This is a genomic window from Mesorhizobium sp. M2A.F.Ca.ET.043.02.1.1, from assembly GCF_003952405.1.
Classification (GTDB): domain Bacteria; phylum Pseudomonadota; class Alphaproteobacteria; order Rhizobiales; family Rhizobiaceae; genus Mesorhizobium.
In genome coordinates this window covers 3599633-3657303 of record NZ_CP034445.1, presented here as the reverse complement: position 1 = coordinate 3657303, position 57671 = coordinate 3599633, and the positions used below count along the sequence as shown (strand labels likewise).

The following is a 57671-nucleotide window of genomic DNA, read 5'->3' as shown; positions in this document are numbered from 1 at the left end:
GAAGCGCTTCACCAGAATGCCGAGGGGCTGGATGTCCAGGCCCCGGAAGCCATTCTGGCGTTCCTGGCCAACGCCCAGATCGAGGCCGCCAAGGCCGTGCACGGCGCCGTTCCGGCGATCGCCGCCGCCGCCGAACTCATCGCGAAGCAGTTGAAGAGTGGCGGGAAACTTGCCTATGCGGCGGCCGGCAGTTCCGGCCTGATGGCGGTGGCCGACGCGCTGGAATTGCCTGGCACCTTCGGCATCGCCCGCGACCGCATCGCCATCCTGATCGCCGGCGGCGACAATGCCTTCCGTACGCTGGCAGGCGGCCCCGAGGACGACACCGAGGAAGCTTCGTCGGCTGTTGCCGCGGCCGCTATCGGCAAGGGCGACTGCCTGATCGCCATCTCCGCAAGCGGCTCGACCCCCTATGCGGTCCAGGCGCTGCAGGACGCACGCAGCCGCGGCGCGGCGACCATCGCCATCGCCAACAACCGGGGCGCCGCGCTGTTCAAGCAGGCCGATGTCGCCATCCTGCTCGAAACGCCACCGGAGCTGATCGCCGGCTCGACGCGCATGGGCGCGGGCACCGCGCAGAAGATCGCGCTCAACATGCTGTCGACGCTTGCCGCCATCCATCTCGGCCATGTCCATGACGGCTACATGGTCAATCTCACCGCCGACAACATCAAGCTGCGCGACCGCGCCGTGCGCATGGTCGCGGCCATCAGCGGCAAGAGCCGCGACGACGCCGCCCGCTTGCTCGAGAAGAGCGGGGGCGTGGTCAAGACCGCCATTCTGCTCGCCGCGGGCGCGGCAAACGCCGATGCGGCTGAGAAGATACTGGAAGGAACCGGCCAAAAACTTCGGCCGGCGCTTTCCGAGATCGAGGGGAGCAAGGGGCGCTGAGCCCCTGTTCTCATCAAAACCGAACCTGAAAAAGGTCAACAGGGAGACTGAAGATGAAGACCAAACTACTGACGGCCCTTCTGCTCGGCACAAGCATCCTCGGCACGGGCATCCTCGGCACCACCGGGATGGCTCTGGCCGAGGACGTGACGCTCAACATCGAAAGCTGGCGCGGCGACGACCTGACCATCTGGAAGGACAAGCTGATCCCGGCCTTCGAAGCCAAGAACCCCGGCATCAAGGTGGTGTTCGCGCCTTCGGCTCCGACCGAGTATGACGCCGCCCTCGGCGCCAAGCTCGCTGCCGGCTCGGCCGGCGACCTGATCACCTGCCGCCCCTTCGACAAGTCGCTCGAGCTGTTCAAGAAGGGCAACCTTGCCGACATCTCCTCGCTGCCCGGCATGGAGAACTTCTCGCCCGTCGCCAAGGCCGCCTGGCAGACCGATGACGGCAAGTCGAGCTTCTGCGTGCCGATGGCCTCGGTCATCCACGGCTTCATCTACAACAAGGACGCCTTCGACAAGCTCGGCCTCAAGGTGCCGACCACCAACGAAGAGTTCTACGCCGTGCTCGACAAGATCAAGGCCGACGGCACCTACATCCCGATGGCGATGGGCACCAAGGATCTCTGGGAAGCCGCGACCATGGGCTACCAGAATATCGGCCCGAACTACTGGAAGGGCGAGGAAGGCCGCGCGGCCCTGATCAAGGGCGAGCAGAAGCTGACCGATGCCGACTGGGTCGAGCCCTACAAGGAACTGGCCAAGTGGAAGCCCTATCTGGGCGACGGCTTCGAGGCCCAGACCTACCCGGACAGCCAGAACCTGTTCACGCTCGGCCGCGCCGCCATCTACCCGGCCGGCTCGTGGGAGATCGGCCTGTTCAACACGCAGGCGCAGTTCAAGATGGGCGCCTTCCCGCCGCCGGTGCAGAAGGCCGGCGATACCTGCTACATCTCCGACCATACCGATATCGGCATGGGCCTGAACGCGGCTTCGAAGCATCCGGAAGAGGCCAAGAAGTTCCTGTCCTGGGTCGCTTCGCCGGACTTCGCCACCATCTATGCCAACGCGCTGCCGGGCTTCTTCAGCCTGAACTCGACGCCGGTGAAGATGGAAGACCCGCTGGCGCAGGAATTCGTCTCCTGGCGCGGCAAGTGCAAGTCGACGATCCGCTCGACCTACCAGATCCTGTCGCGCGGCACGCCGAACCTCGAGAACGAGACCTGGGTTGAATCGGCCAATGTGATCAACGGCACCGATACGCCGGAGGCCGCGGCCAAGAAGCTGCAGGACGGCCTCGACAGCTGGTACAAGCCGGCGAAGTAAAGTCTCAGGCAACGGGCCGGCCGGGAACATGCCCGGCCGGCATTCGAACAGCTGTTAGATAGCGATTGTCGGCGCAGCCTCCCGGTCTTACCCTCGATCTCGCGGGGAAAACGGAGCCGATCTGTCGCTGGCCTTGTCTTACCCCCAGAGGGGACAGCCAGGCCGTGCATCGAGGCATCAGCTAGCATCACCGAACTGGAACCCAGAGACGGCGGGGAACCGAACTCATGGACACCGAGACCATGGCTGCAAAAACGCGAGCGAAAAGACCCATACGCTGGCATGTCGGCGTCTTCCTGGCGCCGGCGGTGCTGGTCTACACCGCCTTCATGATCCTGCCGCTGTTCGGCACGCTGCAGCTCTCGCTGTTCCGCAACATCGAGCAGTCCCAGGTGTTTGTCGGCCTCGACAATTTCCGCACGCTGTTCGGCGATCCGAACTGGTCGGTGAATTTCTGGAATGCGCTCAGGAACAATGTCTGGTTCTTCATCATCCACATGCTGGTGCAGAACCCGATCGGCATCCTGCTGGCAGCGCTGCTTTCCAGCCCCCGGCTGCGCTTCACCGCCTTCTATCGCACGGCGATCTTCGTGCCGACGATCCTGTCCTTCGTCATCGTCGGCTTCGCCTGGAAGCTGATCCTGTCGCCGATCTGGGGCGTGGCACCGCATCTGATGGATTTTGTCGGCTTGAAGAGCTTCTTCACGCCCTGGCTCGGCAAGGAGCAATACGCGCTGACCGCGCTCAGCCTGGTGTCGGTGTGGCAGTTCGTCGGCATCCCGATGATGCTGATCTATGCGGCGCTGCTGTCGATTCCCGACGAGGTGATCGAGGCGGCCGAATGCGACGGCGTCACCGGCATGGCGCAGTTCTGGAAGATCAAGCTGCCGCTGATCCTGCCCTCGATCGGCATCATCTCGATCCTGACCTTCGTCGGCAATTTCAACGCCTTCGACCTGATCTACACCGCGCAGGGCGCGCTCGCCGGGCCGAACTATTCGACCGACATCCTCGGCACCTTCCTTTACCGCGCCTTCTTCGGCTTCCAGCTGCAGGTCGGCGATCCCAATATGGGCGCGGCGATCGCCACGATCATGTTCCTGATCATCCTCGCCGGCGTCTGCGTCTACCTGTTCCTCGTGCAGACGCGCCTGCGTCGCTACCAGTTCTGAGGCGCGCCATGAGCACAGCTACCCATTCGCTTCCCCGTACCATCGGCGCGCACGCGATCCTTATCACCTACACGGTGATCGCGCTGTTCCCGGTGATCCTGGTGGTGATGAATTCGTTCAAATCGCGCGCGGGCATCTTCGGTGCGCCGCTGACGCCGCCGACACCGAAGACCTTCGACCTGATCGGCTACACCACCGTGTTCGGCCAGGGCGATTTCTTCCACTATTTCCAGAACAGCCTCGTCGTCACTGTCGCCTCGCTGTTCTTGGTGCTTCTGTTCGGCGCGATGGCCGCCTTCGCGCTGTCGGAATACCGCTTCCGCGGCAACACGCTGATGGGGCTTTACCTGGCGCTCGGCATCATGATCCCGATCCGGCTCGGCACCGTCGCCATCCTGCAACTGATGGTGGCGAGCGGGCTGGTGAACACGCTGACGGCGCTGATCCTGGTCTATACCGCGCAGGGCCTGCCGCTGGCGATCTTCATCCTGTCGGAATTCATGAAGCAGGTGGCAAACGACCTGAAGAACGCCGGACGTATCGACGGGCTGTCGGAATATACGATCTTCTTCCGCCTTGTCCTGCCGCTGGTGCGGCCGGCGATGGCAACGGTCGCCGTCTTCACCATGATCCCGATCTGGAACGATCTGTGGTTCCCGCTGATCCTGGCGCCGTCGGAAGAGACCAAGACGGTGACGCTCGGCGCGCAGCTCTTCCTCGGCCAGTTCGTCACCAACTGGAACGCGATCCTGGCCGCACTGTCGCTGGCGATCCTGCCGGTGCTGATCCTCTATGTCATCTTCTCGCGGCAGCTGATCCGCGGCATCACATCGGGAGCCGTCAAGTGAGCCGTAACAGCCAACTCTCCACAGGGCTGCGCTTCACCCCGCCCGGGGTGACACCCTCTCAAAAGAAAGTGGAGCAGTCCGTGAGCGATAAACCCCTTCGTGTCGTCGTCGCCGGCCTTGGCAATATGGGCCGCAGCCATGCGCTGGCCTATCACACCAATCCGGGCTTCGACATCGCCGCGCTGATCAACCGCTCCGACGTGCCGCTGCCGGACGGGCTTGGACAGTACGGCATCCGCCGCTCGTTCGAGGAAGTGTTGCGCGACGAGAAGCCGGACGTGGCCGCGATCGCCACCTATTCCGATAGCCATGCCGACTATGCGGTGCGGGCCTTCGAGGCCGGTTGCCATGTCTTCGTCGAGAAGCCGCTGGCGACGACCGTTGCCGACGCGCAACGCGTCGTCGATGCGGCCAAGGCCAACGGCAGGAAACTGGTGATCGGCTATATATTGCGCCACCATCCGTCCTGGATCCGGCTGATCGCCGAGGCGCGCAAGCTCGGCGGTCCATATGTCTTCCGCATGAACCTCAACCAGCAATCCTCCGGCCACACCTGGGAGACGCACAAGCATCTGATGCGGACGACCTCGCCGATCGTCGACTGCGGCGTGCATTATCTCGACGTCATGCTGCAGATCACCGACGCGAGGCCGATCGAGGTGCGCGGCATGGGCGTGCGGCTCAGCGACGAGGTGGCGCCGTCGATGTACAATTACGGCCACCTGCAGGTGCTGTTCGAGGACGGTTCTGTCGGCTGGTATGAAGCCGGCTGGGGGCCGATGATCTCCGAGACAGCCTTCTTCGTGAAGGACGTGATGTCGCCCAGGGGCTGCGTGTCGATCGTCATGAAGGAGGGCGTGAAGTCCGACGACATCGACACCCACACCAAGACCTCGACCATCCGGCTGCATAGTGCGGCGACCGGACCCGACGGCAGCTTCGCCAAGGAAGACCAGCTGCTGTCGATGGAGGGCGAGCCGGGCCACCAGGAGCTCTGCGACCTGGAGCAGGCCTTCCTGCTCAAGGCCATCCGCGAAAATATCGATCTCACCCGCCACATGGACGATGCCGTGAAGTCGCTCGCCGTCTGCCTCGCCGCCGACGAGAGCGTGCGCAGCGGTAACGCCGTCAAACTCTAGAACAGGAACGAAGCCGTGGGCTCGCTGAAGATCGAGAATGTGAAGAAGGCTTTCGGGCCGGTCGAGGTGCTGAAGGGCATCGACCTCGAGGTGACGGACGGCGAGTTCGTCGTCTTCGTCGGCCCGTCCGGCTGCGGAAAGTCGACGCTGCTACGCGTCATCGCGGGCCTGGAGGACTCGACCTCCGGCCGCGTGCTGATCGACGGCGCGGACGTTTCCGTCACGCCGCCGGCCAAACGCGGCATCGCCATGGTGTTCCAGACCTACGCGCTCTACCCGCATCTGACGGTGAAGAACAACATGGCGCTGGGCCTCAAGCAGGCCGGCACGCCGGCCGCCGAGATCGAGCGGCGCATCAAGATCGCTTCCGCCATGCTGTCGCTCGAGCCCTATCTCGAACGCCGCCCGGCGGAACTGTCGGGCGGCCAGCGCCAGCGCGTCGCCATCGGCCGCGCCGTGGTGCGCGAGCCGAAGCTTTTTCTCTTTGACGAGCCGCTGTCGAACCTCGATGCGGCGCTGCGCGTCAACACCCGCCTTGAGATCGCGCAGCTGCACCGGCGGCTGAAGGCGACCATGATCTATGTCACCCACGACCAGGTCGAGGCGATGACGCTGGCCGACAAGATCGTCGTCCTCAATGCCGGCCGCATCGAGCAGATCGGCAGCCCGATGGAGCTCTACAATTCGCCGGCCAACGAATTCGTCGCCGGCTTCATCGGCTCGCCGAAGATGAATTTCATCGACGGCGCCAAGCTGGGCGAAACGGCGAAGACCATCGGGGTGCGGCCGGAGCATCTGACAGTCGATGCGAATTCCGGCGCCTGGAAGGGCACGGTGGTGCATGCCGAGCATCTCGGTGCCGACACCAACCTCTATCTCGACTGTCAGAAGGCGGGGCTGATCACGGTGCGCATTTTTGGCGTGTACAATGCCGAGCCCGGCGCGACGCTTTATGCGACGCCGGACGCGGCGAAGACGTATCGGTTTGGCGCGGATGGGAAGGTGTTGAGGTAAGCGCCGGCTTACTCGTCCGCCTTGAAGGTCTGCTTCTGCTGGCCGAGCCCTTCGATGCCGAGTTCCACCACGTCGCCGGCCTTCAGGAACACCGGCGGCTTCATGCCCAGCCCGACGCCGGGCGGGGTGCCGGTGGAGATGATGTCGCCGGGATGCAGCGACATGAACTGGCTGAGGTATGACACCAAATACTTCACGCCATAGACCATGGTCTTGGTCGAGCCGTTCTGCATGGTCTTGCCGTTGACGGTCAGCCACATCTTCAGGTTCTGCGGATCGGCGACCTCGTCCTTGGTGACCAGCCACGGGCCGGTCGGGCCGAAGGTGTCGCAGGATTTGCCCTTGGTCCACTGGCCCTGGCGCTCGGCCTGGAAGGCGCGCTCCGACACATCATGGGCGACGGCGTAGCCGGCGACATAATCCAGCGCGTCGTCCTCCGAAACATATTTCGCCGTCTTGCCAATGATCACGGCGAGCTCGACTTCCCAATCGGTCTTTTCCGAACCGCGCGGGATCAGCACGTCGTCATCCGGGCCGACGATGGCGGAACTTGCCTTCATGAAGATGATCGGCTCCGGCGGCACCGTGGCGCCGGTCTCGGCGGCGTGATCGGAATAGTTGAGGCCGATGCAGATAAACTTGCCCGTGCCGGCGACGCAGGCGCCCAGGCGCGGCTTGCCGGAGACCACCGGCAACGTCTTGGGATCGAGCTTGGAGAGCATCTCCAGCGAGGCCGGATGAAGCGTCGTGCCGGCAATATCGGCGACATGAGCGGAAAGGTCGCGGATATTCCCATCCGCATCAAGCAGGCCGGGCTTTTCACTGCCAGCTTCGCCATAGCGCAACAACTTCATCTCAACTTTCTCCACCTTGCGGCCAGCGGCCGTTTTCACAAATTCCCGTCAAAGCCAGCGGACCCTAGTCGCCGACCATACCGGCGGCAAGCGAGCCCGCTGCGATGCCGACCAAATCGTCGAGATTTTCAGACGTTTCGATCCGACCAACCCGCCGGCTTCGGAGCCTTTCGTCAGATCGACCAGCCGCCATCGATGTTGTAGGCCTGCCCCGACGTGTAGGTGGCGCCGGCAAGGTAGACGGCGAGATCGGCGATCTCCTCAGGCGTGCCCAGCCTGCCCATGGGCTGGCGGGCGATGAAGGCCGCTCGCGCCGCCTCATAGTCGCCCTGTGCATGCATGCGGTCCTGCAACGACGGGCTTTCGACCGTGCCCGGGCAGATGGCGTTGCAGCGGATACCCCTGGCGACATAGTCGGCGGCGACCGCCTTGGTCAGGCCGACCACGGCCGCCTTGGTCAGCCCGTAGACGAAGCGGTTCGGCACGCCCTTCTGCGAGCTCGCCAGCGAGGCCATGTTAATGATCGAGCCGTCGCCGCGCTCCAGCATTCCTGGCAGCACGGCCCGGATGGTGCGGATCATCGAACGGACATTGAGGTTGAGCGCGAAGTCGAGATCCTCGTCCTTCATCTCCAGAATCGAACCGCCATGGACGAAGCCAGCGCAGTTGAACAGCACATCGACGCGGCCGATCTCGGCGAAGGCGGAAGCGACGGCCGCGTCGTTCAGCACATCGAGTTTTCGCGTCGTAATGCCGGGGGTTTTGCCCAACTCCGCCAGCAACGGCTCGTTGATATCGGTGGCGTGAACGCTCGCGCCTGCCTTGGCGAAAGCCAGCGCGCTCGCCCGACCGATGCCTTGCGCCGCCGCGGTTATGACAACCACCTTACCTGTCAGATCCGTCATTTTTTTCCTCGCCTGCCTGGAGCGTTTCGCCTCTATCGATGGCCGGCCCGGGTCGTGTGCCAGACAGCCGGCATCGTGCGGTCAGATTTCCATTTCACAGATAAAGATGTTTTTTCTCGTTAAAGAACACGCGCCCGAGCGTCAAGCCCGAAGGCGATCACCTTCGCGACAGCGGCTGAAATGGTTCCGTCGCGCGGTGCCTCGGCGGAACACCTCAGTCGCCGTAGGGCACCCAGACGTTCTTGACCTCAATGGCGCGGCGCAGGAAGGGCTCGCCGGCCGCCTCGCTCGACGTCCAATCGAGCGTGCGGCCATTGCCGGTCCAGACGCGCTTGAGATTGCCGATGGAATCGGCCTCCGCCTTGGCGCAGGTGTCGGCATCGGCGAACAGCCAGAGTCCGTCGACATCGTCATGCTTGGCCAGCACGCCGGCAAGCTCGGCGCTGCGGCCGGTGACGATGTTGATCGCGCCGGCAGGCAAGTCGGAATATTCGATCACCTGGTAGAGGTCGGTGGCCAAAAGCGGATGCCGCTCCGACGGAACCGAGACCACCGTGTTGCCCATGGCGAGCGCCGGGGCGACCAGCGAGAGGAAGTTGAGCAGCGGCTGGTTGTCCGGCGCAACGATGCCGACAACGCCGACCGGCTCATGCAACGCAAGCGTCACGACACGGGCCGGCGGCTGATGGACGCGGCCCTCGAACTTGTCGGCGAGGCCGGCATAAAGGAACAGCCGCTCGATCGACTGCTCGACCTCCTCGCGCGCAGCCTTGGCCGTAACGCCCGTCAGCTGAACAAGGCGCGCGGCGAACTCGTCGGCGCGGCCGGACAAGTTCTCGGCGAAATAATAGAGAACCTGGCTGCGGTTGTAAGCGGTCGCATCCGGCCAGGCCTTGCAGGCGCGGGCTGCGGCCACGGCATCGCGGATATCCTTGCGGTTGCCGAGACCGACTTCGCCGGCAAGCTTGCCCTTGGCGGTGGCGACGGCCAGAGAATAGTTGCCGTCCGGCCGCACCTGCTTGCCGCCGATGAAAAGCTTTGCCGTGCGGTCGATCGCCGTGCCGTCGGCCTGTTCGATCGGCTGGGCAGAACTGGGGGCCGACGGCTTGATGGCAGGGCCAATGGGAAGCTTTGCCGCCAGATATTCGAACATGCCTTCGCGGCCGCCTTCACGGCCGAAGCCGCTTTCGCGATAGCCGCCGAAGCCGCAGGCGGCGTCGAACATGTTGGTGCCGTTGACCCAGACGACGCCGGCCTTCAACTGCGGCGCGACATGCAGGGCCAGATTAACGTTCTCGCTCCACACGGAAGCGGCAAGGCCGTAGCGCGTGTTGTTGGCAAGCTCGATCGCTTCCTCGGTGTTGCGGAAGGTCATGGTCGCCAGCACCGGGCCGAACACCTCTTCCTGCGCGAGAATGTTAGCCGGCGAAACAGAAGTCGCCAGCGTCGGCAGGTGATAATAGCCGGAGGACGGCAGTGCGGCGTCCGGCTGCCAGCAGACGGCGCCCTGTTTCGCGCCCTCGGCGATCAGTCCCTTGACCCGGTCGAGCTGGGTGCGGTCGACCAGTGGGCCGATATCGGTGTTCTTGTCGAGCGGGCTGCCGACGCGCAGCCGGCTCATCCTGCCCTTGACCTTGGCGATGAAGGCCTCGGTGATGCCCTCCTGCACAAGGAGGCGCGAGCCCGCGCAGCAGACCTGGCCCTGGTTGAACCAGATGCCATCGACGAGGCCTTCGACGGCGCTGTCGAGATCGGCATCCTCGAAGACGATGAAGGCCGACTTGCCGCCGAGCTCCAGCGACAGTTTTTTGCCGGACCCGGCCGTCGCCTTGCGAATGATCTTGCCGACTTCGGAGGAGCCGGTGAAGGCGATCTTCTGGACGCCCGGATGATTGACGATGGCGGCGCCCGCCTCAGGCCCGCCCTGGACGATGTTTACGACGCCCTTCGGCACGCCGGCACGCTCGCAGATCTCTGCGAACAGGATAGCGGTGAGCGGCGTGAATTCGGCGGGCTTCAACACCACCGTGCATCCGGCGGCCAGAGCCGGCGCGATCTTCCAGGCCAGCATCAGCAGCGGGAAATTCCACGGGATGACCTGGCCGACGACGCCGACCGGTTTGTGGTCAAGAAAATCCTTCTCGAGCGTCTGCGCCCAGCCGGCATGATGGATGAAATGGCGGATCGCCAGCGGCACGTCGATGTCGCGGCTCTCGCGGATCGGCTTGCCGTTGTCGATCGATTCCAGAACGGCGAACAGGCGCTGGTGACGCTGCATGGCGCGGCCGATGGCGTAGAGGACTTTTGCGCGGGCGTAGCCGGAGGAAGCCGACCATTTTGGCAGCGCCTTGGCGGCGGCGGTAACCGCGGCATCGATGTCGGCCGCGCCGGCATCCGAGACCTTCGCAAGCAGCTTGCCGGAGGACGGCTCGCTGGTCTCGAAAATCTTGCCGCCGGCCGCCGCTTTCCAGGCGCCGTCGATGAACAGCGCCTTGGAGAAATCGCGTCCGGCGAGCCAGGCATCGGCCTCGTTGCGGGCTTCCGGCGCGGGGCCGTAGTCCATGGCGTGATAGCGTTCGAGGATGTTCATGGGGCGCCTCCTTTACCCTCCCCCTTGTGGGGAGGGTCGATCGGCAAAGCCGATCGGGGTGGGGGTAAACGGTTAATGGTTCGGTTCATTGGATAGGCTATTTTGGTTTTACGAGCCCCACCCCGCCGCTGCGCGGCGACCCTCCCCAAGGGGGGAGGGTGGGAGCCTACGCCATCGCGTGGCGATGGTTGGCCGAGTAATGGCCGGTCAAATGATGCTCGAGCTGGCGTTCGATGTCGGTGAGCAGGCTCGACGCGCCGAAGCGGAACAGGTCCGGCTCAAGCCACGGCCGGCCGAGCTCCTCCTTCATCAGCACAAGCCAGTCGAGCGCGACCTTGGCGGTGGAAATGCCGCCGGCCGGCTTGAAGCCGATGAGATAACCGGTCTCCTCGAAATAAGCGCGGATGGCGCGCACCATGGTGAGACCGACGGGTAGCGTGGCGTTGACGCTCTCCTTGCCGGTCGAGGTCTTGATGAAATCGGCGCCCGCCATCATCGCGACCATGGAGGCAAGCATGACATTGCGCAAAGTGGCGAGATCGCCGGTGCCGAGGATGACTTTCAGATGCGCATTGCCGCAGGCCGCGCGCATGGCGACGATCTCGTTGAACAGCTCGCGCCATTTGGCGCCGTAGACCAGGCCGCGCGGAATGACGACGTCGATCTCGTCGGCGCCGTCCTTCACCGAAGCCTCGATCTCCTGCAGGCGGGTCGACAGCGGCGCAAGGCCGTGCGGGAAGGCGGTGGAGACGGCGGCGACATGGATGCCGGTGCCGCGCAGCGCGTCGACCGCGGTGGCGACAAAGGGATGATAGACGCAGACCGCCGCCGGACGGATGGTTTCGCCCGAGATGCCGAGACCCTCGACGATGTCGCGGCGCAGCGGATTGATCGCCTTGGCGCAGAGCCGGCGCACGCGCTCGTCCGTGTCATTGGAATTCAGCGTGGTGAGGTCCATGCAGGCGATGGCCCGCAGCAGCCAGGCGGCCTGGTTGTCGGCCTTGATCGAGCGCCGCTTGGTCAGCGTCGCGACACGGCGCTCCAGCGCCGAACGGTTGACGCTGCGCACCGATTCCAGGAAGCCGAGATCGAGCTTCATGCCGGGATTGCGGGCAATGCCATGTTCCAGCGGCAGCGGCGTGTTGGCGGCGGCACGCGCCGGCAGCGGCATCACCTTGGACGCGCCAGCGCCTGCTTCGCGGATCGTGCTCATCTCCTGCCCTTTCATTCAGCTGCTTACGCCGAAGGATAGCCCGTGAAGCGATGCTTCACGAGTCTTTCAAAGGCTCATAGCGGAAAAAGGCCGCCGAGGCAGTAGATTTTTGACCGTATGGTCAAATTGAGGCGCCTCAGCCGACGAAGGCGCGCTCGACGACGAAGCTGGCCGGATGGCTCAAGGAGCCCTCCTGGAAGTCGAGGCTCTCGGCGAGTTCCTTGACGTCCTTCAGCATGTGCATCGAGCCGCAGATCATGATGCGATCGGTCTCGGGATTGAGCTTGTCGATGCCGAGATCGGAATAGAATTTTCCGGAGCCGATCAGCGCGGTGATGCGGCCCATGCGCGCCGATTCCTCGCGCGTCGTCGAATTGTAGAGCGTGACGCGGCCGGCGGTCAGCTCGCCGATCAGAGGATCGCTTTCGAGCGCCGCCACCAGTTCCTGGCCGTAAGTGAGCTCGGCAATGTCGCGGCAGGTGTGGGTAAGGATCACCTGGTCGAACTTCTCATAGGTGTCGGGATCGCGCAGCAGGCTGGCGAAAGGCGCGATGCCGGTGCCGGTCGAGATCATGAACACCCGCTTGGCGGGCGTCAGCGCGTCGAGCACCAGCGTGCCGGTCGCCTTCTGGCGCATGATGACGGTGTCGCCGACCTGGATCTTCTGCAGCTCGGAGGTAAGCGGGCCGTCCGGGACCTTGATGGAGAAGAATTCCAGCTCGTCGTCCCAGGCGGGGCTGGCGACCGAGTAGGCGCGGAAGATCGGCTTCTCGGCATTGGGCAGGCCGATCATGACGAACTCGCCGGAGCGGAAACGCAGCGACTGCGGGCGGGTGATGCGGAAGGAGAACAGCCGGTCGGTGTAATGCTTCACCGACACCACGGTCTCGGCGTAGACATTGGCCGGGATCGGGAACTGCAGCGGCCTTGCGCCGGCGGTGTTCAACGCGGATGTCGTGTTCATCAAACCCAACTTTCCGGCCCAGACAAACGCACTGGGCGCCAAACTTTCTCCTGCGCGTCCGAACGGTCAGGTTCCGACGTGCCCGCTGCACATTGCCAAGCGGTAAGCTCTTGTGTCCGAAACTTATTAGTATACAAATGATCTTGAGGTCAAGATGGCGACGTAAAATGCCTTTCCAAACCAAGGCATATCCGTAGTCCTGCTATTTCGGGTTTCGGCAATGATTGAGAATTTTTCGGCGTCCGCGGGAAGCGTCGTAGCAGGCATCGACGTCGGCGGAACCTTCACCGACCTGCTTTTGATCGACGGCAAGGCGGGCGGCAAGGTCCATATCGCCAAGACGCCGACGACTGTCGAAAACCAGGCCTTCGGCGTGGTCGCCGCCCTTGGCGCCACCGGCTTTCCGATCGACGGCATCGACCTCATCGTGCATGGCACGACGACCACCACCAACGCCGTGCTGGAACGCCGCCTGGCGCGGACCGGCATGATCACCACGCGCGGCTTTCGCGACGTGATCGAGCTTGGCCGCCGCACCAGGCCGCAGGCCTATGGCATGACCGGCACTTTTGTCCCCGTCATTCCCCGCGACCTTCGGCTCGAAGTCTCGGAGCGGATCGAGGCTTCGGGCGCGGTGCGCATTCAACTCGACGAAGCCGAGATGCGCGAAGCGGTGAAGAAGCTGCTCGACGCCGGCTGCGAGTCGCTCGTCATCCACTTCCTGCACTCTTACGCCAATCCGTCGCATGAGCGGCGCGCCGCCGAGATCGCGGCGGAGCTTTGGCCGAACGGCCACATCACCACTGGACATGTGCTGCTTTCGGAAGCGCGCGAGTTCGAGCGTGGCGTGACGGCCGCCGTCAACGCGTCGGTGCAGCCGATCCTGGAGCGCTATGTCGAACGGCTGCGCAAGGAGCTTGGCGCGAAGGGCTACGCCCGGGACTTCCTGATCATGAACGGCAATGGCGGCATGATCTCGGCGCGTTTCGTCACGCTGGAATCGGCCAAGACGGTGATGTCCGGCCCGGCCTCGGGCGTCATCGCCGCCGCCTATACTGGAAAACGCGCCGGCTTCGGCAATCTCGTCACCTACGACATGGGCGGCACCTCGACCGACGTGGCGCTGATCCGCAATGCCGAGCCCGCCGTGTCGAACGAGATCGAGATCGAATATGCGATGCCGATCCATGTGCCGATGGTGGCGGTGCACACGGTGGGCGCCGGCGGCGGCTCGATCGCGCGTGTCGACGCGGCCGGGCTGATCCAGATCGGCCCGGAAAGCGCCGGCGCCAATCCGGGCCCGATCTGCTACGGGCGCGGCGGCGTCGAGCCAACCATCACCGACGCCAATCTGGTGCTGGGACGCCTGGCGCCGAAGAAGTTGCTGGCGGTCGACAATCCGGTCACCGTCGAGCGCGTCACCGGCATTTTCGAGGACAAGATCGGCAAGCGCACCGGGCTCTCTGGCGTCGAGGCGGCGGGCGCCGTTCTGAGACTCGGCAACATGAAGATGGCCGGCGCCATACGCATGGTCTCGGTGTCGCGCGGCCATGATCCACGCGATTTCGCGCTGTTCGCCTTTGGGGGCGCCGGGCCGCTGCATGCGACGGCGCTCGCCCGCGAGCTCGGCCTGCCGCGCGTGCTGGTGCCCGCGCGCCCCGGCATCACAAACGCGCTCGGCTGCGTCGTCGCGGATTTGCGGCACGACTTCGTCAACACGATCAATCAGCCGGTGAAGCTGCTCGATGAAGCTGCGCTTCGCGAGGTATTGGAACGGCACCGTAACGAAGGCGAGGCGCTGATCGCCAAGGAAGCGGTGAAGCCGGACGCGATCCGCGTGACGCACTCCGCCGACATGCAGTTCGTCGGCCAGACACACATCATCAACGTGCCGCTGCCCTCCTCTTCGGTTTCACGAGAAACGCTGCAGCTTCTGTTCGAAAAAGCCTATTTCGCCCGTTTCAAGGTCGAGCTGCCGGAAATCCGCGCCAACCTCGTCAACCTCAACACCTCGGTCACCGGCGTGCGGCCGCAGATCGACCTGTCGCGGCTGATCGACCCTGCGGGGCGCGCCGCGACGCTTGACGAAGCGCGGCGCGAGATCCGGCCGGTCTGGTATCATGGCACCTGGCACGACACGCCGGTCTATGCCCGCGAAAAGCTGCCGCTCGATGCCGTGATCGAGGGACCGGCTATCCTAGAGCAGATGGACGCCACTACCGTGCTCGAACCCGGCGACCGGGCCCACTCAGACGCGGACGGCAATATCATCATCGACATCGGCGAGGCCTGAGATGAGCACGCTCGACACGATCACGCTTTCGGTGCTGCAGGCGGCGCTGCAGCAGGTCTGCGACGAGATGGACCTGACCTTCTCGCGCGCCGCCTTCTCGCCGGTCATCGCCGAGGCCAATGACCGCTCGGACGGCATCTATTCGGCCGTCGACGGCTCGCTGATCGCGCAAGGCAGCCAAGGCCTGCCGGTGTTCGTCGGCGTGATGCAATACTCGACCAGGACGGTGATCGAGATGATCGCCGACGGAAGCTGCCTGGCGCCGGAACCGGGCGACATCTATATCGTCAACGACCCCTATCTCGGCGGCACGCATCTGATGGATGTGCGCTTCGTCATGCCGGTCTATCGGGGTGGAAAAATCTTCTGCTGGCTTTCCAACACCGGCCACTGGCCGGACATCGGCGGCTCGGTGCCGGGCGGTTTTTCCGCCTCGGCCACGGCGGTCGAGCAGGAGGGGCTGCGGCTGCCGCCGGTGAAACTGTTCAAGAAGGGCGTGCTCGATCCCGAGATCTACGCCATCATCTGCTCGAACATCCGCGTCGCCGACCAGCGTATCGGCGACATCCGGGCGCAGGCCGCGGCGCTGCTGATCGGCCAGGACAGGCTCAATGAAATCCTGGATCGTTACGGCGACGAAACCGTGGTCGAGGCGATCGCGGAGCTGCGCCGCCGCGCCGCCGAGCAGATGCGCGCCTCGATCGCCGTGATCCCCGACGGCGTCTACCGCTCGCAGGCCTTCGTCGATTCCGACGGCGTGGTGAACGAGCCGCTGACCATCAATCTCGCCGTCGAGAAGACGGGCGATACGCTGACCTTCGACTTTGCCGGCTCATCAGCACCCTGCGCCGGACCGATGAACAGCGTGCTGGCGACAACCTTGTCGTCGGTCTATCTCGCCATGCGCCATATTTTCCCGGAGGTGCCGATCAGCGCCGGCGCCTTCGAGCCGCTCAACGTCAAGCGGCCGGAGGGCACGTTCCTCGACGCCAAATATCCGCGGCCGGTCTCGGGCTGCGCGGCGGAGGTCTCGCAGCGCATCGCGGAAGCCGTGTTCGCGGCGATGGTGCAGGCGCTGCCCGAGAAGGTGACGGCCGCGCCCGCCGGCTCCAGCGGCAATTTCGCGCTCGGCGGCAACGATCCGACGCGCGGCCGCGACTATGTCATGTACCAGATCTCCGGCGGCGGCTATGGCGGCAATGCCGGCCATGACGGTTTGAGCAATGGCTGCTCGACCATCGGCATCTCGAAGTCGCCGCCGGTCGAGATCATGGAGCAGGCCTTTCCGGTGCTCTACCGCCACTATGCGCTGCGCGAAGGCTCCGGCGGCGCCGGGAAACATCGCGGCGGTTTCGGACTTGCCTATGAGGTCGAGATCCTGCGCGGCGAGGCGCGCGCGTCCTTCGTCATGGATCACGGCCGCTTCGGCCCGCAGGGCGCGCTCGGCGGCAAGGATGGCGCGCCGAACAGCGTGACCGTGTTCCGGGGCGGCGAAGCGCATGTACCGCCGCATCTTTCCAAGGAGCAGGACATCGCGCTCAAAGCCGGCGACCGCGTGCGGGTCGGCACGCCAGGCGGTGGCGGCTATGGCGATCCGCGCGAGCGTGACGCGAAGCAGGTCGCCGAGGATGTCAGGCTTGGGTACTATACGGCCGAGCAGGCCAGGGAGATGTTCGGAGTTGTTCCTTCAGCGGAAGGATCGGCAATCGACCGGACCGCGGCGCCTGAGAAGCACGGATAGAGGCGCCGGCGGGACAGCGCCCCCCTCTGGCCTGCCGGCCATCTCCCCCACAAGGGGGGAGATCAGACGTCACGATCGCTTTCGCCAATCACCAGCGTTGGAGAAAGATGCCAGCGCCGAAACCGCCAATCTCCCCCCTCGTGGGGGAGATGTCCGGCAGGACAGAGGGGGGCGCGAAGGATCGCTTGCGCTGATCACGGATCGAGTACGCTCTACGCCAGCTTCGCCAGCAGCCGCAGGAACGTCGCGGCCTCCTTCGCCGTCAGCGGCGCCAGCGTTTCCTCGGTGATGGCGCGCGCAAGCGGGATCAGCCGCTCGATCGCCTCGCGGCCTTCCGCCGTCAGATTGACCAGCAGCCGCCTCTTGTCGACCTCGTGCTTGGAAACCTCGACGAGGCCCCGCGCCTTCAGCCGGTCGATGACGCCTTTCACGGTGGCGGCATCCATGGCGATCAGCGTTCCGAGCTGGTTCTGCGAAGTCTCGCCGATGTCGTAGAGCTTGGCCAAGGCGGCGAATTGCGGCGGCGTCAGGTCGCCGATATGCGAGGCGAAGATCGACACATGGCGCTGATGCGCCTTGCGCAGGATGAAGCCGACCTGCTCCTGCAGATGGTAGTTGTTCTCGTCGCCGTCTTCGGTCTCGACCAGCCGCAGCAGATTGTCCTCGCCGCTCATCTGAGGCCATCCCATGCCTTGATGTCCTCGGCCGCCAGGCCGCCCATGCGGTTATGGACGCGCGGGCCGCAGGTCATGGCGAGGCAGAACAGGATCTCGTCGGGGCGCGGGCCGTCGCTGATGCCGACCTCCATGGCGTCGAAATGGCTGCGCACATAGGCGGCATTGATGTGGCCGAGCGGAACGTCAAGCCGCGAGCCGAAAGCGCCGACCTTCTTGGCCGACGGCACGATCGCCTTGGCGTCGCCGAGGCGCTCGCGCATGGCGTAGCCGCCGGGCACGTGCCACAGCGCGCCGTGCTCAAGCTCACCCGCGGTGCCGACGATTGCGCCCTTGCCGTAGCCGTCGATCTTCTTGACGTCGCCGCCGAGCGCGGCAATCAGCCTGTCGGAGAGCAGAAGGCCCAGCGGCTTCAGGTCCTCCATCGCGCCCTGCAGCTCTTCCACATAACGGCCGGCGAAAGGGTTCTTGACCACGGCAAGAGCCGCAGCGCGAAGGCGGGGCTCTTTCGCCACGGGGCCGCCGTCGTGGAAAATCTCCTCGGTCAGCACCGCGACCTTGCGTATCGGAAACTCAGGCATGGGCGAATTCCTCCTGTGCATGCTTGTTGGGCGCGGCGAGCGCTATCGCGCCGCTGATGCGGGCTTCGCCCGCCAGAAACAGCGCCGAGGCGGCGATCAAGCCGCGCCGGCGAAAATCTTCGGCGACCGCGAGGCCGTTGTCCAGCGCCCGGGCAACCTCGCCCGCCGAAAGCGCGCCGACGCTCTGCGTCACCAATTGCTCTCGGAGATCGCTGTCGGGCGCCAGGTCGCGCGCCGGAACGCGCGCGATAGCAGGGTGACCGGGCAGGTCGACGGCGTTGGCAATCAGCGTCGCCGCCGCATCGGCCTCGGCGCCGGTCGGCGCGAGAACGGTGACGGCATCGGCGATGCCGAACGAAAACGACCGCCCACGCCAGCCGCTGGTGGCGACGCCGCGCACGCCATCCTCGGCGTGGATACCGACGCGATCGGCCATGCCATTGCCGGTGCCGGCAATCGCCACCGTCATCGACTGATCCCTGCCGAGATAGAGGGCGCAATCGCCGCCATTGTTGACGTAAGCGCGGTCGAGCCGGCGGCCGGCGAGCATCGCGGCAAGAATTTCGTCGGCTACCGAACCGGCGACGGCCGCCATCGGCGTGATGAAGCATTCCGCCAGCGGCATGACGGCGGCTTCCATGCGGCGCGCCGTCGGGCCGGCGAAATCGCGCGGCGCCAGGAAGAAGGCCGGCAGGCGCAACTCGGGCAGCTCCTCGACCAGCTCGATCAGGACCGTCTGGAAGCGCGTGACCGCCTGCTGGTAGGCGGCGCGACGCTCGTCGTCAGAGCCAAAGGCCTCGACAATGAGATCGATCGGCCCATGGTTGAGATGGAGCCGCCGGCCGTCGGCAAGCCAATGCGCCTGCGGGCTGTTCATCACCCGGCACCGTTCGCCGCCGCGCGCCGCAGCTGCGCCAGCGGCGGCCAGGGATTGTTGACCGGCGCGCCGGTGTTGCTGCGCGGGTTGAGATACTCGCCGCCTTTGGCGAGGACGTCCTCGACGCTGCGGATCTCATTCTCATAGCCGCCGAGCCGCACATAATCGTCGCGGCGCATGGTGAACTCGATCGGCGCGACCAAAGCCGGCGTCGGCACATAGCCGAAGGCGCCTTCAGGGACGCGGGTGACGTCGACCATCAGCGTGATGCCGCCGCCCGGCCAGACATAGACCGGCGCGCCGCCCACCGTCACGTAGGTCCTTAAGCCCTGCACCGAGCGCGTGAGGTTGACCGGGTTTTCGGTGACGCCGGCGCGCAGCGAGCCGCCGGCGCCGCCTATGAAGAGAACCGTGCACAAAGCCGGCTCGCAATTGTCCTCGATCAGGCCGACCGTTTTTTGCAGCCGCTCCGGAAACGGTTTTTGGACCGGCCTCAGCTCGTCGTCCAGTTCGTAATAGGCGAACTGCTCGCCGGTGGTCGACACCATCAGCAGCGACAGGCCCGGGCGCGCGCCCTTCTTGGCGTTCCAATCGCCGAGGATCGACAGCGGATCGGAAATCGTCGTGCCGCCCCAGCCGAGGCCGGGCTCCGAGACCTTGAAATAGCGGCCGGGCGTCGAACGGCGGCCGATGATCTTTATGCCGGTGTCTTCCCAGCCCAGCACCTTGCCGGCCTGGTGCTCCGAGACGACGCCGGTGATGTGGTCGTCGACCACCACCACCTCGTCGACCAGGCCGCGCCATTGGGTGGCGAACATGCCGATGGTGGCCGAGCCGCAGCCGACGCGCATGCGGTGCTCGACCTTGCCGTCGATGACCGGCGGTTTGCCGGCTTCGACGATGACCGTCGCGCCGCCGTCGATGGCGAGCTCGACCGGCTTGCGGTTGCAGAGGTTGAGCAGCGCGTCGCAAGTGGCGCGGCCTTCCTGCTTGGAGCCGCCGGTCAAATGATGGACGCCGCCAAGCGACAGCATCTGCGAGCCGTATTCGCCTGTGGTGACATGGCCGATCGCCTCGCCTTGCGAATGCACGATCGCCGTCTCGTCGCCGATATGGCGGTCGGTGTCGATCTTCACCTTGACGCCGCAGTACGAAAAAATGCCTTCGGTGACGACGGTGACGAGATCGACGCCCTCGACCTCCTGGCTGACGATGAAGGGCGCCGGCTTGTAATCGGGATAGGTGGTGCCGGCGCCGATCGCGGTGACGAAACGGCGGCCGGTGTTGACCAGCTCGCCGTTCCAGGCTTCGCCTTCGGCAACGAAAGGCACGACCGCGCCGCCGGTCTCGGCGGCATGGTCGAGGATGGTCAGCGGATCCATGCGCACGATGCGGCCGCCGACATTGCCGTAGCGGTCGCAGGCGCCGGTGCGACCGTCGGCGATGTAGCACATGACCGGGCAGGCATCGCAGCGGATCTTCTCCGCCACCTGCTTCTCGCCGGGGTCATGGATTTCGAAACGTTCGGCAAGCTCGCTCATCGGCGCGCCTCCTTCTCGCGGATCGCCGCCAGGATGCGGCTCGGCGTCGCCGGCACCTTGGTGACCAGGACGCCGGTGGCATGGCGGATGGCATTGAGGATCGCCGGCGCGGTGGGGATCAGCACATGCTCGCCAAGGCCCTTGGCACCAAATGGCCCTTCCGGATCCGGAACCTCGACCAGTATGTGCTCGACCGGCGGCACGTCGCCGATCGTCGGGATGAGGTAGTCGTGCAGGTTCTCGGTGCGGCCGGGGATGTATTCCTCCATCAGCGCCATGCCGATGCCCTGCGCGATGCCGCCCTCGATCTGGCCTTCGACCAGCACCGGGTTGATCGCCTTGCCGACATCATGCGCGGCGGTGATCTTGATCAGCTTCACCGTGCCGAGCTTGAGGTCGACCTCGAGCTCGGCGATCTGCGCGCCGTAGCCATAGACGGCATAGGGCTTGCCCTGGCCCTTGGCGTCGAGCGGCAGCGTCGGCGGGTCGTAGGTTTCCTCGGCGACGAACACCAGGCCGTCGGCATCGGCCTTCAGCTCGGACAGATCGATGCGCCGCGCGGCATCGCCTTCGCGGATGGAAAGGTTCGCGCCGTCGAGCGCAATCGTCGCCTCGCCCGAGACGTTGGCAAAGCGCAGGATTTTTTCGCGCAAGGCGCGGCCTGCCTTCTCCGCGGCCTTGCCCGTTACAAAAGTCTGGCGCGAGGCGGATGTTTTGCCGGCGTCGGGCGTGATGGCGGTGTCGGCGCTCTTCAGCCGGAATTTCTCCAGCGGCAGGCCGAGCGCGTCGGCGCAGATCTGGGTGATGACGGTGTTGGAGCCCTGGCCGATATCGACGGCGCCCTGGTGCAGGACGACGTCGCCCGAGGCCGAGATGCCGACCTTAATGGTCGAGGGATTGGGCAACGAGGTGTTGCCGCAGCCATACCAGCAGGAGGCGACACCCACGCCGCGCTTGCTTGCCGTGTTGGCGGCGTTGAAGGCCTCCGCGTCCGCCAGCGCACAAGCCCAATGCGGTTGAAGCTGCTCCAGGCATTCGCCGATGCCGACGCCTGATTCCAGGCGCTGACCGGTGACCGTCTCGCACCCGTCGCGCAGGCAATTCTTCAGCCGAAAATCCAGACGGTCCATACCGAGCTTGCCGGCGAGCTGGTCATAGAGGGTTTCCTGCATGATGGTGGCCTGCGGCACGCCGAATCCGCGGAAGGCGCCGGCGATCGGGCCGTTGGTGTGGATGGCGTTGCCGGTGGCGCGGTAGTTTGGCGTCAGATAAGGGCCGGAGGCATGCACCGGCACGCGGTTCGCGACGGTCGGCCCCCAACTGGCATAGGCGCCCGTGTTGAAATCGCCCTCGAAGACCATGCCGGTGATGCGGCCTTCGGCATCGGCGCCGATGGTCGCCTTCATCTCGGCCGGATGGCGCTTGGTGGTCGACATCATCGATTCATTGCGGGTGTAGGCAAGCGCCGCCGGCCGCCCGGTCTTCATCGCGACAAGGCCGATCAGCGGCTGCAGCGAGACATCGAGTTTCGACCCGAAACCACCGCCGGTGGCGGTCGGCACGATGCGCACCTTGTCGACGGGAAGCCCGAGCACCTTGGCGGTGTCGTCGCGGTCCATATAGGGCGCCTGCGTACAGGCGACGACGACCAGCGTGTCGCCATCCATATAAGCGTAGCCGGCTTCCGGCTCGATATAGGCGTGCTCGACGAAGGAAGTCTCGATTGAGCCGGAGACAGTGGCGGCAGCGGCTGCGAGCGCTCGTTCCGGATCGCCGCGTTCGACATAGCCGGAGGTCAGCAGGTTTGCCGGCCGGTGCTGGTGGATCAGCGCGGCGCCATCGGCCTTCGCCTCGCGCGGCTGCAGCACATGCGGCAGTTCGGTCCAGGCGATCGGAAAATTCGTCAGGTCGAGATCGAGGATCGCCTCACGCTCGCCCGCCACCAGCGCCACCGCCTCGCCGCGCAGACGGACAAAGCCTTCGGCCAGCGCCGGCTGGTCGGCAAAAGGACCGATGACGCCGAAGCAGTTCTTGCCGGGGATGTCGGCGGCGGTGAAAACGCCGGCAATGCCGGGATGGGCTTCGACCCAGGCATCGAGGTCGCCGAAGGCAAAGCCGGCATGATAATGCGGCGAGCGGACCACCAGCACCGACAAGGCATCAGCCGGGAAGGAATCGCCGCCGAATTTCTCGGTGCCATTGACCTTCGGCACGCCGTCGAGGCGGATCGGCGAGGCGCCGACCGCGTGGCCCACGTCCGGCAGGCGAAGGTCGATGCCGTTCATATGCCGCGAGGACTGCATCACCGCAGCGACGATTTTTCGATAGCCGGTGCAGCGGCAGAGCACGCCGCCCAGCGCATCCTGCGTCTCGGCTTCGCTGGGTGTCGGGTTGCGCTCCAAAAGCGCGGTGGCCGCGACCAGCAGGCCGGGCGTGCAGATGCCGCATTGCGCGGCGCCATGTTCGAGGAAGGAGGCCTGCAGCGCCGAAAGCCTGCCATTGGCAAGGCCCTCGACGGTGGTGACGGCGGCGCCGGACACCGAGGCTGCCGGCACAAGGCAGGCGCAGACCGGATTGCCGTCGACCAGCACCGTGCAGGCGCCGCAATCGCCGGCGTCGCAGCCGACCTTGGTGCCGGTCAGCCGCAACTCGTCGCGCAAGACCTGCGACAGGCGCCGCACGGGAGGCACAGAGACGCTGACGGCGGCACCGTTTACCTCAAAGGCAATGTCGGCGCGCTCGATGCCGGATTGGGCCATGCCGGATTGGGCCATGCTCATGCGGCCACCTTGCTTTCGCCGAGGCCGATTGCGGCACGCACCGCGCGCGCAACGATCTCGCGCGCCGCGTCCTGCCGGTACTCGGCGCTGCCGCGTACATCGGCGATCGGCGACAATTCATCGATGGGCGCCGACAGCACCGCGTCGGCAAGCGCCTCGTCGATCGGACGTCCGCGCAGGACCGCCTCGACGCCGGAGAGGCGGCGGGCGACCGCCGAGCAGGAGCCGACCGCGATCGCCGCTTCGGCGATGACGCCATTCTCGACCACAAGCCGCGCCGCAGTCATGGCGATCGAGATGACGAGATAGCGACGGGCGCCGAGCTTGACGAAGGCCGAGGTGCCGACCGCGGAGCGCTTCGGCACACGGATGGCGGTGACCATCTCGCCCGGCTGCAGCGCCGTGCGGCGATTGCCAAGGATGAACGCGTCGAGCGGCAGAGGACGGGTGGCTTTCGCCGTGCGCAATTCAACATCGGCGTCGAGCGCAAGCAGCGCCGGCACGCCGTCGGCGGCGGGCGAGGCGTTGCAGAGATTGCCGGCAATCGAGGCGACGTTTTGGATCTGGACCGAGCCGACTTCGCGCGCGGCCGATTTCAGCGCGTCGAAGGCGGGCGGGAGCGGGTGACGGACAATATCGGTCCAGGTGGTGCGGGCGCCGATCCGCCAATATTCGTCGGTCTCTTCGATGCCGCGCAGTTCGGCGAGACCGTTGATGTCGAGGATGTTGTCGCGGAAAGGTTTTGCGCCCTGCGCCGGATAGAAATCCGTGCCGCCGGCGAGTATCCGCCAGCGGTCCTCGCCAAGCAAAGCGAGCGCCTCGTCGACCGTGGTGGGTTTCGCGTAACGGATCACGCTCTGCCTTCCAGAACCTTCCCAGAAACGAGCCGTCCCCGATTGGCCCGCCCAAAGCGCCTTGCCCTGGGACTTTCCGCCGGTATCCAGACCGGTCAAATTCATTCGTATGCAAATGATATCAGGCCGGTCGGAATTGTCAAAGCCGGAGTTGGCGCGGCAAAGACCTGAACGCGATTGTTATGGTGCCGGAGGTTGACGCCGCCAGCCATCTGGTCAAGGTTCCGTGTCCGGTCGCGTCAGCGGCTTTGGACTGGAGCCTCAAGCCGATACGAGGGGGCCCAAACGAGAGGGAAGCCGCATGGCCGACGAAGCGCTGATCGTCATCGACCTGCAGAACGATTTTTGTCCAGGCGGCGCGCTGGCGGTGGCCGGCGGCGACGAGATCGTGCCTTTGGTCAACGACCTGATCCGGCGGACCGACCATGTGATCCTGACGCAGGATTGGCACCCGGCCGGACATTCGAGCTTCGCCTCCAGCCATCCGGGCAAACAGCCCTTCGAAACCATAGATATGCCCTATGGGCCGCAGACCTTGTGGCCGGACCATTGCATCCAGGGCAGCCTCGGTTCCGATTTCCACTCCGGACTTGCCTGGACCAAAGCCGAGCTGGTGATCCGCAAAGGCTTCCGCACAGCGATCGACTCCTATTCGGCCTTCTTCGAGAACGACCATAAGACACCGACCGGCCTTGGCGGCTACCTGAAGGAACGCGGCATCGACACGATCACGCTGGCCGGGCTCGCCACCGATTTCTGCGTTGCCTTTTCCGCACTCGACGCGGTGAAGCAGGGTTTCAAGACGACAGTCCGGCTCGACGCCTGCCGCGGCATCGAACTCAACGGCTCGGTGGAGGCGATGCTAAAGCGCATGCACGAAGCCGGCGTGACGCTCGAAGATCACTCGGCGGATTGACCGGACCGTGGGGAAGGTCCCCCTCACCCGGATTGCCAGCCGAATTGCGAAGGGCAATTCGGGGCAATCCGACCTCTCCCCGAGGGGAGAGGAGATAGCTGGTTTGCAGCGCCGGAAAGCGGGTTCCCCCTTCTCCCCTTGTGGGGTGAGAAGCGGTCCGCGCAGCGGACGAAAAGCCAATTGCTTGGCTTTTCGAGCTTCGAACGCCCTGAGCCAGCGAAGGGCCGGGTGGTGTCGCCGAAGGCGACGGATGAGGAGTGCTCCAGGGAAAGCCAGCGTCTCACTCCGCTGGAGCACCCCTCATCCGTCTCGGCGCTATCGCGCCGATCCACCTTCTCCCACAAAGGGAGAAGGGAAAGCGCGCGGCGGCCGGATTTTTCTATTCGCCGCGCTCGCCATCGCGCTGCTGCTTCCAGCGCAAGCATTCGCCGCCGAAATGCACGAACTGCCCGGCGCCGCCATGTCGCTGTGGTGGGGACTGCCCTTTGCCGGCCTGCTGCTGTCGATCGCGACCGGACCGCTGCTCTTTCATCACCTGTGGGAACATCATTACGGCAAGATCGCCGCCGGCTGGGCGGCGCTGGCGGTGGTCCCGCTGGCCGTCACTTTCGGCATTCCGACGGCAGGCGAAGCGGTGCTGCACACGCTGCTCACCGAATACATGTCCTTCATCATCCTGTTGTTCGCGCTCTACACGATCTCGGGCGGCATCCTGCTTGCCGGCAACATCCATGGCACGCCGCTCACCAATGCCGGGCTGCTGCTCATCGGCGCGCTGCTTGCCTCGGTCATCGGCACGACCGGCGCCTCGATGATCCTGATCCGGCCGATGCTGCGCGCCAACGACAACCGGCCGTTCAACGCCCATGTGGTGATCTTCTTCATCTTCCTGGTCTCCAACATCGGCGGCTCGCTGACGCCGCTCGGCGACCCGCCGCTGTTCGTCGGCTTCCTGCGCGGCGTGGATTTCTTCTGGACGACGGTGCACATCCTGCCCGACACGCTTTTTGTCGGCGGGCTGGTGCTGGCGGTGTTCCTGGCGATCGATTTGGTCCTGCATCGCCGCGAGGCCGGCTTGCCGAAGATCAAGGACCCGACGCCCGATACAAAGGTGCGCCTGCGCGGGCTGGCCAACCTGCCGCTGCTCGCCGGCGTGATCGGCGCGATCCTGCTTTCGGCGAGCTGGAAGCCGGGGGTGAGCATCCCGGTCGTCGGCGTCGGCCTGGAGCTGCAGAACCTGGTGCGCGACGCCATCATCCTGGTGCTGGCGTTTCTCTCGCTTCGCGTCTCCTACAAGAGCCACCGCGAGGCCAACGGCTTCACCTGGGGGCCGATCGCCGAAGTGGCGAAATTGTTTGCCGGCATTTTCATATGCATCGTGCCGGTTATCGCCATCCTGCGGGCCGGCCATGACGGCGCGCTGGCGCCGCTGGTGGCGCTGGTCACGTCCGCCGACGGCCAGCCCAACGATCTCGCCTATTTCTGGCTGACCGGGGCGCTGTCTTCCTTCCTCGACAACGCGCCGACCTATCTGGTGTTCTTCGAGCTTGCCGGAGGTGACGCCCAGCACCTGATGACTGAGGCAGCCTCGACGCTGGCCGCGATCTCGGCGGGAGCGGTGTTCATGGGCGCCAACACCTATATCGGCAATGCGCCGAACTTCATGGTCTTCGCCATCGCCAGGCATCGCGGCTTCAAGATGCCTGGCTTCTTCGGCTACATGGCGTGGTCCGGCCTGGTGCTGATCCCGACGTTTCTGATCGCCGGGTTTTTGTTTTTCGGGTGAAGCGGCGCGGAGCCTTACCTCCCCCTTGTGGGGAGGTCGGACTGCAGGTCCGGTTGGGGGTCGGCGCTGCCCCCTCCCCGCTGCTTCGCAGCGACCCTCCCCACAAAGGGGGAGGGTAATCCTCAGCCCACCCCCACGTACCGCCGCACCGCCGAGGGATCGGCCCGCAATGCCTCGACGTCCACCGTCTCGCGGTTGCGGCCGTTCTCGATGAAGCAAACCCGGTCGGCGACCGAGAGCACGGCATCGACGCGCTGCTCGACCAGGATGGTGGAAACGCCGAGCTCGCGCAGCTTGGCCACGGTCTCGCGGATCCTGGCGATCATCGACGGCATCAAGCCTTCGGTCGGCTCGTCCAGCAACAGCACTTGGGGCTCCAGGCAGAGCGCGCGGGCCATGGCCAGCATCTGCTGCTCGCCACCGGAGAGCGTGCCGGATCGCTGCTTCAGCCGCTCGCGTAGCAGCGGGAAGAGATCGAGGACGTTCTCGCGCGTCTGCTTGCCCTTACCCCGCGCCATGAGGCCGATCTCGATGTTTTCCGCCACCGTCATCTCGGCGAACAGGCGCCTGCCCTGCGGCACATAGGCAACGCCGGCCTTGGGCACGTCATGCGCGGCGAGCCCGGTCAGCTCCTTGCCGTCCAGCCTGATCGAACCCGCCGCAGCAGGCACCAGACCCATGATCGCCTTCAGCGTCGTCGTCTTGCCGGCGCCGTTGCGGCCAAACAGGCACAGCACCTCGCCCTTGTTCAAGGCCAGGTCGAGACCGTAGAGCACCTGCACCTCGCCATAGAAGCAATCGAGGCCGGCAATGGTGAGCAATCCGTCATTGGTTCCAACGGAGTCAGCCATGGGTCGCTCCGAGATAGGCGTCCTGGACTTGCGTGTTGGCGCGGATCTCACCCGGCGTGCCTTCGGCGAGAATCTTGCCCGAATTGAAGACAGTGATGCGGTCGGCGAGTCCCATGACGACCGGCATGTTGTGCTCGATCAGAAGAACCGTCGCGTCCCTGGCGATCCCGCGCACCAGCGTGATGAAATTGTCGATCTCGCTGTCGGCCAGGCCCTGTGTCGGCTCATCGAGGATCAGCAAACGCGGCTTCAGCGCCAGGCCCATCGCCACTTCGAGCAGACGCTGATGGCCGTAGGAAAGGTGCGCGGCCAGCGTGCCGGCGCGCTCGGCAAGTCCGGTGCGCTCCAGCGCCGCCATGACGCCGGTCCTGACCTGCCCCTTGGTGCGGCCGTCGGTCAGCGTGCGTTGCACCGGCAGCGCGACATTGTCGAAGACCGTGAGGTTGGCGAAGACGCTGGTGATCTGGAACGTGTAGGCGACGCCGAGCCTGACCCGTTGGTAGGCCGGCATGGCGGTGATGTCGACGCCGTCGAAGACAACGGCACCCGACGATGGCCGGATGCGGCCCGAGAGCAGGCTGACGAAAGTCGTCTTGCCGGCGCCGTTCGGGCCGATGACGGCGCGAATCTCGCCCGGCATCAGCGCGAAGTCGACGCCGTCGACGGCGCGCAGGCCGCCGAAGTTGCGTGACAGGCCTTTGGTGGTGAGCAGCGGCGTCATGGCAGCCACCCCAGCCAGCGCTCGCGGATGCTGCCCATGATGCCCTTCGGGGCAAACAGGACGAGCAGGATGAGCGCCACGCCGACAATCAGCAGATAGGCCGAGGTGAAGCCGCTGGTGATGTCAGTGACATAATACATGAACAGCGTGCCGATGAGCGGTCCGAGCGTGGTCGCGGCGCCGCCGAGCAGCACCCAGAGCAGCGGCAGAATCGAATACTGGATCGACGCGAAATTCGAGCCGACATAGCCGAACAGCAGCGCATAAGCGGCGCCCGACGCAGCGCAGATGGCGCCGGAGGCGACGACAGAGATGAGCTTGTTGGCGACCGTGTCATAGCCGAGCATCTTCGTGCGCTCTTCGTTCTCTCGGATGGCGACCAGCACGCGGCCGAAGCGGGAGCGGACAAGGGCAAGCGTGATGAGCAGCGCGACCGAGAACAGCGCCAACGCGCCCATGTAGCGCACCGTCGGGTTGGTCAGGTCGAGGGATGCGCCGCCGATCGAAATCACCCGCGATGCCTGCTGGATGACCAGCCCCTGGTCGCCGCCGGTCCAGGCGGCGAAATAGAGGATGAGCAGATAGAAGACCTGAGCGAACATCATGGTGACGATCATGAACGCCACGCCCGAGGTGCGCAGCGCCAGCAGGCCGATAACCAGGGCGAGCAGCGCGCCGCAAGCGACGCCGGCAAGGAAGGCTTCCGGCACGCCCCAGCCGAGGTGGTAGACGGTCAAGCCCGCGCCATAGAGGCCGGCCGAGAAGAACATGGCGTGGCCGAGGCTGAGCAGGCCGACATAGCCGAAGAGCAGATTGTAGCCCATGGCAAAGACCGCCAGCGCCATGATGCGGGCAAACAGGCCCTGATGGTAATCCGGCAGGATGAAGTTCAGCGCGAAGAGAAGCGCGATGACGCCGATATGCAGGGCATAGGTCTTTGCCGGCGAAGCATCCCTCATCGCGGCGCGGTTCCGAACAGGCCCTGCGGCCGGAACACCAGCACCATTGCGACCACCAGCGTGGCGATGATCTTGGCGAGCGTCGGCGAGAAGAACATCGAGATGATGCCGTCGGAGAGGCCGATCAGGATGGCGGCGACGACGGTGCCGCGCAGCGAGCCGAGGCCGCCGATGATGACGACGATGAAGGAGAGCAGCAGCGGGTCCTGCCCCATCAGATAATGCGCCTGGCTGATCGGCACGATCAGCACCGCGGCGATCGCCGCCAGCATGGCGCCTATGGCGAAGACGCCGGCATAGACGCGCTCGACCGGAATGCCGAAGGCCTGCGCCGTCTCGCGATCATATTGGGTGGCGCGCATGATCAGTCCGATCTTCGTACGCGTCAGCACCAGCCAGGTGATGACGAGCAGGATGGCGGAAGCGGCGACCACCGACAGCTTGTAGCCGGAATAACCGAACCACGGCAGAAGGATACGGTAGCTGAAGGGAGGCTCGACCGGGCGCGCCTCTGGACCGTAGAAGGTGAGCGCCAGTTGCTGGATGATGTAGAGCATGCCGATGGTGGCGACGATGGTGCTTTCGGGGTTGTAGTTCAGCCGCCGCAGCACCAGCCATTCGGCGAGGAACGCGACCAGCCCGACGAGCAAGGGCGCGATCACGAGTGCTGCGACGAAACCTACCGCCGGATGGCCGGAAATCGCCGTCGAGACGGCCCAGGCGAGCACCGCGCCCAGCATGAAGAACTCGCCGTGTGCGACATTGACGATGCGCATGACGCCGAACACCAGCGACAGGCCGAGCGCGGTCAGCGCCAGCACGGCGGAGGTGACCAGGCCTTCAAGGGCGGCGAGGAGGAGATGGGGTCCGAAATGCATGGATTATTTGCCAACGGAGGCGCGAGACCCCCCTCTCTGCCCTGCCGGGCATCTTCCCCTCAAGGGGGGAGATTGGCAGTTCCTGCGAAGGCGCCTACCTGCCGGCCTGAGCGATTGGCGAAAGCGGAAATAACAGCTGATCTCCCCCCTTAAGGGGGAGATGTCCGGCAGGACAGAGAGGGGGGCCTGGGCGCTCACGCTGGTTGGAATGAACCTACAGCGCCTGCGTCGTGTAATCCCCTTCCGGCTCGTAGAGGCCGTCCTCGATCTTGGTCTTGTGCACGACCTTGAGCTTGCCGCCTTCGACCTTGGAGATGTTCTGGATGCCGAAACACTGGTGGATCTTGCCGTTGAAGGTCTTCGGGCCCTGCGGATGTTCCGGTCCCTCGGCGAATTCCTTCAGCGCCTCGGTCGCCTCGACCAGCTTGGCGCGGTCCACCGGTCCCTTGTAGCCGGCATCTTCCATCGCCTTCTTGACGACGTAGAGCGTTTCCCAGCAGCCGAACATGTGCGAGGCGGTGGAGATGTCCTTGGGATCGCCGACCGCGGCGCCATTGTCGTCGATGCCGACGGCGGCGCGGTAGGCTTTCTGCGCGGCGGAATCATCGGGCTGCGCGTAGCGCGGCGAGCCTTCCCAGAAATGGCTGCCGTCGAGGAATTCGAGGCCGGGGCTGTTGATGTCGACGGCCTCGAGCGAATCCATGAAGCCGAAAAGCTGCGGCCTTTGCGAACCGTAGAACTCGCCGAGCTCCTTGACGAAGGTGAGCACCGCAGGGCCGACCATGACGTGGTAGATCACCTCGGTCTCGGCCGGGATCTGCGGGAAGTATTTGGTGAAGGACGATTCCGTCGGCGGGATGGCGATCTGGGCGATGACGTCGGCGCCTTGCGCCTTCAGCGCCGGCGGCAGGTAGTCGCGATGGTCGTAGCCGAAGGCGAAGTCGGGGAAGATCTGCGTCACCTTCTTGCCGGCGTTCGCCGCGATCCACGGCGCCATGGACTGGATCTGGCTCTTCACGTCGGTGATGCCGGGCTGGAAGACGTAGCGGTTGAGTTTGGTCGAGGCGACGTGATGGCCTTCGCTGACCACGAAATAGGGGATCTTGTTCTCGCCGGCGGCGGGCGCCGAGCCGATCACCACATGCGAGAACAAGGTGCCGAAGACGATATCGGTCTTGTGCTGCTTGGCGAATTTGTTGACCACCTCGGCGCCGCGCGCCGGATCGGTGCCGTCGTCCTCGATCACCAGCTCGACCTTGCGGCCGCTGATGCCGCCGGCGTCGTTGATCGCCTTGACGGCGGCAGCACTTGTCTTCTCGTACCAGCGGCCATAGGCGGCCCCGATGCCGGTGCGGTGCGACTGGAAGCCGATCTTGATCGGCGCCGAGCTCTGCGCCTGGCTGTAGCGGACGAAGCCGGGCGCCAGCGCAAGGCCCGCGCCGGCGGCGATGCCCTTCAGCGCGGTGCGGCGCGACAGCGTCGTCTTGGAGAGATCGAAAAATCCGTTCTTGTCAGCCATGTCGGTTCCCCTGTTTTTTCAGTCTTGACCAGCGATAAGGCGGCTAATCCATCCCGTTCCGAAGGATGGAAAAATTGCATGTGTACAAACTAAATCACCAAAGCTTTGGCATGGCAAGCGAGCTTTACCCGACGGCATCGTTGGCACGCTTTGTGTCATCCGGCGGTCGGCGTGGCAAGCAACCAAAGCCCGAAGATCGTGTAGGCGATCATCAGCAAGGTGAGTGGCAATTGACTGAGCGCTGCGCGCGACGGCTGTTTGTAGAGACGCCAGGCAAGGCCATGCGCGACGAGCACGGCCAGCACATGGCCGCCGATGATGACGCCGGCCTGCAGATTCCAGAGCCACCAGGCCGACTCGGCGCCGGCGACGACGCCGGCCTCGACCATCCTATTGGCGGTGCCGAACAGGTCCCAGCCGAGCGCGAACGGGTCGGAGAGCGCGACCAGCGCATACTGGCCGTCGACCAGCAGCACCGCGAGGTAATGCGCGATGTGATAGGCAAGCGCGATCGGCACGATCGACCAGACCAGCAGGCCGGCCGCGTCGCCGAAAGAATGTTTGTCGCCGGCGAGGCGCTGGCCGAGAAAGACGGCCAGGGCGAACACCGCCGCCAGCAAGGCGAAGGTGAGCACCAAGCCAAAACTGCCGATGCCGATCAGCGCGGTGCGGCCGGGATATTCCAGCGGATTGACACCGAACAGGCCGAGCCAGAAGAAGGTTTTCGACAGGCCGTCGAAGGACACCGACGACAGCGCCAGCAGGAGGAAAGCCGTGCCGCTTGGCGGCAGTGGCTCCGCGGCGAGTAATTTGGCGCCCGGCCAGCAGAGTTTCAGCCGGCCTTCGTCACGCTCGAATGGCGCGAAGCGGCCGACCATCGAGAAAAAAACGGTCAGGAACTCGCCGCGCTTGCTCCAGGCGTCGCAGCCGAAGGTGAGCATGGCGATGAAGCTCGCCAGCCAGTAGAGGCCGGCGGCAAAGGCGAGGCGGGCCGGATCGTCGGGGGCGGGATCGATCAGCTCGAACCAGGCGAAGGCTAAGAACAGCACGAAGGCCGGCCAGTAGCCGAGCCAGTTGGGCAGGCGCGATCGGTTTGCATCGTCCGCAGGAAGGCCGAAGACGCGAGAGGCGACACGCCACGGCACGTACCATGGGTTGAGCCATACCCAGAGATCGCCGAGCAAGCCCTGCAGCAGCGTGAAGCCTGCCCAGAGCAGCGTCCAGATCACCAGCGGCAGCGGGTTGGAGAGCGGATCGCGGCTGCCGAGAAAGCCGGCGGCGACGAGAAGTATGAAGCCGGCAAAGGAAATCAAGCCGAAGAGGGTGCGCGGAGCATCGCCGAAGGTGAGCATGGGCAAGCGCCGGCGCCAGAAGCGGTCGAGGGCGGCGGGCGGCAGCAGCGCCAGGACGAGGAAGCTGACGGCCACGGCCAGCGCGCCGCCGGCGATGTAGTAGCCGGTCGGGAGAAGCAGGACGTGACCGCGATCGGAGGCGTGGGCGAATGCGGGGGTGGGGAGAGCAGCGGGGAAAGCGAGAGAGAAGGCTAACCTGCGGCGACGGCGTTCTACGGCCCCCCTCTCTGTCCTGCCGGACATCTCCCCCTCAAGGGGGGAGATTAGCAGTTTCAGCGCCGGTTCTTCCTTCGCAACGTCGAAGGTTGGCGAAAGCGGAGACACAAGCTTAATCTCCCCCCTTGAGGGGGAGATGTCCGGCAGGACAGAGAGGGGGGCGAAGGAACTCGACCTATCCAGCCTCGCAGGACCGCTCGACGATGCCACAGGGAGCCGCCCTCTACACCTTCACCAACTGCTCCACCCTGCCCTTCTCGCCAAAGATGCGCAGATACCGCTTGATTTCCTTCTCATCCCCTGTCGCCTTGGCGGGATTGTCCGACAGCTTCACCGCCGGCCGTCCATTGGCTTCCGTCACCTTGCAGACCAGCGAGATCGCGTCGAGGCTGTCAGTCTCCGTCGGGGCGCAGCCTTCGAAATCATTGGTGAGGTTGGTGCCCCAGCCGAAGGACATGCGCACCTTGCCGCGGAAGTGCCTGTAGGTCTCCTCAATGGTCTCGACCTCAAGGCCGTCGGAGAAGATTAGCAGCTTCTGCTTGGGGTCCTTGCCCCTCTTGCGCCACCAGTCGATGATCTTCTCGCCGCCCTCGATCGGCGGCGCGCTGTCAGGGCGGAAGCCGGTCCAGTCGGCGACCCAGTCCGGCGCCTCGCGCAGGAAGGAGTCCGTGCCGAAGGCGTCGGGCAGCACGATCAGGAGATTGCCGCCATAATAGCGCTGCCAGTCCTGCAGCACCTTGTAGGGCGACTGCCGCAACTCCTCCTCGGAGTTGGCAAGAGCCCCAAACACCATCGGCAGTTCATGGGCGTTGGTACCCAAAGCCTCGAGGTCGTTGTCCATGGCCAGAAGCACGTTGGAGGTGCCGGTGAAGGCATCACCGATGCCTTCCTTCAACGCCTCGACGCACCAACGCTGCCAAAGGAAAGAGTGACGGCGTCTTGTGCCGAAGTCGGAAATGCGGATGCCAGGCAGCGCCTTCAGCCGCTCGGTCTTGGCCCACATCTTGGCCTTGGCGCGAGCATAGAGCACATCGAGCGCGAAGGGGCCGAAGGAACGCATCGCCGCGCGGGAACGCAGCTCGTTGATGATGGCCAAAGCCGGGATTTCCCAGAGCGTGGTGTACATCCAGGGGCCGGGGAAGGAGAGCACGTACTGGCCGTCGCGCCGCGACAGCTCGTAGGCGGGCAAGCGGAAATCCTCTAGCCATGCGAGGAATTCCGGCTCGAAGATCTGTTTGCGGCCGTAAAAAGTGTTGCCGCCCAGCCAGATCATCTCCTTTTTCGAAAAGCGAAGCGTGCGGGCATGGTCGAGCTGCTCGCGCAATTCTCCTTCGTCGATCTCGTCGGCCAAGCGCACCGAGGTCGTGCGGTTGATCAAGGTGAAGGTGGCGTCGACCTTGGGATACATGCCCCAGATCATCTGCAGCATCAGAAGCTTGTAGAAATCGGTGTCCAGCAGGCTGCGGACGATCGGGTCCAGCTTCCAGGTGTGGTTGTAGACGCGCCGCGCTATGTCAGTCTTTGCCATGCTTCCTCACCCATGAAGCACGACGCACTCAAACGCGGGCGCCAAGCTTCAAGTCCTTGTTCGAGCAACTCCGCTTGGAAGACCGTCGCGCGGTTTTCCTGGAATGCCTCAGCCAACTGCCTCTTAGCATTGTATTTTCGAACGCGCTCCCCGCTTTGCAAGCTGGCCCGACAAAAAGCGGCTATGCAAGTCCAGCCGTCAGGACAGGGCCCTGGCGCCGATAACCTTCAGCGCGGGACGTTTCCTGCGGCTCGGCACGCGGCCGGCCACGGGGGCATCGGCGCGGGCCTCGTCCTGCTCCTTCTCCGCGAACAGCCAGTCGATGAACAGCTGGACGATCGGCGCCGATCGCATCTCGTTGCGGCAGACGACGTAGAAATCGTCGACCGCCGGCACCGAGAGCGTGAAGGGCGCGACGAGCATGCCCCTGGCAAGCAAGGCGCGCGCAGTCACCGAGTCGCCGAGCGCGACACCGTGGCCATGCACGGCGGCCTCCGTCGCCATGCGCGCATCGCCCAGACGGTGGCGGCGGCCGCGCTCGAGATCGAGCGCATCGGCGGCGGCCAGCCAGGTGTGCCATTCACGGCCATCGTCGCCATGCAGGAAGACGTGATCGGCGAGGTCGCGGACGCTGCGGATCGGCCGGTTGTTGATCACCGTCGGGCTGACCACGGGAAACAATTCCAGCCCGGACCATTTGCGTATCCAGCAGTCGCTCCAGCCACCGTCGCCATAATGCACGCAGACGTCGATATCCCCGGCGCGGATGTCCTTGGGATCGTTGGACGGGATCAGCGTCAGCTGGATGTCGGGATATTGCGCCGTGAAGGAGCCGAGCCGTGGCGTCATCCAAAGCAGCAGAAGCGCCGGCACACAGGACACCGACAGCGTGCCGGCACTCGCCGGCCGCGTCATGCGCTGCGTGGCGGCGGCGATGCCTTCAAAGGCAGTCGAAACCGCCGGCAGGAATTCGGCGCCATGCGGCGTCAGCTTCACCCGCCGGCCGGTGCGCTCGAAGAGTTTCACGCCGAGCGATTGCTCGAGCGCCTTGATCTGGTGGCTGACGGCGCCATGCGTGACATTGAGCTCACCCGCCGCCTTGGTCAGCGAGGCGTGCCGCGCCGTGGCCTCGAAGGCGCGCAGCGGGTTCAGCGGCGGCAGGCGCTTGGCCATGGGAGGGCTCCTACGTTGTGAGATTTTCTCACAATCAAGACCCTAACAATATCAATTGATTTTTCAATGCCGCTGCCCGACACTTTTGCCCGGAACAGCTTCAAGAGACGTGGAATCCGCAAGGACAGCGAGCAACGATCCAGCCGGCAAGGGGCTGGATCCGTGGCTGGCCTGGCAAATCGTCCGTGCGGGCGGCAAGCACAGGAGGACCGGACATGGGTTACGATCGCGGCAAGCTCGAAGCGTTGCGCCGCAAATATGGCGAGAGCCATGGCGGCGAGATGTTCGACCCGAAATTCCGCAAGGTCGCCGACAAGATCTTCAACAAGTCGGGCACGCGGCTTGCCCCCTATTCCGGCATCCCGACCTTCCTCGCCGCGCCATATCGCGAGATCGCCGCCGAGAACCCGGATTTCGGCGACCTGCAGGTGGCGATGATCGGCGTGCCGATGGATCTCGGCGTCACCAATCGGCCCGGCTCCCGCTTCGGGCCACGCGCGCTGCGCGCCATCGAACGCATCGGGCCATACAATCATGTGCTGGAATGCGCGCCGACGCATGAGCTGCGCGTCGCCGATATCGGCGACACGCCGTTCCGCAGCCGCTACCGGCTGGAGATCAGCCACGAGGACATCGAAAAGCGCACCAACCAGATCGTCGATGCCGGCGTGCTGCCGCTCTCGGTCGGCGGCGACCACTCGATCAGCCATCCGATCCTGAAGGCGGTCGGCAAGAAGGCGCCGGTCGGCATGATCCATATCGACGCCCATTGCGACACCAGCGGGCTGTTCGACATGACCAAGTTCCACCATGGCGGACCGTTCCGCAACGCGGTGCTGGACGGCGTGCTCGATCCGTCGCGAACGATCCAGATCGGCATCCGCGGCTCGGCCGAATATCTGTGGGAGTTCACCTACGAGTCCGGCATGACGGTCGTGCATGCCGAGGAGGTGACCGGCCTCGGCATCCCGGCCATCATCGAGAAGGCGCGCCAAATCGTCGGCGATGGCCCGACCTACATCTCCTTCGACGTCGACAGCATCGACCCGGCCTTCGCGCCGGGCACCGGCACGCCGGAAGTCGGCGGGCTGACGACGCGCGAGGTGCTGGAGCTGCTGCGCGGCCTGAAGGGCCTCAACATCGTCGGCGGCGACGTCGTCGAGGTGGCGCCGCAATACGACTCCACCACCAACACCGCCCATGTCGGCGCGCAGGTGCTTTTCGAGATCCTGAGCCTCATGGTGTTCAGCCCGGCGATCAAGAAGGGCTAAGACTTCTTAATTTCACGCAATTCCGGACGGAAAACCGCGTCACACTTTTCCTGGAATTGCTTAGCCAATACGGCCGCCGCGCTGGAGCCGGCGGCCGGTTTCAACAACAAGCTTCCAGCAGGGGAATAACCATGACTCTTTGCAATGCACTGAAAACCGCCATCGCGGCAGCCATGATGCTCGGCGCTGCCGGTCTCGCCACCCAGGCCAAGGCCGACGCCGTCGACGACATCACCAAGGCTGGCGCAATCAATGTGGGGATCTTCTCGGACTTCCCGCCCTTCTCCTCGGCCAGCGCCGATATGAGCATCAAGGGCTATGACATCGACGTCGCGCAGGCGATCGCCGATTCGCTCAAGGTGAAGCTCAACCTGGTCAGCGTCACCGGCCAGAACCGCATCCCGTATCTCACCGACAAGCGCGTCGATATCCTGATGAGCGTCGGCTACTCCAAGGAGCGCGAGCAGGTGATCGACTTCGCCGCCGCCTACGCGCCCTATTACATCGCCGTCATCGGACCGAAAGCAACGGCGGTGAAGGGCAAGGAAGACCTCGCCGACAAGTCGATCGCCGTCAACCGCGGCACGCTGGAAGATACTTCGTTGACGGAAGCGGCGCCCGCTTCCGCCGATATCCGCCGCTTCGACAACTACAATTCCGTCATCCAGGCCTTCATCTCCGGCCAGACGCAGCTGATGGTAGTCGGCAACGATGTCGGCGCTCAGGTGCTGGCCAAGCAGGACGCGCTGCAGCCGGAGCAGAAGTTCCAGCTGCTTACCTCGCCCTCGCATATCGGCCTCAACAAGAACGAGGACCGGCTGAAGAAGGCGGTGAACGACGCTGTGGCCAAGATGCTCGCCGACGGCAAGCTGGATGAGAGCTCGAAGGCCTGGCTGAAGACGCCGCTCAACCCCGACAATCTCAAGGATTGATGCCGATCGGTTCGGCGCCGTAACAGGAGCCGAGCCGCTCTCCCTTTTGTTTTCACGCAATTCCGAACGGAAAACCGCTTCACACTTTTCCTGGGATTGCTCTGGGTCAGGCACCTTCAACAAGGTCAATCGCCATGGGCTACAGCCTCGACTTCGGCTGGCTTGCGGGTGCGGCGGGCGTGATCGCGCGCGGCGCGGCGATGACGCTGCTTCTGATCGTCGTCACGACGTTCGCCGGCACGTTCCTCAGCATCCTGGGCGCCGCCGGCAAAAGAAACGGCCCGAAGCCGCTTCGGGCGACGATCGGCATCTATGTCGAGGTGATGCGCAACACGCCGTTCCTGGTGCAGCTCTTCTTCATCTTCTTCGGGCTGCCCAGCCTTGGCATAAGGCTGGATCCGATCCTGGCCGCGATGCTGGCGATGACGCTCAACATGGCGGCCTACACGATTGAAATCGTCGGCGCCGGGCTCGACGCCGTACCACGCGGGCAGACCGAAGCGGCACTGGCGCTCGGGCTGCGGCCACGCCAGGTGTTCGTCAAGATCGTGCTGCCACAGGCGCTGAAGGTGATCTATCCGGCGCTGACCAGCCAGATCGTCATCATGATGCTGGAATCGGCGGTTGTCTCGCAGATCGCGGTGCGCGAGCTGACCTATGAGGCCGATATGCTGCAAGCCCGCACTTTCCGCGCCTTCGAGACCTATTTCGTCGTGACGCTGGTCTATCTCGGCCTATCGATGGGGCTGCGCCGGCTGCTGGTCAGCGGCGGCCGTCGCGTTCTCGGAGCCGGCGTGTCATGATCGAGTTCACTCTCTGGGACATCGTGCGCAACCTCTTGCTCGCCGCGCGCTGGACGGTGCTTTTGTCGCTCGCCGCCTTCATCGGCGGCGCGCTGGTCGGGTTGGTGGTGCTGTTCTTCCGAATCGCCCGGAACAAATGGATCAAGCGGTTCGCTTCGGGTTACATCGCGCTGTTCCAGGGCACGCCGCTTTTGATGCAGCTCTTCCTGATGTTCTTCGGCATGCCGATGCTGGGGCTGCGCATCGAGCCGTGGACGGCGGCGGTGCTCGGCCTGACCTTCTTCGCCAGCGCCTATCTGGCTGAGATCTGGCGCAGCGGCGTCGACGCGCTGCCGAGGGGACAATGGGACGCCGGCGCCAGCCTCGGCCTGCATTATCTGCAGGAACTGCGGCTGATCATCCTGCCGCAGGCGTTCGCCATCACCCGCGCGCCGACCGTCGGCTTCCTGGTGCAGCTCATCAAATCGACGGCGCTGACCTCGATCATCGGCTTCGAGGAACTGGTCAGAACCTCCAACGCCATCAACAACGCGACCTTCGAGCCGTTCAAGGTCTACGGGCTGGTGGCGCTGATCTTCTTCGTCTTGTGTTTTCCGCTGACGCAATACGCACGGAGGCTGGAGCAGCGCGCAGGGGCGCACTGAGCCGGCGAAAGGCTGCCGACCGGACCGGCAGCCTTTGTCGATCAATGCCCGAAGGCGAGCTGTGGCGCGATGTGGTCGCGCCGGAGCCAGCGCGCGAGCAGCAGCGCCGCCACCACGGCCAGCCCCGAGGCCAGGCCGATCCAGATGCCGACGCCGTTCAGGCCGAAATGGAAGGCGAGCAGCACGCCGAGCGGCAGGCCGACGCCCCAATAGCCGATCGCCGCATAGATCATCGGCACCTTGGTGTCGTGCAACCCGCGCAGCATGCCGGCCGCGACCGCCTGGGCGCCGTCGAAAATCTGGAACAGCGCCGCGAACCCAAGGAAGGACACGGCAAGCGTAATCACCCTGGCATTGGCCGGATCGGCAAGATCGATGAAGGCACCGATCAGGAGATGCGGCCACAGAATCATCACCAGGCCCATCAGCGCCATGAAGGAGACGCCGATGACGAAAGCGGTCCAACCGGCGCGCGAAACGCCTTCCGGATTGCCGGCGCCATGCGCCAGGCCGACGCGGACCGTGACCGCCTGGTTGAGACCGAGCGGCACCATGAAGGAGATCGAGGCGATCTGGATGGCGATGGCATGGGCGGCCAGCGAATCCGCGTCGATCAGGCCCATGAGCAGGGCCGCCGCGTTGAAGATCGTCACCTCGAAGGCAAGGATGCCGGCGATCGGCATGCCGAGCCTGAGCAGGCCGCGGAAGCGCGGCCAATCGGAGCGCCAGAAACGGCCGAACAGACGGTAGCGGCGGAACTTCTTCTCGAGCATCACCACCGCCGCCAGGCCGACGAACATCAACGTGCTGGACAAAGTGGTGGCGAGGCCGGAGCCGGCAATGCCCATCGACTTGACGCCGAGATTGCCGAACATGAACACCCAGTTGAAGAAGGCGTTGCAGGCGACCGCGACGAAAACGATAATCAGCGCCCAGCCCGGCCGCTCCAGCGCCGAGATGAAGGAACGCAGCACGATATAACCGTAGAAGGGCAGCACCGCCCATTGCAGCCAATGCAGATAGATGCCGGCCTGATGCGCAAGCTCCGGCTTCTGGCCCATGGCCAGAAGAACCTCTTCGCCATGCGAGAGGAAGATCCAGATCGGGATCGAGATCAGGATCGCCAGCCACAGGCCCTGGCGCACGGTGCGGCGCAGGTCGCGCACAGAATGGCGGCGGCGGCCGAGCTCGGTCGCCATCATCGGCGAGGTCGCCAGCATCAGGCCGAGGCCGAAGATCAGCGGCATGAAATAGAGGTTGGAGCCCAGCGCGCCCGCGGCGAGCGTATCGGGCCCGAGCCGGCCCATCATCATGACGTCGGTCGCGGTCATGGCGGTCTGGCCGAGATTGGTCAGCACCATCGGCCAGGCGAGCGCGATCGTCGCCCTGATTTCCTGACGCCAAAGGTTTTCCGGCGCGAGAGCGCCGGTTTCGATCGCAGACATTGTTCCGCTCTTTCAGAACACGGCGCGTCGGCCAAAGGGCCGGAAGCCGCACAACAATGGCGCGAAATGGCGCCATTTGCGTCGCCTTGTGAACGAAATGCGACATGTTGGCAAGGGAGGAGGCCCGGCTAGCGATTGATCCAGGCGGAGCCGGGATTCAGCGACGCCTCTTTCATTTGCCGGCCTTGAACTGTTACGGATGGCCTGGGCATGCGCAGGCGCGTCATGCCGGGAGGAATGATGCCGTTCAGGCGCAGAAAAAACACGGCCGCGATCCCGCGCACGGCGCCTGCCTTCGAGCACATCGTGACGGAGGCGAGCGAGAGTTTCCTGTGGCGGCTGGACGATTATCCGTGGGAACGCAATGTCTGGAATTTCCATCCGGAATACGAAATCCACCTGCTCAGGAAATCGTCCGGCGTGGTGCTGGTCGGCGACCATATCGGCGAGTTCGGGCCGGGCTACCTGACCATCGTCGGCGGCGGGCTGCCGCATGACTGGGTGACGGCGGTTCAGCCCGGCGAGCTGATCGAGGGCCGCGATATCGTGCTGCAGTTCGATCCCGAGCGGCTGCGCGGTTCATCCGGGCTGCTGCCGGAACTGCGTGAGCTGGAGCCGTTCCTTGAGCGCTCGCTGCGCGGCATGGTCTTCCATGGCCGAACGGCGCTCGACGGCGCCGAGCTGATGGAACGGATGGGCGAGGTGCATGGGCTGGCGCGGTTCCGCATGTTCCTCGAGTTGCTCGAGCTTCTGGCCACCACCGACGAATACCAGCTTTTGTCTTCGCCGGACTTCTCCCCGCTGCTCGACGCGGAATCGCTCGACATTATCCAGCGCTCGCTGACCTACCTGTTCCAGCATTTCGCCGAGGACCTGAAGCTGCCGGACGTGGCTCAATTGGCCGGCATGAGCGAAAGCAGTTTTTCGCGCTTCTTCCAGAAGAACACCGGCAATTCCTTCAGCGATCACCTCGCCAAGCTCAGGCTCTGGCAGGCCTGCAAGCTGCTCGCCGACACCGAGATCCCGATCACCGACATCTGCTTCCAGGTCGGCTACATGAACATCTCCAACTTCAACCGCGCCTTCCTGCGCAAGCACAAGATGACGCCGTCATCCTATCGCAAGCTGTCGCGGCAGCGCCTGACGCTAAGGGCGTAGGACAGCCGAGAGCCGAATGCTCCGATGGCACTGATACTCGTGTGACGAGCAGACTCTGCCCGTGCCATCTTTTGCGCCGCACAATGCATAAAAGTACAGGTCTGCTGCAACGGGGCTTCTAGCCTCGCCCTCTCCAACTGCTCATTTTGGCGACGGGTGGAAGGTCCTACGGGCGACGGTGAGGGTCGCTTAGCCAAGGATCTGCCGCTTTTCGCGAGTGTTCCTGGAGGAGAAAACCAATGAATTCAAACCGGCTCGCTGCCAGCCTCGGCGCAGCGTTCGTGCTTACCGCTTCCGTGTCAACCGCAGCACTTGCCCAGGCGCCCGTCTGCTCGGCACCGGTCAAGGTGCTGGCGCAGCCGCGCGACGGCCTGACGCTTCTGGAGGACTCCAAGGACGAGTTCAAGAAGCTCTCCGGCGCCTCGTTCCAGATCGACTACCTCAACGAGAACGACCGCCGCGCCAAGTCGCGCGCCGATGCCTCTACCGTCGGCAATTACAACGTCTACTATGTCGACGAGGCCAATGTGGCGCTGTTCGCCTCCTCGGGCTGGATCGTGCCGCTGACCGATTATTACCCGGCCGACTACGACTACGCCGATTTCGATCCCGGCCGCCAGAAGGTCGCCACCTATGACGGCAAGGTCTGGTTCGCGCCGCTCACCGGCGGCGGCGACCTGATGGTCTACCGCAAGGACGTGCTGGAAGCCGCCGGCATCCAGCCGCCGAAGACGCTGGACGAATTGATCGCCGACGTGCCGAAGCTGACCAATGCCGACAAGGGCATGTACGGCATCGCGCTGCGCGGCGCGCGCGGCTCGGGCGCCAATGTCTGGCGCTGGATGCCGTTCTTCAAGGCCTATGGCGGCAAGTGGTTCGACGGCGACAAGCCGGCTTTCAATTCCGACGCCGCCGTGAAGGCGACCGAAACCTATCTCAAGCTGTTCAAGGACTCGGCGCCCGGGACGCAGACCGGCAGCTGGGATGAATCGACCGGCGCCTTCCTGTCCGGCCAGGTCGCCATCCTCGTCGAATCGACGCCGCTGTCGGGCATGGCGGTCGACCCGAAGACCTCGCAGGTGGTCGGCAAGGTCGGCTTCCTGCCGCCGCCCTCGCCGTTGCCGGGCGGCGGCTATGGCCATGGGCTCGCCATCGGCACCAAGGCCAATTCCGATGACGCGGCTAAGAAATGCGCCGGCCTGTTCATCGCCTGGGCAACGTCGAAGGAGAACGAGAAGCGCCGGCTCGATGCGCATCAGTTCGGCGAGCTGAACCGCACCAGCATTCTTTCCAGCAAGGAGTTCGCTGACATCTACGGCGCCGATCTCGGTCAGGCGCTGGCCGAAACCGGCAAGGTGACCGCGGTAAACTTCTGGCAGGATCCGCGCTGGCCCGATCTCGGCGACCGCTGGGGCATCATCCTGGAGGAGCTGGTCACCGGCACGCGGACCGACATCAAGGGCGGCCTCAACGAGCTCGAGGCCTATGCCAACGATCTGGTGAAGAAGAAGTAATCCTCCCGCCCGCGGCGTACGGTCCACGGCATTCGAAGGAATGCCGGGATCCGCGCCGCGGTCTCTACCAACGACCCAAATACACCCGAGGATAGGCCATGCGCCGACGCTCTTCCCTGCCGGTCACATTTCTGGTTCCCACCCTCGCCATCCTTCTGGTGCTGTCGATGGTGCCGACGCTCTATGCGATCGTCATCGCGCTGCAGAACCGCGAGCTGAGCACGACCGGTTATTCCTGGGTGTGGTTCTCGAACTTCGCCGATCTCTTCCTCGACCGCCGCTTCCTCAACGCCGTCCGGGTCTCGGTGAAATGGGAGATCGTCACAGTCATCGCGACGATGGTGGTAGCGATCGGGCTCGGCGTGCTGATGTTCGAGGTCGCCTCGCCGCGTATGCGCAATTTTTATTGCCTTCTGTTCATCATCCCGGTGCTCTTGCCGCGCGTCTCGGCCGCCTTCGTCTGGAAGTTCGCCTATCACCCGCTCTATGGCATCGCGACCTACCCCTACCGGCTGATCACCGGCGGGCTGATCTTCGATCCGCTGTCCAAGCCGGGCACCGCGCTCTTCGCCGTGGCATCGGTGGATGTCTGGCAATGGGGGCTGTTCTTCGCCGTCATCGTGCTGAAGCTCCTCGAAACCCTGCCGCCGCAGCCGATCGAGGCGGCCCGGCTCGATCACGCCAGGCGCTGGCAGATCCATGCCTATGTCACCCTGCCGATGCTGAAAGCGCCGCTGATCAGCCTGATGTTCGTCAAGATGATCGAGTCGCTGCGCTCCTTCGACCTGATCTATGTGATGACGCGCGGCGGGCCGGGCGTCGCGAGCGAGACGCTCGACATGTACGCCTTCTCGCAAGGCTTCATCGAGTCCGGCAAGGTCTCCTACGCTTCGGCCATGGCCGTGCTGATGATGATCGCGACGGTCATCACCTTCACCATGCTGTGGAAGCGGGTGCAGGCATGAAGCAATATCGATTGAGAGCGGGCCGCCTGATCGCCAAAGCCGTCCTGGCGCTGGCCGGGTTCCTGGCCGTGTTCCCGCTGGTCTGGACGGCGCTCAACGCGCTGAAGAACAATGTCGACATCATCACCCGCGTGCCGAAGGTGTTCTTCACGCCGACGCTCGCCAATATCAGCTACATCCTCGGCCGCGACAGCGTGCTGACCGGGCTCTACAACTCCGCGGTCGCCTGCGGCGCGGCGGTGCTGATCGGCATCGTGCTCGGCCTGCCGGCGGCCTATGCGGTGGCGCGATATCCAAACCGCTTCGCCGGCGACATCCAGTTCTTCGTGCTGTCGCTGCGCTTCCTGCCGCCGGTGGCGGTCGCCATCCCGCTGATGGTGATCTGGCTGCAGCTCGGACTCTACGACACTTTGCCGGCGCTGATCGTCACCTACTCGCTGCTCACCATCTCCGTCATCATGTGGCTTGCCATTCCCGCTTTCCAGGGCGTGCCGAAGGAGATCGAGGAAGCCGCCTTCGTCGACGGCTACGGCGCCTATTCGGTGTTTTGGCGGATCGCGCTTCCCGTGGCGGCGCGCTCGCTGATCGGCGCCATCGCCTTCAGCTTCGTGCTGGTCTGGAACGAGTTCCTGATCGCGCTGATGCTGTCGAGCTCCAACGCCAAGACGCTGCCGATCGTGGCTTCCGAGCTCTCGCAGCAAGGCATGAACGTGCCCTGGGGGATCCTCAACGCCTCGGTGGTGTTGCTGTCGCTGCCGCCGCTGCTCTTCCTCGGCGTGCTCAGCGGCTTCCTGAATTCCGTTTTCCGGCAAAAGAAAAGTTGAAGCGAGGACACCCGATGCGGGCACTGGTGCTTGAGAAAAAAGGCGAACTGTCGCTGCGCGAGATCGCGCTGCCGCAAGATGTCGGGCCGGAGGACGTCAAGATCGCCATCCACACGGTCGGCGTCTGCGGCAGCGACGTGCATTACTACACCCATGGCGCCATCGGCAGCTATATCGTGCGCCAGCCCATGGTGCTCGGCCATGAGGCATCGGGCACGATCGTCGAGGTCGGCGCCAATGTCACGAGCCTGAAGGTCGGCGACCGCGTCTGCATGGAGCCCGGCGTGCCGAACCTTGCCTCGCGCGCGACGAAGCTCGGCATCTACAATGTCGACCCGGACGTCCGCTTCTGGGCAACGCCGCCGGTGCATGGGGTGCTCGCGCCCTATGCCGTGCATCCAGCGGCCTTCACCTACAGATTGCCGGACAACGTCTCCTTCGCCGAAGGCGCGATGGTCGAGCCCTTCGCCATCGGCATGCAGGCGGCGGCACGCGCCCGCATCGTGCCCGGCGACGTCGCCGTCGTCGTCGGCTGCGGCCCGATCGGCATCATGATCGCGCTCGCCGCGTTGGCGGGCGGATGTTCCAAAGTACTGATCTCGGACTTCTCCGCGCCGAAGCTGGAGATCGCCGGCCAGTATCCCGGCATCGTGCCGGTGAACATCGGCGAACAGTCGCTGGTCGACGCCGTTGCGAGCGCGACCGACAACTGGGGCGCCGACATCGTGTTCGAGGCGAGCGGCAGCCCGAAGGCCTTCGCCAACCTGTTCGACATCGTGCGGCCGGGCGGCGCGGTCGTGCTGGTCGGGCTGCCAGTGGAGACGGTCGAGCTCAACGTTCCGGCGGCGATTTCCAAGGAAGTGCGCATCGAGACCGTGTTCCGCTATGCCAACATCTTCGACCGCGCCTTGCAGCTCATCGCCTCCGGCAAGGTCGACCTCAAGCCGCTGATCACCGGCACCTATGATTTCTCCGAGAGCATCAAGGCGTTCGAGCGCGCCGCGCAAGGCAAGCCGCAGGACGTCAAGCTGCAGATCCTGCTGACCGGTGAGAAGGGATAAGGCATGTCCGCGATCGTTTGCTCCCATGTCGACAAGGCCTATGGCGCCACGACCGTCATCCGCGATCTCAACCTCGCGATCGAGGAGCATGAATTCGTCGTGTTCCTGGGGCCGTCCGGCTGCGGCAAGTCCACGCTGCTGAGGATGCTCGCCGGGCTGGAGGATATCAGCGGCGGCGAGGTGTCGATCGGCGGCAAGGTGGTCAACGATCTGGAGCCCGGCGACCGCGGCATCGCCATGGTGTTCCAGAACTATGCGCTCTATCCGCATATGACGATCTTCGACAACGTCGCCTTCGGACTGAAGCGGCAGAAGGTGCCGGCGGCCGAGATCAAGAAGCGCGTCGAGGCCGTCGCGAAAACGCTTGGTCTCGAACCCTATCTCGGCCGCAAGCCGACCGAGCTGTCCGGAGGCCAGCAGCAGCGCGTGGCGATCGCGCGCGCCATGATCAAGACGCCGAAGGTCTTTCTCTTCGACGAGCCGCTGTCCAACCTCGACGCCAAGCTGCGCAACCACATGCGCGTCGAGATCGCCAGGCTGCACCAGTCGCTGAAGACGACGACCGTCTATGTCACGCATGACCAGCTGGAAGCGATGACACTGGCTGACCGCATCGTGCTTCTGAAGGACGGCGTGATCGAGCAGATCGGCTCGCCGGCCGAGATCTACCGCCGTCCCGGCAACCAGTTCGTGGCCGGCTTCATCGGCACGCCGAACATGAATTTCATCGACGCCATGGTCGGCCGCAAGGCGGATGGCTGGACACTGACCGGCGCGGGAACGGTGCTCTCGCTTGAAGGCAGCGCTTTCGACCTGCGGCACGGCGATCGGGTCGTGCTCGGCATCCGGCCTCCGGATCTCAAGACGGCAAACGGAAGCGCAGGCAACATCCTGCAAGGCACCGCCGACCTCATCGAATTCCATGGCAATGACGCGCTGGTGACGTTCGGCTCGGGCGGCAAAGAGATCAGCGCGCTAGTGCCGGCTCGCGAATGCCCGGAGTTGCGCGCGCCCGTGCGCTACAGCTTCGATGAAGAGAGCATCCATCTGTTCGATGCGGAGACCGGCAAGTCGCTGCGCAGGTAACAGGTCAGCTGATCGCGTCGAGCATCTGCCGCTGGCGGTGCATTTCGAGGAAGATGCGGTAGTCGCGATCGAAGCGGGCGCCGGCTTCCTTGTTGGGCGCGCGCGTCTTGCCGCCCTGCTGCATGGCGACGCAGGCGGCGTTGAGATCGGGATAGAGGCCGGCGGCCGTCGCCGCCACCATGCCGGTGCCGAGCAGCACCGCCTCGTCGGCCAGCGGCTCGACCACCGTGCAGCCGGTGGCGTCGGCATAGAGCTCCATCAACAGCGGGTTCTTGGTGTGGCCGCCGGTAACGTGCAGCGTGTCGATCAGGTAGCCGTTCTCGTTCAACGCCTCCAGCACATGGCGCACGCCGAGCGCGATGCCAACCGCGGTGCGCCAATAGAGCTTGCACAGGCTGTCGAAGGAGGAATCGAGCGTCAGGCCGCTGATGACGCCGACGGCGTGCGGGTCCGCGAGCGGCGAGCGGTTGCCATGGAAATCCGGCAGCACATGCAGCCTGGCCGCCAGCGCATCGCCCTCCTCGGCGCGCAATTCGGCGACGCGCCTGGCGATCTTCATATGCATGGCCGCGTCCGGCTCGCCGCCCGCGCCAAGCCAGCGGATGATGTGGTCAAGCAACGCGCCGGTGGCCGACTGGCCGCCTTCCGACAGCCACAGCGTCGGCAATGCGGCGCCGTAATACGGGCCCCAGACGCCGGCAAAGGGCTGCGGGTCATGCGACATCGCCATGACGCAGGACGATGTGCCGGCGATCAGCGCCAGGTGCCGGCTGATGTTCTTCTCGTCGCCGGCAAAGCCGCCCAGGACACCCAGCGCGCCGGCATAGGCATCGATGACGCCGGCGCCGACCCGGCATTTTTCAGTCAGGCCGAGCTCGGCGGCGGCCTTCGCCGTCAGCGGACCGATATCCGTGCCGACCGGGCTCGCCTTTTCCGGCAGATTGCCGTGCTCGAAAAGATCGCCGAGGCCGACGAGCTCGAAGAAGTCGCGCCGCCAGCTTTCTTCCTCATGCGCGAGATAGGTCCATTTGGCCGTCAGCGTGCATTGCGAGCGGGCGAGCGAGCCTGATGCCTTCCAGGTCAGGAAATCGGCGAGGTCGAACAGATAGCCGGCTTCGTTCCACGTCTTAGGCAGATGACGCTTCAGCCACATCAGCTTCGGCGTCGCCATCTCCGGCGACATCACCCCGCCGATATAGTCGAGCACGGCATGGCCGCTTGCCGTGCATTCATCAGCCTCGGCGATGGCGCGGTGATCGAGCCAGACGACTGTGTCCCAACGCTTCTCGCCGGTGACCGAGACGCTGATCTGGTCGCCTTGCCTGTCGCGCGCGACCAGCGAGCAGGTGGCGTCGAAGGAGATGCCGGCGATATCGCCGGCGGCAACGCCGGATTTCTCGAGGGCGGACCGCACCGATTTGCACACCGCCGACCAGATGTCCTCCGAATCGTGCTCGGCATGATCGGGCTTGGGCTGATGCATGGCGATCGGATGATCGGCACGGGCAAGCAGGTTGCCGCGCGCGTCGAGAATGCCCGCGCGAGCGCTCCCGGTGCCGACATCGACCGCGCAAACGAAACTCTTCGTCAAGATGCTTTTACTCTCGCTCCCAGGCCTGCAATCAGATCGGGCAATTGCAGCATGTCAGCGAATATAGAGTCCGGTTCGGTTGACGCAAGCCGGGCTTTCAAGCCGGGATTTCCGGCATGCGAGCCGCCCGTGAAGGCAAGGACGCGCATGCCCGCCGCGCGCGCCGCGGCAACGCCTGCCGGGCTGTCCTCGACGACCAGGCAATTGCGTGGATGCGCCCGCATGGAGGCAGCGGCATGGAGGAAAAGGTCGGGCGCCGGCTTGCCGCGCTTGACCATGGTGGCGCTGAAGATATGCGGCTCCAGCAGCGGCAGCAGGCCGGTGACGTCGAGCGCGTAGCGGATGCGTTCCAGCGTGCCGGACGAGGCGACGCAGCAAGGCAGACCGAGCTTCGGCAGAACCTCCTTGATGCCGGGGATCGGCTTCAATTCCTCGCGGAACTTGCGCATCAGGTCGACGCGCATGGCGGTCAGATGCTGGTCGCTGATCTCCAGCCCGAACTCTTGGCCGAGGATCTCGCGCACGCTTTTCATGCTCTTGCCCAGGAAATGCTCGTAGGCGGCGTCCTCGCTGACCGTGCCGCCGGCGAGCTCGATCATGCCGAGCAGCGCCGAGACCGAAAGCGCCTCGCTGTCGACCAGCACGCCGTCACAGTCGAAGATGACCAGCTCAGGCGTCATCGGGCAGGCTTCCGCTACGCGTCAGAGCTTGTCGGCGAGATAGCGCGCCAGGGTTTCGCGCGCGCCGTTCGCCCACAGCACCTTCAGGGCATGGGCGAAGGCCTCGGCGAAGACGGGCGAGCGGCCGACATCGCCATAGATGTCCTCCATCGCCAGCCAGGCCTTGGGGTCATCCTTGGCCTCCCTGGCGGTGGCCTGCATGCGGCCCCAGCTCGGGTCGTTGGGCTCGATGACGGCGCCGCTGTCGGTGGTGCCGAAGCAGTAACGACACCACAAGGCCGATTCCAGCGCGAGGCCGGCGACGCCTTCGCCCGCCTTCAGCCGGTCGGCGATGGTCGGGATGATGAATTTCGGCTGGCGGTTGGAACCGTCGAGGCAGAGCCGGCGGATGGTGTCGCCGATCTTGGGATTGGAGAAGCGCCGCTCGATGAGCTGGTAGTAGTCCTCCAGATCGGTGTCGGGCACCGGCGGCACGGTCGGAATGATCTCGTCATGCTCGAGCTTGGACAGGAAGGCGCGCACCAGCGGCTCCTGCATGCCTTCGTGAACGAAATGGATGTCCATCAGGCCGGCCGGATAGGCTATTGTCGCGTGGCCGCCATTGAGGATGCGGATCTTCATCAGCTCGTAGGGCGAGACATCCTTGACGAACTGCACGCCGACTTTCTCCAGCGCCGGACGGCCGGCGGTGAAATGGTCCTCCAGCACCCATTGCTTGAACGGCTCGCAGAACACCGGCCAATTGTCCTCCAGGCCGAAATCGTCGGCGAGGATCCGGCGCTCGCGGTCGGTCGTGGCCGGCGTGATGCGATCGACCATGCCGTTCGGAAAGGCGACCTTGTCCTCGACCCATGTCGCCAGGTCCTCGTCGATCAGCCGGGCAAGGCCGATGACGCCGTCTGAGGTGACGTGGCCGTTATGGGGGATGTTGTCGCAGGACATGACGGTGAAGGGCACGATGCCGTCGGCGCGCCGGCGCAGCAGGCCGGCAAGGATGATGCCGAAGACGGTTTTCGGCACGGCGCCCGGCTGCGCGTCGGCGACGATATCGGGATGGGCGGGGTTGAACTTGCCGGAGGCCGGGTCGATGAAATAGCCGCCCTCGGTGATGGTCAGCGAGACGATCTTGATCGCCGGATCGGCAAGCCGCTCGATGATCGCGGCCGCATCGCCAGGCGTCAGGAAATCGATCATGGCGCCGGTGACGCGGGCGCTCATATGGCCCCGGTCCTGCTCGACCACTGTGGTCAGCCAGTCCTGTTCGTGCAGCTTGGAGCGGCCGATCTTCTCGCCCTCGAACACGCCGGCGCCGATCAGAGCCCAGTCATGGCCTTCGCCGGTGGCGAACAGGTCGTCGAGATAGACAGCCTGGTGCGAGCGGTGGAAATTGCCGACGCCGAAATGGACGATGCCGGCCTTCAGGGCCGAGCGGTCATATTTCGGACCGGCGACCTTGGCCGGCAGGCTGGCGAGGTTCGAGGAAGAGAGTTTCACGGTCATCTCATTTTACCCTTTGGCCGATCTGCAGCCCGACTGTTTACGCCTCCTGAGGAGAGCGAGGATGAGGGGCAACATCTGGTGTTCCAGCATGCTGCCCCTCACCTGCCCCGCGACGCTTGCTCCGGAGGAAAAGAGAGAAGCGCCTCCCCCTCAACTCATCCCGTCAGCTCATCCATTGACCGCCGTCGACATTGTAGGTCTGGGCGACGATGTAGTCGGCCTCGTCGCTGGCGAGGAACACGGCCATGCCGGCGAGGTCCTCGGGCTTGCCCATGCGGCCGTAAGGCACGCCTTCGCCGACCAGGCGCTTCTTCTCGCCCTTCGGCCGGTTCTCATATTTGGCGAAGAGCGCGTCGACCTGGTCCCACATGTCGCTGTCGACGACGCCCGGCGCGATGCCGTTGACGTTGATGCGGTGCTTGATGAGGTCGAGCCCCGCCGATTGCGTCAGCGAGATGACAGCGGCCTTGGTGGCGCAATAGACCGCGACCAGCGGCTCGCCGCGCCGGCCTGCCTGGCTTGCCATGTTGATGATCCTGCCGCCCCGTCCGCGCGCGATCATCGAGCGGGCGGCGGCCTGCAGCATGAACAGCGTGCCGGCGACGTTGACCGCGAACTGCTCGTCGTAGCTCGCCCTGGTGATCTCGACGATCGGCGCCAGGTCGAAGATCGCCGCGTTGTTGATCAGCACGTCGAGCCCGCCGGTCTTCGCCTCGACAGCGTTCACCGCCGCCTCGATCGAGGACTGGTCGGTGACGTCGAGCCGGATCGCGTAAGCAGCGGAGCCGATCGCTTTCGCCGTCGCTTGCGCCGCGTCGAGGTCGATATCGGCAATCGCCACCGTCGCGCCCTCGCGCGCATAGGCTTCGGCGAAGGCCCTGCCGATGCCGCGCGCCGATCCGGTGATCAGCGCCGATTTGCCTTTCAGCCTCACTGTCCCGTCCTCACGCGGCCAGCGCCTTGCCGTCGGCGCTGAAGCGGTGGAGCTTGGTCTTGTCGGGGGTCAGGTAGACGGTGTCGCCATGCTTGACCGCGACCTCGCCGTCGGCGCGGACGTTGATGGTGCCGATGCCGTCCGCCTGGACATGCAGGAAGGTGTCGGAGCCGAGATGCTCGGCGACGCCGACCGTCGCCTTCCAGTCGCCGGACGAGGTCGAGATGTTGAGATGTTCGGGCCGGATGCCGATGGTCTTGGCGCCGTATTTCTCCGCTGGCTCGCCTTCGATCATGTTCATCTTGGGCGAGCCGATGAAGCCGGCGACGAAGAGGTTCTTCGGCGTCTTGTAGAGCTCCATCGGCGAACCGACCTGCTCGATGTTGCCGGCGTTGAGCACGACGATCTTGTCGGCCATGGTCATGGCCTCGACCTGGTCGTGGGTGACGTAGATCATCGTCGTCTTCAGCTGCTGATGCAGCTCGCTGATCTCCAGCCGCATGGTGCCGCGAAGCGCGGCGTCGAGGTTGGACAGCGGCTCGTCGAATAGGAAGGCCGAGGGCTGGCGCACGATGGCGCGGCCGATGGCGACGCGCTGGCGCTGGCCGCCGGAGAGCTGACCCGGGCGGCGCTCGAGATAATTGGTGAGGTTCAAGACTCGCGCGGCGTCCTTCACCTTCTTATCGATCGTCGCCTGGTCCTCGCCGGCCATCTTCAGTGGGAAGGCGATGTTCTTGGCGACCGTCATATGCGGGTAGAGCGCGTAGGACTGGAACACCATGGCGAGCTTGCGCTTGGCCGGAGCCTCGCGGGTGACGTCGCGGCCATCGATCGAGATCGTGCCGCCGCTGGTGTCCTCCAGCCCGGCGATCAGCCTGAGCAGCGTGGACTTGCCGCAACCCGAGGGGCCGACGAACACCACGAACTCGCCGTCCTCGATGTTGAGGTCGATGTTCGGAATGATCGTCGTCGACCCGAAGGACTTGGAGACGTTCTTGAGCGTGATGTTTCCCATGGTTTCCTCCCGGGGATGGTCTTGGTCGTCCGCCGCGTGGGCGTTCTACTTCACGGCACCAAAGGTCAGGCCGCGCACCAGCTGCTTCTGGCTGAACCAGCCCATGATCAGGATCGGCGCGATAGCCAGCGTCGAGGCCGCTGAGAGCTTGGCCCAGAACAGGCCTTGCGGACTGGAGAAGGAGCTGATGAAGGCGGTCAGCGGCGCCGCGTTGGTGGTGGTGAGCCGGATGGTCCAGAACGCTTCGTTCCAGGCGAGGATGATGTTCAAGAGCATGGTCGAGGCAATGCCGGGAACGGCCATCGGCGTCAGCACATAGATGATCTCGTTCCACAGCGAGGCGCCGTCCATGCGCGCCGCTTCCAGGATCTCGCCTGGGATCTCGCGGAAATAGGTGTAGAGCATCCAGACCACGATCGGCAGGTTGATCAGCATCAGCATCACGGTAAGGCCGATGCGGCTGTCGAGCAGGCCGGTGTCGCGGAAGATCAGGTAGATCGGGAACAGCACCGCGACCGCCGGCATCATCTTGGTCGACAGCATCCACATCAGGATGTCCTTGGTGCGCTTGCTCGGCGAAAACGCCATCGACCAGGCCGCCGGGACGGCGACGATGAGCGCGAGGATGGTCGAGCCGACCGAGAGCAGCACCGAATTGAAGAAGAACTTGAAGTAGCCGCTCTGCTGCTGGACCTCCGAGTAACTCTCGAAGGTCCCGGACGGGATGAGGTTGAAGCCCTGGATCGCCTCCTGCTCCGACTTGAACGAGGTGATGATCGTGTAGAGGATCGGAAAGAAGATCAGCAGGGCGACGATCCAGGCCGCGGCCGTGGCGATGGTCTTGTGCTGGGTGGTGACTGCGCGGGCCATGTCGGGTCCTCCCTCACTTGTCCAGGTTCTTGCCGACGGCGCGCATGGCGAAGAAGGCAACGATGTTGGCGAGAATGACGGCGATCACGCCACCGGCGGATGCCTGGCCGATTTTGAACTCCAGGAGCGCCTTCTGGTAGACGAGGAAGGGCAGGTTGGTGGAGGCGTAGCCCGGGCCGCCATTGGTGGTGACCAGGATCTCGGCATAGATCGAGAGCAGGAAGATCGTCTGGATCAGGATGACGACGGTGATGGCGCGCGACATGTGCGGCAGTGTCAGGTAGATGAAGCGGCTCACGAAGCCGGCGCCGTCCATCTCGGCCGCCTCCTTCTGCTCGCCGTCGAGCGACTGCAAGGAGGTGAGCAGGATCAGCGTGGCGAAGGGCAGCCACTGCCAGGCGACGATCAGGATGACGGCGGTCAGCGGGTGCTGGCCGAACCAGTCGATCGGCTGGGCGCCGAAGAAGCGCGCAATGTCGGCGAAGACGCCGTATTGCGGGTGCATGATCATGTTCTTCCAGACAAGTGCCGCGACCGGCGGCATGACGAAGAACGGCGAGATGACCAGGATGCGCACGATGCCCTGGCCCCAGATCGGCTGATCGAGCAGCATCGCCAGAAGGATGCCGCCGACCACCGTGATGACCAGCACGCTGACGACGATGGTGAGCGTGTTGAGGATCGAATAGAGGAAGGCCGGGTTGGAATAGAACAGCGCGTAGTTGGAGAAGCCGACGAAGCCGTCACGCATCGGGTTCAGCGGATTGTATTGCTGAAACGAGAACCAGAGCGTGAACAGCAGCGGCACGATCATCCAGACGAACAGCAGGATCACCGATGGCGCCATCATGAAGCGGGCAAGCGAACGGGTTTGCTGAGTAGCCATGACGGTCACCCTCCCAAAGTCAGCCGGATTTTCAGAGTTGCGCCCAGAATCTTCCCGGTTTTGAAGGGTGGCCGCCCGAACTGGGTTTCGGGCGGCCCCTTGCCGGCCATGATGCGCGACCGGCGTTCGGCACCGGGAGGAGCCTTACTTGATGTAGCCGCCTTCGGTCATCGCCGCGGTGGCTGCGTCCTGGGCCTGCTTGAGGGCGTCGTCGACGCTCGACTGGCCGGCAAGGGCGGCCGAGAAGAGCTGGCCGACGGTGGTGCCGAGACCCTGGAATTCAGGAATGGCGACGAACTGCACGCCGACATAGGGCACCGGCTTGACGGTCGGATGCGTCGGGTCGGCGGCGTTGATTGAGTCCAGCGTCATCTTCGCGAAGGGCGCCGCCTTCTGGTACTCCGGATTGGCGTAGAGCGAGGAGCGCGTTCCAGGCGGAACATTGGCCCAGCCTTCCTTCGAGGCGACCAGCTCGGCATAGTGCTTGCTGGTTGCCCAGGAGACGAACTTCTCGGCGGCATCGGCCTTCTGGGTGCCGGCGGGGATCGCCAGCGACCAGGCCCACAGCCAATTGCCGCGCTTGCCTAGGCCGTTGTCGGGCGCCAGCGCATAGCCGACCTTGTCGGCGACCTGCGAGGCCTTCGGATCGGAGACGAAGGACGCCGCGACGGTGGCGTCGATCCACATGCCGCACTTGCCCTGCTGGAACAGCGCCAGGTTCTCGTTGAAGCCGTTTGACGAAGCGCCTTCCGGACCGTCGGCCTTCATCAGGTCGACATAGAACTGCAGCGTGTTCTTCCACTCGGGCTGATCGAACTGCGGCTTCCAGTTCTCGTCGAACCAGCGGGCGCCGAAGGAGTTCGACATGGCGGTGAGGAAGGCCATGTTCTCGCCCCAGCCGGCCTTGCCGCGCAGGCAGACACCGTTCACGCCATTGGCGCGGTCGGTCATCTTGTCGGCGGCCTGCTTGATGAATTCCCAGGTCGGCGCGTCGGGCATCTTCAGGCCCGCCTTCTCCATCAGGTCCTTGCGGTACATGACGAAGGAGCTTTCGCCGTAGAAGGGCGCGGCATAGAGCTTGCCGTCGACCGACAGGCCGCCGGCGATGGCCGGGATGATGTCCTTGACGTCATAGTCGTCGCCGAGCTTGTCGAGCGGCAGCAGCCAGCTCTGCTTGGCCCAGATCGGAACCTCGTAGGTGCCGATGGTCATGACGTCGTACTGGCCGCCCTTGGTGGCGATGTCGGTGGTCACGCGCTCGCGCAGCACATTCTCTTCAAGCGTGACCCAGTTGAGCTGGATGTCGGGGTTGGCCTTGGTGAAGTCGTCCGTCAGCTTCTGCATGCGGACCATGTCGCCATTGTTGACGGTGGCGATGGTGATGGATTCGGCATGCGCAGCGAAAGCGAGAGCGCTGGCCGACAACAGGCCCAGGGTGAGCGTGCGAAGTTTCATCAAATTCCTCCCATAAACCAAGATGAGCATTTGCCTTGGCTTTGAGCAATTACTCACTTGGTGTGATTTATGTCAAGGCGGAATCGATGCTGCAGCGCAGCAGAAACGTGAACCCCGACCCGGCGACGCGGCCAGGATCTTGGCGAGGAAGGCTGAGAGCAGTCGGCTTACGCGCAGGCGATCTCGGCGAGGATCCAGTCACGGAAGGCGCGGATCTTCGGCACATTGCGACGCGCCGTCGGATAGACCAGCCAATAGGCATGGCCGTCATCGCCGACGAGATCGAAGGGCTGGATCAGACGGCCGTCGGCGATCTCGTTCTTGAACAGCGCCCTGGTCAGGATCGCCACGCCATGGCCCGCCATCGCCGCATTCGCCTCATAGGCCTGCGCGCCCATGCTAGAACCCGGCCGCTTGGCGAGATCATGGCCGGTCACACCGGCGGCCTCGAACCATTGCGACCACCAGACGTCGCCGGGGTCGAGGATCGGCAGGCGCAACAGGTCGGCCGGCTCCTTGACGCCGCCTATGCTCGCCGCGAGCTTGGGGCTCAGCATGGGGGTGAAATCGGCATCAAGCAGCTTATGCGCTTCCAGGCCCGGCCACTTGCCGCCGCCGGAGCGGATGGCGATATCGACATCCTCGCGCGCGAAATCGGTCAGGCGGCTCGACGTGTCGAGCCGCACGGCGAGTGCTGGATGAGCGATCTGGAATGAGCCCAGATGCTGGGCCAGCCAGTTCGAGGCGAAGGTCAGCACGGTGGTGACGCAAAGCAGTCCGTCGGCGCCGCCGCGCGCCGCGGCATAAGCCTGACCCAGGATGGAAAAGGCTTCGCTGACGGCAGGCGCCAGGCGCTGGCCGGGTCCGGTCAACTCGATC

At 64.8% G+C, this 57671-nt stretch carries 49 protein-coding genes (2 of these 49 running past the window's edge); 20 read left to right on the top strand and 29 right to left on the bottom strand.

The annotated features are described in order from the left end of the window. From EJ068_RS17595 to EJ068_RS17570, 6 genes are all read left to right on the top strand, one after another. On the top strand, positions 1 to 891 hold the 3' portion of the coding sequence (locus EJ068_RS17595; RefSeq protein WP_127252070.1) for an N-acetylmuramic acid 6-phosphate etherase. It extends 18 nt beyond the left edge of the window; 891 of the gene's 909 nt are visible here — the last part of the coding sequence; its start codon lies beyond the left edge, outside the window; it ends in the stop codon at positions 889 to 891. Between the two features lie 53 nt (positions 892 to 944). Then, positions 945 to 2219 carry an ABC transporter substrate-binding protein gene (locus EJ068_RS17590; RefSeq protein WP_126079956.1) on the top strand — a complete coding sequence of 425 codons (1275 nt, stop codon included), beginning with the start codon at positions 945 to 947 and terminating at the stop codon, positions 2217 to 2219. 242 nt (positions 2220 to 2461) lie between these two features. Beyond that, the gene (locus tag EJ068_RS17585) at positions 2462 to 3391 is read left to right on the top strand and encodes a sugar ABC transporter permease (protein ID WP_129555011.1); all 930 of its coding nucleotides are present in this window, start codon (positions 2462 to 2464) and stop codon (positions 3389 to 3391) included. Positions 3392 to 3399: 8 nt separating this feature from the next. Further along, positions 3400 to 4239 carry a carbohydrate ABC transporter permease gene (locus EJ068_RS17580; RefSeq protein WP_127253853.1) on the top strand — a complete coding sequence of 280 codons (840 nt, stop codon included), beginning with the start codon at positions 3400 to 3402 and terminating at the stop codon, positions 4237 to 4239. An 80-nt stretch (positions 4240 to 4319) separates the two neighbouring features. Further along, on the top strand, positions 4320 to 5378 hold the full coding sequence (locus EJ068_RS17575; protein WP_128314620.1) for a Gfo/Idh/MocA family oxidoreductase: 1059 nt from the start codon (positions 4320 to 4322) through the stop codon (positions 5376 to 5378). Between the two features lie 15 nt (positions 5379 to 5393). Further along, positions 5394 to 6392: an ABC transporter ATP-binding protein gene (locus EJ068_RS17570; RefSeq protein WP_127386229.1), complete on the top strand. Its 999-nt coding sequence runs from the start codon at positions 5394 to 5396 to the stop codon at positions 6390 to 6392. An 8-nt stretch (positions 6393 to 6400) separates the two neighbouring features. Here EJ068_RS17570 and EJ068_RS17565 read toward each other — a convergent pair whose 3' ends face one another. From EJ068_RS17565 to EJ068_RS17545, 5 genes are all read right to left on the bottom strand, one after another. Next, positions 6401 to 7246: a fumarylacetoacetate hydrolase family protein gene (locus EJ068_RS17565; RefSeq protein ID WP_127252024.1), complete on the bottom strand. Its 846-nt coding sequence runs from the start codon at positions 7244 to 7246 to the stop codon at positions 6401 to 6403. Positions 7247 to 7419: 173 nt separating this feature from the next. After that, positions 7420 to 8151, bottom strand: a complete 732-nt coding sequence (locus EJ068_RS17560; RefSeq protein WP_129554675.1) for an SDR family oxidoreductase — start codon at positions 8149 to 8151, stop codon at positions 7420 to 7422. Positions 8152 to 8365: 214 nt separating this feature from the next. Next, complete coding sequence (locus tag EJ068_RS17555) at positions 8366 to 10741, bottom strand: aldehyde dehydrogenase family protein (RefSeq protein WP_128314621.1); 2376 nt, start codon at positions 10739 to 10741, stop codon at positions 8366 to 8368. A gap of 166 nt (positions 10742 to 10907) precedes the next feature. Next, positions 10908 to 11954 (bottom strand): deoxyribose-phosphate aldolase, encoded by a 1047-nt coding sequence (gene deoC, locus EJ068_RS17550; protein ID WP_129554674.1) that lies wholly within the window; start codon positions 11952 to 11954, stop codon positions 10908 to 10910. A gap of 136 nt (positions 11955 to 12090) precedes the next feature. Next, positions 12091 to 12918: a ferredoxin--NADP reductase gene (locus EJ068_RS17545; protein ID WP_127252028.1), complete on the bottom strand. Its 828-nt coding sequence runs from the start codon at positions 12916 to 12918 to the stop codon at positions 12091 to 12093. A gap of 220 nt (positions 12919 to 13138) precedes the next feature. Between EJ068_RS17545 and EJ068_RS17540 the strand changes: the two genes are divergently transcribed. Then, positions 13139 to 15211 (top strand): hydantoinase/oxoprolinase family protein, encoded by a 2073-nt coding sequence (locus EJ068_RS17540; RefSeq protein ID WP_128314622.1) that lies wholly within the window; start codon positions 13139 to 13141, stop codon positions 15209 to 15211. Position 15212: 1 nt separating this feature from the next. Then, the gene (locus EJ068_RS17535; RefSeq protein ID WP_127252030.1) at positions 15213 to 16952 is read left to right on the top strand and encodes a hydantoinase B/oxoprolinase family protein; all 1740 of its coding nucleotides are present in this window, start codon (positions 15213 to 15215) and stop codon (positions 16950 to 16952) included. A gap of 212 nt (positions 16953 to 17164) precedes the next feature. Here the strand turns inward: EJ068_RS17535 and EJ068_RS17525 are convergent, their stop codons facing one another. From EJ068_RS17525 to EJ068_RS17500, 6 genes are read right to left on the bottom strand one after another with little or no spacing between them, the layout of a single operon-like run. Next, positions 17165 to 17626, bottom strand: a complete 462-nt coding sequence (locus tag EJ068_RS17525; protein ID WP_127252031.1) for a MarR family transcriptional regulator — start codon at positions 17624 to 17626, stop codon at positions 17165 to 17167. After that, the gene (locus tag EJ068_RS17520; RefSeq protein ID WP_126063206.1) at positions 17623 to 18207 is read right to left on the bottom strand and encodes an amino acid synthesis family protein; all 585 of its coding nucleotides are present in this window, start codon (positions 18205 to 18207) and stop codon (positions 17623 to 17625) included. The genes EJ068_RS17525 and EJ068_RS17520 overlap by 4 nt, the downstream gene beginning before the upstream one ends. Next, positions 18200 to 19084 carry a UPF0280 family protein gene (locus EJ068_RS17515; protein ID WP_127252032.1) on the bottom strand — a complete coding sequence of 295 codons (885 nt, stop codon included), beginning with the start codon at positions 19082 to 19084 and terminating at the stop codon, positions 18200 to 18202. The genes EJ068_RS17520 and EJ068_RS17515 overlap by 8 nt, the downstream gene beginning before the upstream one ends. Then, positions 19084 to 20625: a 6-hydroxynicotinate reductase gene (locus EJ068_RS17510; protein ID WP_127252033.1), complete on the bottom strand. Its 1542-nt coding sequence runs from the start codon at positions 20623 to 20625 to the stop codon at positions 19084 to 19086. Before EJ068_RS17510 ends, EJ068_RS17515 begins: the two co-directional genes overlap by 1 nt. After that, a complete protein-coding gene (locus EJ068_RS17505) occupies positions 20622 to 23405 on the bottom strand; it encodes a molybdopterin-dependent oxidoreductase (RefSeq protein ID WP_127252034.1) in 2784 nt (927 codons plus the stop codon). The genes EJ068_RS17510 and EJ068_RS17505 overlap by 4 nt, the downstream gene beginning before the upstream one ends. Further along, complete coding sequence (locus tag EJ068_RS17500; RefSeq protein ID WP_127252035.1) at positions 23402 to 24259, bottom strand: xanthine dehydrogenase family protein subunit M; 858 nt, start codon at positions 24257 to 24259, stop codon at positions 23402 to 23404. The genes EJ068_RS17505 and EJ068_RS17500 overlap by 4 nt, the downstream gene beginning before the upstream one ends. A 301-nt stretch (positions 24260 to 24560) precedes the next feature. Between EJ068_RS17500 and pncA the strand changes: the two genes are divergently transcribed. Both pncA and EJ068_RS17490 read left to right on the top strand, forming a co-directional pair. Continuing rightward, entirely contained in the window at positions 24561 to 25175 is a 615-nt protein-coding gene (pncA, locus tag EJ068_RS17495) for a bifunctional nicotinamidase/pyrazinamidase (protein WP_129554673.1), read from the top strand. 436 nt (positions 25176 to 25611) lie between these two features. Continuing rightward, entirely contained in the window at positions 25612 to 26961 is a 1350-nt protein-coding gene (locus EJ068_RS17490; protein WP_127253462.1) for a sodium:proton antiporter, read from the top strand. Positions 26962 to 27083: 122 nt separating this feature from the next. On the opposite strand, the gene EJ068_RS17485 is transcribed toward EJ068_RS17490, so the two are convergent. The 8 genes from EJ068_RS17485 to gcvA all read right to left on the bottom strand — a co-directional run bounded on the left by EJ068_RS17485 (position 27084) and on the right by gcvA (position 36158). Next, positions 27084 to 27812 carry an ABC transporter ATP-binding protein gene (locus EJ068_RS17485; protein ID WP_127253463.1) on the bottom strand — a complete coding sequence of 243 codons (729 nt, stop codon included), beginning with the start codon at positions 27810 to 27812 and terminating at the stop codon, positions 27084 to 27086. Beyond that, positions 27805 to 28533, bottom strand: coding sequence for an ABC transporter ATP-binding protein (locus tag EJ068_RS17480; RefSeq protein WP_127253464.1), 729 nt, complete (start codon positions 28531 to 28533; stop codon positions 27805 to 27807). The genes EJ068_RS17485 and EJ068_RS17480 overlap by 8 nt, the downstream gene beginning before the upstream one ends. After that, entirely contained in the window at positions 28530 to 29492 is a 963-nt protein-coding gene (locus EJ068_RS17475) for a branched-chain amino acid ABC transporter permease (protein WP_127253465.1), read from the bottom strand. The genes EJ068_RS17480 and EJ068_RS17475 overlap by 4 nt, the downstream gene beginning before the upstream one ends. Continuing rightward, the gene (locus EJ068_RS17470) at positions 29489 to 30370 is read right to left on the bottom strand and encodes a branched-chain amino acid ABC transporter permease (RefSeq protein ID WP_127253466.1); all 882 of its coding nucleotides are present in this window, start codon (positions 30368 to 30370) and stop codon (positions 29489 to 29491) included. Before EJ068_RS17470 ends, EJ068_RS17475 begins: the two co-directional genes overlap by 4 nt. A 214-nt stretch (positions 30371 to 30584) precedes the next feature. Next, complete coding sequence (locus EJ068_RS17460) at positions 30585 to 31889, bottom strand: ABC transporter substrate-binding protein (protein ID WP_127253467.1); 1305 nt, start codon at positions 31887 to 31889, stop codon at positions 30585 to 30587. A gap of 155 nt (positions 31890 to 32044) precedes the next feature. Then, entirely contained in the window at positions 32045 to 33484 is a 1440-nt protein-coding gene (locus tag EJ068_RS17455; protein WP_127386458.1) for a hypothetical protein, read from the bottom strand. 196 nt (positions 33485 to 33680) lie between these two features. After that, positions 33681 to 34985, bottom strand: a complete 1305-nt coding sequence (pncB, locus tag EJ068_RS17450) for a nicotinate phosphoribosyltransferase (RefSeq protein ID WP_126079981.1) — start codon at positions 34983 to 34985, stop codon at positions 33681 to 33683. Between the two features lie 198 nt (positions 34986 to 35183). Next, positions 35184 to 36158 carry a transcriptional regulator GcvA gene (gcvA, locus tag EJ068_RS17445; protein WP_127253865.1) on the bottom strand — a complete coding sequence of 325 codons (975 nt, stop codon included), beginning with the start codon at positions 36156 to 36158 and terminating at the stop codon, positions 35184 to 35186. A gap of 215 nt (positions 36159 to 36373) precedes the next feature. On the opposite strand from gcvA, the gene speB reads away from it, so the two are divergent. From speB to EJ068_RS17425, 4 genes are all read left to right on the top strand, one after another. Next, positions 36374 to 37429, top strand: a complete 1056-nt coding sequence (gene speB / locus EJ068_RS17440) for an agmatinase (protein WP_127253249.1) — start codon at positions 36374 to 36376, stop codon at positions 37427 to 37429. Positions 37430 to 37560: 131 nt separating this feature from the next. Next, a complete protein-coding gene (locus EJ068_RS17435) occupies positions 37561 to 38361 on the top strand; it encodes a transporter substrate-binding domain-containing protein (protein WP_127253251.1) in 801 nt (266 codons plus the stop codon). A gap of 134 nt (positions 38362 to 38495) precedes the next feature. Beyond that, entirely contained in the window at positions 38496 to 39164 is a 669-nt protein-coding gene (locus tag EJ068_RS17430) for an amino acid ABC transporter permease (RefSeq protein ID WP_127253253.1), read from the top strand. Then, positions 39161 to 39808 (top strand): amino acid ABC transporter permease, encoded by a 648-nt coding sequence (locus tag EJ068_RS17425; RefSeq protein WP_128314607.1) that lies wholly within the window; start codon positions 39161 to 39163, stop codon positions 39806 to 39808. Before EJ068_RS17430 ends, EJ068_RS17425 begins: the two co-directional genes overlap by 4 nt. A 41-nt stretch (positions 39809 to 39849) precedes the next feature. Here EJ068_RS17425 and EJ068_RS17420 read toward each other — a convergent pair whose 3' ends face one another. Then, positions 39850 to 41253 (bottom strand): MATE family efflux transporter, encoded by a 1404-nt coding sequence (locus tag EJ068_RS17420; protein ID WP_127253257.1) that lies wholly within the window; start codon positions 41251 to 41253, stop codon positions 39850 to 39852. Positions 41254 to 41493: 240 nt separating this feature from the next. On the opposite strand from EJ068_RS17420, the gene EJ068_RS17415 reads away from it, so the two are divergent. The 6 genes from EJ068_RS17415 (at position 41494) to ugpC (ending at position 47861) form a co-directional block, all read left to right on the top strand. After that, the gene (locus EJ068_RS17415; protein ID WP_127253263.1) at positions 41494 to 42411 is read left to right on the top strand and encodes an AraC family transcriptional regulator; all 918 of its coding nucleotides are present in this window, start codon (positions 41494 to 41496) and stop codon (positions 42409 to 42411) included. Between the two features lie 239 nt (positions 42412 to 42650). Continuing rightward, complete coding sequence (locus EJ068_RS17410; protein ID WP_127253259.1) at positions 42651 to 43925, top strand: extracellular solute-binding protein; 1275 nt, start codon at positions 42651 to 42653, stop codon at positions 43923 to 43925. A gap of 98 nt (positions 43926 to 44023) precedes the next feature. After that, positions 44024 to 44890: a sugar ABC transporter permease gene (locus EJ068_RS17405; RefSeq protein ID WP_129554672.1), complete on the top strand. Its 867-nt coding sequence runs from the start codon at positions 44024 to 44026 to the stop codon at positions 44888 to 44890. After that, positions 44887 to 45714, top strand: a complete 828-nt coding sequence (locus EJ068_RS17400) for a carbohydrate ABC transporter permease (RefSeq protein WP_189341919.1) — start codon at positions 44887 to 44889, stop codon at positions 45712 to 45714. The genes EJ068_RS17405 and EJ068_RS17400 overlap by 4 nt, the downstream gene beginning before the upstream one ends. A 14-nt stretch (positions 45715 to 45728) precedes the next feature. Beyond that, a complete protein-coding gene (locus EJ068_RS17395; protein WP_127251656.1) occupies positions 45729 to 46775 on the top strand; it encodes an NAD(P)-dependent alcohol dehydrogenase in 1047 nt (348 codons plus the stop codon). Between the two features lie 3 nt (positions 46776 to 46778). After that, positions 46779 to 47861 (top strand): sn-glycerol-3-phosphate ABC transporter ATP-binding protein UgpC, encoded by a 1083-nt coding sequence (ugpC, locus tag EJ068_RS17390; RefSeq protein ID WP_127251655.1) that lies wholly within the window; start codon positions 46779 to 46781, stop codon positions 47859 to 47861. A gap of 4 nt (positions 47862 to 47865) precedes the next feature. On the opposite strand, the gene EJ068_RS17385 is transcribed toward ugpC, so the two are convergent. The 9 genes from EJ068_RS17385 to EJ068_RS17345 all read right to left on the bottom strand — a co-directional run. Then, positions 47866 to 49452: an FGGY-family carbohydrate kinase gene (locus EJ068_RS17385; RefSeq protein WP_127251654.1), complete on the bottom strand. Its 1587-nt coding sequence runs from the start codon at positions 49450 to 49452 to the stop codon at positions 47866 to 47868. Next, positions 49449 to 50132 (bottom strand): HAD family hydrolase, encoded by a 684-nt coding sequence (locus EJ068_RS17380; protein ID WP_126063232.1) that lies wholly within the window; start codon positions 50130 to 50132, stop codon positions 49449 to 49451. The genes EJ068_RS17385 and EJ068_RS17380 overlap by 4 nt, the downstream gene beginning before the upstream one ends. A 21-nt stretch (positions 50133 to 50153) precedes the next feature. Then, positions 50154 to 51632, bottom strand: a complete 1479-nt coding sequence (locus EJ068_RS17375) for a mannitol dehydrogenase family protein (protein WP_127251653.1) — start codon at positions 51630 to 51632, stop codon at positions 50154 to 50156. Between the two features lie 163 nt (positions 51633 to 51795). Beyond that, positions 51796 to 52566 (bottom strand): L-iditol 2-dehydrogenase, encoded by a 771-nt coding sequence (locus EJ068_RS17370; RefSeq protein WP_127251652.1) that lies wholly within the window; start codon positions 52564 to 52566, stop codon positions 51796 to 51798. 10 nt (positions 52567 to 52576) lie between these two features. Next, a complete protein-coding gene (locus EJ068_RS17365; protein WP_127251651.1) occupies positions 52577 to 53581 on the bottom strand; it encodes an ABC transporter ATP-binding protein in 1005 nt (334 codons plus the stop codon). 45 nt (positions 53582 to 53626) lie between these two features. Then, complete coding sequence (locus tag EJ068_RS17360; protein WP_126079998.1) at positions 53627 to 54451, bottom strand: carbohydrate ABC transporter permease; 825 nt, start codon at positions 54449 to 54451, stop codon at positions 53627 to 53629. Between the two features lie 13 nt (positions 54452 to 54464). Then, on the bottom strand, positions 54465 to 55337 hold the full coding sequence (locus EJ068_RS17355; RefSeq protein WP_126079999.1) for a sugar ABC transporter permease: 873 nt from the start codon (positions 55335 to 55337) through the stop codon (positions 54465 to 54467). Positions 55338 to 55481: 144 nt separating this feature from the next. After that, positions 55482 to 56792, bottom strand: coding sequence for a sugar ABC transporter substrate-binding protein (locus EJ068_RS17350; RefSeq protein WP_042637462.1), 1311 nt, complete (start codon positions 56790 to 56792; stop codon positions 55482 to 55484). A 167-nt stretch (positions 56793 to 56959) separates the two neighbouring features. Continuing rightward, positions 56960 to 57671: the 3' portion of a LysR substrate-binding domain-containing protein gene (locus tag EJ068_RS17345; RefSeq protein ID WP_126080000.1), read on the bottom strand. The gene runs 197 nt beyond the window's last position; only the last 712 of its 909 coding nucleotides appear in the window; the start codon falls outside the window, past its right edge; its stop codon occupies positions 56960 to 56962.

What these genes read in the sequence shown, in the direction of transcription:
- EJ068_RS17505 (WP_127252034.1), bottom strand. Translation starts at nt 23,405, where the DNA reads ATGAGCATGGCCCAATCCGGCATGGCCCAATCCGGCATCGAGCGCGCC.
- EJ068_RS17565 (WP_127252024.1), bottom strand. Translation starts at nt 7,246, where the DNA reads ATGAAGTTGTTGCGCTATGGCGAAGCTGGCAGTGAAAAGCCCGGCCTG.
- EJ068_RS17455 (WP_127386458.1), bottom strand. Translation starts at nt 33,484, where the DNA reads ATGTCCGGCAGGACAGAGAGGGGGGCCGTAGAACGCCGTCGCCGCAGG.
- EJ068_RS17510 (WP_127252033.1), bottom strand. Translation starts at nt 20,625, where the DNA reads ATGAGCGAGCTTGCCGAACGTTTCGAAATCCATGACCCCGGCGAGAAG.
- EJ068_RS17365 (WP_127251651.1), bottom strand. Translation starts at nt 53,581, where the DNA reads ATGGGAAACATCACGCTCAAGAACGTCTCCAAGTCCTTCGGGTCGACG.
- EJ068_RS17540 (WP_128314622.1), top strand. Translation starts at nt 13,139, where the DNA reads ATGATTGAGAATTTTTCGGCGTCCGCGGGAAGCGTCGTAGCAGGCATC.
- EJ068_RS17520 (WP_126063206.1), bottom strand. Translation starts at nt 18,207, where the DNA reads ATGCCTGAGTTTCCGATACGCAAGGTCGCGGTGCTGACCGAGGAGATT.
- EJ068_RS17590 (WP_126079956.1), top strand. Translation starts at nt 945, where the DNA reads ATGAAGACCAAACTACTGACGGCCCTTCTGCTCGGCACAAGCATCCTC.
- EJ068_RS17425 (WP_128314607.1), top strand. Translation starts at nt 39,161, where the DNA reads ATGATCGAGTTCACTCTCTGGGACATCGTGCGCAACCTCTTGCTCGCC.
- EJ068_RS17380 (WP_126063232.1), bottom strand. Translation starts at nt 50,132, where the DNA reads ATGACGCCTGAGCTGGTCATCTTCGACTGTGACGGCGTGCTGGTCGAC.
- EJ068_RS17430 (WP_127253253.1), top strand. Translation starts at nt 38,496, where the DNA reads ATGGGCTACAGCCTCGACTTCGGCTGGCTTGCGGGTGCGGCGGGCGTG.
- EJ068_RS17475 (WP_127253465.1), bottom strand. Translation starts at nt 29,492, where the DNA reads ATGAGGGATGCTTCGCCGGCAAAGACCTATGCCCTGCATATCGGCGTC.
- EJ068_RS17420 (WP_127253257.1), bottom strand. Translation starts at nt 41,253, where the DNA reads ATGTCTGCGATCGAAACCGGCGCTCTCGCGCCGGAAAACCTTTGGCGT.
- EJ068_RS17405 (WP_129554672.1), top strand. Translation starts at nt 44,024, where the DNA reads ATGCGCCGACGCTCTTCCCTGCCGGTCACATTTCTGGTTCCCACCCTC.
- pncA (WP_129554673.1), top strand. Translation starts at nt 24,561, where the DNA reads ATGGCCGACGAAGCGCTGATCGTCATCGACCTGCAGAACGATTTTTGT.
- EJ068_RS17555 (WP_128314621.1), bottom strand. Translation starts at nt 10,741, where the DNA reads ATGAACATCCTCGAACGCTATCACGCCATGGACTACGGCCCCGCGCCG.
- EJ068_RS17580 (WP_127253853.1), top strand. Translation starts at nt 3,400, where the DNA reads ATGAGCACAGCTACCCATTCGCTTCCCCGTACCATCGGCGCGCACGCG.
- EJ068_RS17480 (WP_127253464.1), bottom strand. Translation starts at nt 28,533, where the DNA reads ATGACGCCGCTGCTCACCACCAAAGGCCTGTCACGCAACTTCGGCGGC.
- deoC (WP_129554674.1), bottom strand. Translation starts at nt 11,954, where the DNA reads ATGAGCACGATCCGCGAAGCAGGCGCTGGCGCGTCCAAGGTGATGCCG.
- speB (WP_127253249.1), top strand. Translation starts at nt 36,374, where the DNA reads ATGGGTTACGATCGCGGCAAGCTCGAAGCGTTGCGCCGCAAATATGGC.
- EJ068_RS17485 (WP_127253463.1), bottom strand. Translation starts at nt 27,812, where the DNA reads ATGGCTGACTCCGTTGGAACCAATGACGGATTGCTCACCATTGCCGGC.
- EJ068_RS17560 (WP_129554675.1), bottom strand. Translation starts at nt 8,151, where the DNA reads ATGACGGATCTGACAGGTAAGGTGGTTGTCATAACCGCGGCGGCGCAA.
- EJ068_RS17460 (WP_127253467.1), bottom strand. Translation starts at nt 31,889, where the DNA reads ATGGCTGACAAGAACGGATTTTTCGATCTCTCCAAGACGACGCTGTCG.
- ugpC (WP_127251655.1), top strand. Translation starts at nt 46,779, where the DNA reads ATGTCCGCGATCGTTTGCTCCCATGTCGACAAGGCCTATGGCGCCACG.
- EJ068_RS17490 (WP_127253462.1), top strand. Translation starts at nt 25,612, where the DNA reads ATGCACGAACTGCCCGGCGCCGCCATGTCGCTGTGGTGGGGACTGCCC.
- EJ068_RS17360 (WP_126079998.1), bottom strand. Translation starts at nt 54,451, where the DNA reads ATGGCCCGCGCAGTCACCACCCAGCACAAGACCATCGCCACGGCCGCG.
- gcvA (WP_127253865.1), bottom strand. Translation starts at nt 36,158, where the DNA reads ATGGCCAAGCGCCTGCCGCCGCTGAACCCGCTGCGCGCCTTCGAGGCC.
- EJ068_RS17515 (WP_127252032.1), bottom strand. Translation starts at nt 19,084, where the DNA reads ATGAACAGCCCGCAGGCGCATTGGCTTGCCGACGGCCGGCGGCTCCAT.
- EJ068_RS17395 (WP_127251656.1), top strand. Translation starts at nt 45,729, where the DNA reads ATGCGGGCACTGGTGCTTGAGAAAAAAGGCGAACTGTCGCTGCGCGAG.
- EJ068_RS17525 (WP_127252031.1), bottom strand. Translation starts at nt 17,626, where the DNA reads ATGAGCGGCGAGGACAATCTGCTGCGGCTGGTCGAGACCGAAGACGGC.
- EJ068_RS17355 (WP_126079999.1), bottom strand. Translation starts at nt 55,337, where the DNA reads ATGGCTACTCAGCAAACCCGTTCGCTTGCCCGCTTCATGATGGCGCCA.
- EJ068_RS17545 (WP_127252028.1), bottom strand. Translation starts at nt 12,918, where the DNA reads ATGAACACGACATCCGCGTTGAACACCGCCGGCGCAAGGCCGCTGCAG.
- EJ068_RS17585 (WP_129555011.1), top strand. Translation starts at nt 2,462, where the DNA reads ATGGCTGCAAAAACGCGAGCGAAAAGACCCATACGCTGGCATGTCGGC.
- EJ068_RS17410 (WP_127253259.1), top strand. Translation starts at nt 42,651, where the DNA reads ATGAATTCAAACCGGCTCGCTGCCAGCCTCGGCGCAGCGTTCGTGCTT.
- EJ068_RS17400 (WP_189341919.1), top strand. Translation starts at nt 44,887, where the DNA reads ATGAAGCAATATCGATTGAGAGCGGGCCGCCTGATCGCCAAAGCCGTC.
- EJ068_RS17470 (WP_127253466.1), bottom strand. Translation starts at nt 30,370, where the DNA reads ATGCATTTCGGACCCCATCTCCTCCTCGCCGCCCTTGAAGGCCTGGTC.
- EJ068_RS17415 (WP_127253263.1), top strand. Translation starts at nt 41,494, where the DNA reads ATGCCGTTCAGGCGCAGAAAAAACACGGCCGCGATCCCGCGCACGGCG.
- EJ068_RS17350 (WP_042637462.1), bottom strand. Translation starts at nt 56,792, where the DNA reads ATGAAACTTCGCACGCTCACCCTGGGCCTGTTGTCGGCCAGCGCTCTC.
- EJ068_RS17375 (WP_127251653.1), bottom strand. Translation starts at nt 51,632, where the DNA reads ATGACCGTGAAACTCTCTTCCTCGAACCTCGCCAGCCTGCCGGCCAAG.
- EJ068_RS17535 (WP_127252030.1), top strand. Translation starts at nt 15,213, where the DNA reads ATGAGCACGCTCGACACGATCACGCTTTCGGTGCTGCAGGCGGCGCTG.
- EJ068_RS17435 (WP_127253251.1), top strand. Translation starts at nt 37,561, where the DNA reads ATGACTCTTTGCAATGCACTGAAAACCGCCATCGCGGCAGCCATGATG.
- pncB (WP_126079981.1), bottom strand. Translation starts at nt 34,985, where the DNA reads ATGGCAAAGACTGACATAGCGCGGCGCGTCTACAACCACACCTGGAAG.